Consider the following 57,671-nt stretch of genomic DNA (forward strand, 5'->3'; position numbering starts at 1 on the left):
AGTTTCGTGAAGACGGGCACCGCGACCTGGACGCTGACCGGCACGACGACCGAGGTTACGCCGTGGAGCATCAACCAGGGCGCGCTCGCGGTGTCATCAGATGCCAATCTCGGCGATGCTTCCGGCAGCGTGTCGTTCGGTGGCGGCACGCTGCAATATCTCGCCGGCTTCAGCTCCAGCCGGACCGTGACCCTCAATGCCGGCGGCGGCACGTTCGATACCAACGGCAACAACGCGACACTCGGCGGGACGATTTCGGGCACGGGCGGGCTCACCAAGGTCGGCGTGGGCATCCTGACTTTGTCAGGCACCAGCAGCTACACCGGGGCGACGACCATCAACGGCGGCGTGCTCGACGTCGAAGGTGCGATCATGAACACCTCTGGGGTGACCGTGAATGCCGGCGGCACCCTGACGGGTGCGGGTCTCGTCGATCCGCCGATGACGGTCGGCATCAATGCCGGCGGCACGCTGGCGCCCGGCAATGGCACCGCCGGCTCGTCGATGACCATCGTCGGCAATCTCGCCTTCCAGTCCGGTGCGTACTATCTGGTGCAGCTCGATCCGACCACGGCCTCATTCGCGAGCGTCACCGGATCGGCCACCCTCGACGGAGCCACCGTCAACGCCGTGTTCGGCACCGGCGGCGGTTATATCGACAAGCGCTATACCATCCTGACGACGAGCGGCGGCATCTCGGGCGGCTTCGGATCGGTGGTGAAGACCAACCTGCCCTCCGGCTTCAAGACCAGCCTGAGCTACGACGCCAACAACGTCTATCTCGATCTGATCCTCGCCTTCGCCGTGCCCGGCGGACTCAACGGCAATCAGAAGACGGTCGGCGATACGCTGTCGGCGTTCTTCGATCGCACCGGCGATATTCCCGTCGTGTTCGGCAAGTTGAACCAGGCGGGCCTTACGCAGGCGTCCGGCGAGAGCGCCACCGGCGTGCAACAGACCACGTTCAACGCCATGAGCCAGTTCGCCAGCCTGCTGACCGATCCCTTCGCACAACGTCAAGCCAGCGGCGGGGGCGCGATCAGCTATGCTGACACATCCCGCAAGCGCACCGATGCTTTCGCGATGCTGACTGACGACAGGCCGGCCGACTTTGCGCAGCGCTGGAATGTCTGGGCGGCGGGCTTCGGCGGCTCGCAAACGACCAGCGGCAATGCAGTCGTCGGTTCCAACGATACCACCAGCCGCATCGCCGGCACCGCCGTCGGCGCCGACTACCGGATCGCACCGCGCACGATTGCGGGCTTCGCGCTCGGCGGCGGCGGCACCAGCTTCAGCGTCAACGGCCTCGGCTCCGGCCGCTCCGATCTGTTCCAGGCCGGCGCCTATCTGCATCATCATATCGGCCCGAGCTATCTGAGAGCGGCCCTGGCCTATGGCTGGCAGGACGTCACCGCGGATCGCACCGTCACCATCTCCGGTGCCGACCGGCTGCGCGCGACCTATCAAGCCAATGCCTGGATCGGCCGCATCGAGGGCGGCACGCGCTTCGTCGCTCCCATAGGCGGCATCGGCCTCACGCCTTACGCGGCTGCGCAGGTGACGAGCCTGCGCCTACCGGCCTATGTGGAGCAGGCCATCTCCGGCACGTCGACCTTCGCGCTGAGCTACACCGGCAAGACCGTCACCGACACACGTACCGAGTTCGGCCTGCGCACCGACAAGTCCTATGCGCTGGCAGACGGCGCCCTCACCTTGCGCGGCCGCCTCGCCTGGGCGCACGACTTCAATCCCGATCGTTCGGTCGCGGCGACGTTCCAGACGCTGCCGGGCGCAAGCTTCGTCGTCAACGGCGCCGCGCAGGCGCGCGACTCCGCGCTGACGACGACCTCGGTCGAGATGAGCTGGCAGAACGGCTGGAGCGCCTTGGCGACGTTCGAAGGCGAGTTCTCGAGCGTCACCCGTTCCTATGCCGGCAAGGGCAGCGTGCGCTACACGTGGTAGGAGCGGCGTAGCCGATCGAGCGCAGGCGTCCAGCTGGCAGGGCACGGGTGATCAGCGACAAACCGTACTAAGCCTCGGCCTTCGCGGCCGGCGCTCCCGACTTGCTGAAGCTCGCGATCACACGATCGATCAGCGGCCAGAACAGCAGCACGATCGCCAGCGTCGTTATGGTGCCCACCAGCCCGTTCGCCCAGAACACCTTCATGTTGCCGCCGGAGATGATCATCGACTGCCGGAACGCGTCCTCGGCACGGCTGCCGAGCACCAGCGCCAAGGTGAACGGCGCCAGCGGGATCTTGATCTTCTTGAAGACATAGCCGACGACGCCGAAGCCGAGCATCAGCCAGACGTCGAACATCGCATTCTGGATCGCGTAGGCGCCGATGGCGCAGGACACCACGATCATCGGCGCGACGGCTGCGAACGGCACGCGCAGGATCGAGGCGAAGATCGGCACAGTGGAGAGCACCAGCACGAGACCGACGACATTGCCGAGATACATCGAGGCGATCAGGCCCCAGACGAAATCCTTGTGCTCCACGAACAACAGCGGTCCGGGATTGAGACCCCAGACCATCAGGCCGCCGAGCAGGATCGCCGCGGTGCCGGAGCCGGGGATGCCGAGCGCCAGCATCGGCAGCAGCGCCGCGGTGCCCGAGGCATGCGCCGCCGTCTCAGGCGCGAACACGCCCTCGATGCGGCCCTTGCCAAAACTGTCCGGATCCTTCGAGAAGCGCTTGGCGAGGTTGTAGCCCATGAAGGAGGCGGCAATCGCGCCGCCCGGCGTGATGCCGAGCCAGCAGCCGATCACCGAGGAGCGCAGCAGCGTCATCCAATATTTCGGCAGGTCCTTCCACACCGCGAGTACGGTGCGCAGCGAGATCGACGCGGCGTGGCCGCGCAGCGCCAGGCGTTCCTCCATCGTCAGCAGGATCTCGCTGATGCCGAACAGGCCGATGACCGCGACCAGGAAGTTGATGCCGCGCAGCAGATCGGTCGAGCCGAAGGTCATCCGCAACTGACCGGACACGGTGTCCATGCCGACGCCGGCGAGCAGCAGGCCGAGCGCCATCGCGATGACAGTCTTGTGCTTGTCCTCACGCCCCAGCCCGACGAACGAGCAGAAAGTAAGCAGATAGACCGCGAAGAACTCGGGCGGACCGAACCTCAGCGCGAAGGACGAGATCCAGGGCGCCAGGAAGGTGATCAGCATCACCGCGACCAGCGAGCCGATGAACGACGAGGTGAAGGCGGCTGTCAGCGCCTCCGCGGCCTTGCCCTGCTGCGCCATGGGATAGCCGTCGAAAGTGGTCGCCACCGACCACGCCTCGCCGGGAATGTTGAACAAGATCGAGGTGATGGCGCCGCCGAACAGCGCGCCCCAGTAGATGCAGGACAGCATCACGATGGCCGAGGTCGGGTCCATCGAGAAGGTCAGCGGCAACAGGATGGCGACACCGTTGGGCCCGCCCAGCCCGGGCAGCACGCCGACGAAGACGCCGAGCACGAGCCCGACCATCATCAGCAGCAGCGTCTTCCAGGTCAGGAGGACCGCGAACCCGTGCAGCAGCAGACCCAAGGCTTCCATGATTTCATTCCAACTGTTTCCTCGTCATTGCGAGCGCAGCGAAATAATCCAGAGTCGAGTGCGCAGCCCTGGATTGCGTCGTCGCGTTGCTCCTCGCAATGACGGGGGAGAGACCGGTGTCAGTACCCGAACGCCGCTTCGAGCGGGCCCTTCGGCATGATCACGTCGAACACGACGTCGAAAGTCACGAACATCACGGCGCTGAACAGGAACGCCGTGAGCAGCGATTTCCAGATCGCGATCTTGCCTACGAGGCGCATGAACCCGGCGATCAGCAGGAAGCTCGCGACGTAGATGCCGAGAAACTGCATCGCGATGCAGAACAGCAGCGTCGGCACGAATACCGCCATCACGCGCCGCAGTTGCGCGCGCGTCACGAAGGTCTCGACCGCTTCCTTTCTCGACACGAAGGCGGCGCCGATCCCGTAAAGGCTGGCGCCGCCGAGGATCACCGACAGATAGAACGGGAAGTAGCCGGGCTCCGGACCGGTCGAGTCCCAAGACGCGCCGGTCCGCCAATTGTCCCAGGCGAGCACGACCGCGAGCGCGAGCAGCAGCAGCGACACCGCGACGTCGACGGTCCGGGTGGAGGTGACGGCCGGAGAATCCTCCTCCGGCGCGGTCGGATCGTCGACGGCAATCTCGAGCTCAGCGTTGGACATCGATCCTCCTCACCCCCTCGCCCCGCCCAGCCTCACTTGGCGACGAAGCCGGCTTCCGTCATCAGCTGCTTGTTGAGCGAGCCGTCCTCTTCGAGAAACTGCAGCATGTCCTTGCCGGTGAGGAAGATCGGCTTCAGCGCCTGCTTCTCCATGTAGTCCTTGTACTCCGGCGTCTGCACCAGCTTGCTGAACAGGTCGATGTAGAACTCCTGCTGTTCCTGCGTCACCTTGCCCGGCAGGAACATGCCGCGCAGCATCAGGTATTGCACGTCCAGCCCCTGCTCCTTGCAGGTCGGAATGTCGTTCCAGGACTGCGTCTCCGTGACCTTGGTCGTGTAGGAGATGCGCTCCTTGTCGAACACGCAGAGCGGACGCACCTGGCCGGCGCGCCAGACTTCGAGATTCTCGGAAGGATTGTTGACGTTCGCTTCGGTGTGCCCGCCAACCAGTTGGGTCGCGGCCTCGCCCCCCGACTTGTAGGGCAGATAGGAGAACTTGGCGCCGGTCTTCTTCTCCATGAAGACCGTGAGCACGTGATCTTCGCGCTTGGAACCGGTACCGCCCAACTTGAACGGAGAACTCGACGCCTTGGCGGCTTCGATGAACTCCTTCACCGTCTTCGGGCCGTTGACGTTGTCCCACAGCACGAACTGATCGAGTGCGATCACCGCGACCGGCGACAGTTCGCGCCAGTCGAACGGCAGCTTGGCCGACAGCGGCAGCATGTAGATCAGCGAATAGGCGATCAGGACCTTGTTCGGATCGCCGTCGCTGGACTTCATGTACATCAGCGCCTCGGCCCCGGACGCGCCGCCCTTCAGCGACACGACCACCGGCTGCTTCAGCAGATTGTTCTTCTGAATGGCAGCCTGCATCATCCGCGCCATCTGGTCGGATGCACCGCCGGCGCCCGCAGCGACGACGATCTCGACCGGCTTGGTCGGCTCCCAGCCGGCAAAGGCCGGCGCAGTTGCGAAAAAGGCCGCCGTCGCGGCCGCGATCTTGATGAGTTTGCGCACGTGCTTTCTTCCCCGTTCGAAGCCCCAGCTTGCATCCTACCAGGATACTGCTGGCTTATTGTGGTCAGTTCAAGAACACAAGCATGATGCGGCCTCATGTTCCTCGGCATAAGGTCGCAAGCACGGCATCGGACTACTTGCCTTTCCAGTTCGGCGTCCGCTTGTCGAGGAACGCCTCCATGCCTTCGCGGAAATCCTCGCTCATATAGGCGCGCAGGATCAAATCCTCGCCCTCGTCCCGCGACAGAGTCCGGCGGATGCGGCGCACGGCCTCCTTGGTGACCTCGAGGGTGATCGGCGCGTGCGAGGCGACGAGCCTCGCGGTCTCCAGCGCGCGTGTCTGCAGCGTCTCGACGTCGGGCACGATCTCGTTGAGCAGACCGAGCGCGAGCGCCTCCGGCGCCTCGACCAGCCGGGCCTTGAAGATCAGGTCCTTGGTGCGCGCCGGTCCGATCAGGGAGACCACGCGCGAGATGTTCGACATCGACAGGCAGTTGCCGAGTGTGCGCGCGATCGGAAAACCGATACGTGTCGTCTCGGTGCCGATGCGAATGTCGCAGCAGGCGGCAATGCCGGCACCGCCGCCGGTGCAGGCGCCCGCGATCGCCGCAATCACCGGCACACGGCACAGTTCGAGCGTGCCGAGCACGCGGTCGATCCGCGCCTCGTAGTCGAGCGCATCCTGCGCGGTCTTGAAGGCACGAAACTGGGAGATGTCGGTGCCGGAGGCGAAGGCCTTGTCGCCCGCGCCAGTCAGGATCAGCGCCTTGATCGACCGATCGGCGTTGATGGCCTCGCAGATCGAGGCCATCCGGTCGTACATTGCGAACGTCATCGCGTTGCGCGCCTGCGGCCGGTTGAAGGTGATCTTGGCGATGCCGTCGTCGACGGCATAGATCAGATCGTCGGAGCCGGTCACAGGTGCGTTCATCAGGCCACCTTCGGAATCGGCGCCGCCTCGCGCGCCTTCAGGACATCCATCGCCGCGAGCACGCCACCGGCACGATGCGGCACGCCAGCGAGCGCAAGGCCCATCTCGACGCCTGCAAGCGTGCCCATCAGCATCAAGTCGTTGAAGTGACCGATATGACCGATGCGGAAGACCTTGCCCTTGATCTTGTTGAGGCCGGTGCCAAGCGACATGTCGAAGTTTTCCAGCACCGTCTTGCGGAACTGATCGGCGTCATGGCCCTCGGGCATGACCACGCCGGTCAGCGCCGGCGAATGCGCCTGCGGATCCTGACACTGCGTATCCAGGCCCCAGGCCTTGACGGCAGCTCGCGTCGCAAGGCTGTGGCGGCGATGACGCGCAAACACGTTGTCGTGGCCCTCCTCCTCCAGCATCTTCAGCGCCTCGTTGAGGCCCATCAGCAGATTGCACGCCGGCGTATAGGGGAAGGTACCAAGCTTGTTGAAGGTGATGATCTCCTGCCAGTCCCAATAGGAGCGCATGCCGGGATTGGCCTTGGCGGCGGCGAGCGCCTTCTCCGAGACGGCGTTGAAGCCGAGGCCCGGCGGCAGCATCAGGCCCTTCTGCGAGCCAGCGACGGAGACGTCGACGCCCCACGCGTCGTGCTCATACTCCATCGAGCCGAGGCCAGAGATGGTGTCGACCATCAGGAGCGCCGGGTGGCCGACCCGGTCGAGCGCCTTGCGCACCTCGAGCGGCGGCGTCAGGCAGCCGGTCGAGGTCTCGTTGTGCACGACGCAGACGGCCTTGATCTTGTGCGCCTTGTCATCGACCAGACGCTGCTCGATCGCCGCAATGTCGGCGCCATGGCGCCAGTCGCCGGGGATGAAGTCGACGTCGAGCTTGAACTTGTCGGCGATGCCACGCCACAGCACCGCGAACTGGCCGGTCTCGGCCATCAGCACCTTGTCGCCAGGCGCGAGCGTGTTGACGATCGCGGCTTCCCACGCGCCGGTGCCCGACGACGGATAGATGATCACCGGCTGCTTGGTGCGGAAGATTCGCTGCGATGCAGTCAGCACGGCGAAGCCGAGCTCGGCGAACTCGGGACCGCGATGGTCCAGCGTCGGCATATCCATCGCGCGCAGCACGCGGTCGGGCACGTTGGTCGGCCCCGGAATCTGAAGAAAATGCCGTCCTGTGTGCACAGTCATTGGCGTCCGTCCCCGGTCATTTGGTTGGTGCGCGGGCGTGGCATCCCACGCGCTGGCCGCGCTTTTCTCCCGCCAGACCGCTGGCGTCAACAAAGAAGACGCAAGCACCGATCGCTTCGGGCTGACATCCCTCAGATGCACACGAATCCCCTTCTCCTGTGCAGTGCGGCATAGCGGGACGTCCCAGCTTGCTGCACGCGATTTGGCCTCATTTCACCGCAGCCAGATGGCGCGGCGCATTGCCCTCCAATGGCTCTTCAAGCAGCGCCATCGCGGCATCGACGCCGCCGGCTCGATGCGGCACGCCGGCCGCACGCAGCCCCATCTCGACACCGCTCAGCCCAGCCATCAGGGTCAGCGCGTTGCACTCGCCGAGATGGCCGATGCGGAACACCTTGCCCGCGACCTTGGACAGACCCGAACCGAGCGACATGTTGTAGTTGTCGAGCACGACCTGACGGAACTGATCCGCGTCATGGCCCGGCGGCACCAGCACGGCGGTCAGCACCGGAGAGAAATCCTTCGGCTCCTGGCACAGCACCTCCAGGCCCCAATGCTCGACGGCGGCGCGGGTCGCGGCCGCAAGCCTGAGGTGGCGCGCGAACACCTGATCGAGACCCTCCTCGAGCAGCATCGCAATCGCTTCACGCAGACCGTAGAGCAGGTTCGTCGCCGGCGTGTAGGGGAAGAAGCCGTTCGCGTTCAGCTTCAGCATGTCCTCCCAATCCCAGAACGAGCGCGGCATCTTGTTGGCCTTGGCAACAAGGCGCGCCTTGTCCGAGATGGCGTTGAAGCCGAGCCCCGGCGGCAGCATGAAGCCCTTCTGCGAGCACGACACGGCGACGTCGACCTTCCACTCGTCGAATCGAAAGTCGGCCGAGGCGAGACCAGAAATCGTGTCGACCATCAGCAGCGCCGGATGCTTGGCGCGGTCGATCGCGGCGCGCACCTCGCCGATCCGGCTGGTCGCGCCGGTCGAGGTTTCATTGTGCACGACCATCACCGCCTTGAGCCGATGACCGGCGTCGGCAACCAGCTTCTCCTCGATGACGGCAGGATCGACGCCACGGCGCCAGTCGCCGGGAATGAAATCGACCTCGATTCCCCACCGCGCCGCCATCTGCCGCCACAGCGTGGCGAAGTGGCCGGTCTCGACCATCAGCACCTTGTCGCCCGGCGACAACGTGTTGACGATGGCAGCCTCCCAGGCGCCGGTGCCCGAGGACGGATAGATGACTACCGGGCTCGTGGCCTTGAAGATCGCCTGCGAGCCACCGAGCACCGCCTTGCCGAGTTCGGCGAACTCGGCGCTGCGGTGATCGATCACCGGCATGTCCATCGCCCGCAGCACCCGCTCGGGCACCGGACTTGGGCCCGGAATATGCAAGAAATGACGGCCTTGGGGACGGGTCACGACAGAGCTCCGGGCGACGACGGCATTCTGGCACCAATGATTGCATTCAATTATTCAGCATGCAAGAGATTAAACGTATTCACACACAAGGTCGACCACATCTGTAACTATCGCTACAATGGGGTGAAATGAATTCCACGATTCCCGATATCGAGACGCCACCATTGGCAGATCCAAGTGGTCGACCTGCGCCTGCGCGGGACGAGACCTCGCTGCATGACGAGATCCTGGCACGGCTGCGCGACTACATCGTCGAGGGCCACGTCGCCGACGGCGGCCGCCTGTCCGAGCGCCAGCTTTGCGAAATGCTGGGGGTGTCCCGCACTCCCTTGCGCGAAGCGCTCAAGGTGCTCGCGGCCGAAGGCCTGGTCGAGCTGCTGCCCAATCGCGGCGCTCGGGTGCGCCCGCTCAGCGCCGCCGACATCCACGAATTATTCGACCTGATGGGAGGCCTGGAAGGGCTCGCCGGCCGCCTCGCCTGCGAGAAGATTTCGGATGAAGCGATCGAAAAAATCGAGCAGTTTCATCATGATATGTACGGGTTTTACATGCGGCAGGACATGCAGGGCTATTTCCGCATGAACCAGCTCATCCACCGCGCGATCGTGGATGCCGCCGCCAACGCCACCCTTCATGCGACCTATGAGAGCCTGGCGGGCCGCATCCGGCGGGTGCGCTTCTCGGCCAATTTCGCCCGCAAGCGCGAACGCTGGAGCGAGGCCATGCGCGAGCATGAGATGATCCTCGACGCCCTGCGCCGGCGCGCCGGAAGCGAGCTGTCCGACACTCTGTTTCAACATCTGCGCAACAAGGGCGCGGCCGCGATCGCCTACTTCGGCGAGAGTCAACCGCCAACGGCGGGAAGTAAGCCGGACAAGGTCGAATGACGCCCAGGATTGCGCAAATTTGCATGCAATCAGATTGACGCATTTGCAGAAATGAATGACACGGGGCTCAAGAGGGCCCGCCAGACGACAGCCGGGCCCGACCAGGGATCACCATGCCGAACGCCAAAGCCGGTCCGTCCAGGCTCGAACAGAAGCTCCGCGCCGAGATTGCAGGCGGCGTCTTCTTCGACCGCTTCAGCCGTGGCCGCTACGCCACCGACGCCTCGTTCTACCAGGTCATCCCGGCCGGCGTGGTCGTGCCGCGCACGATGGACGAGGCACTGCGTACGCTCGCCCTCGCCCGCGACGACGGCCGCATCGTCACCCCGCGCGGCGGCGGCACCTCGCAATGCGGCCAGACCGTCAACGAGGGGATCGTCGTCGACTTCTCCAAGCACCTGAACCGCATCGTCTCTCTCGACGTCGAGGCTCGGACCTGCGTGGTCGAGCCGGGCATCGTGCTCGACGACCTCAATCGCCAGCTCAAGCAGCACGGCCTGTGGTTTCCCGTCGACGTCTCGACGGCGTCGCGTGCCACGATCGGCGGCATGGCCGGCAACAATTCCTGCGGCGGCCGCTCGCTGCGCTACGGCACGATGCGCGACAACACCATCGCGATCGACGCGGCGCTCGCCGACGGCACGCTGGCGCATTTTGGCGAGGTGCCGCGAGACCTTCGTGACGTCAGCGCGCCGGACAGCGCTCACGTGCTGTTTCGCGACATGCTTGCGCTGGGCGAGCGCGAGGCCGCGGAGATCGCCGACAAGTTTCCCAAGGTGCAGCGCCGCGTCGGCGGCTACAATCTGGATGCGCTGACGCCGCGCAACGCCGCCAACAACCTGGCCCATCTGCTCGTCGGCTCCGAAGGCACCCTCGCCTTCTCCACCCGCATCGAGCTCAAGCTGTGGCCCCTGATCCGGACCAAGGTGCTCGGCGTCTGCCATTTCGGCAGCTTCTATGAGGCGATGGACGCGGCTCAGCACCTTGTGAAGCTGAAGCCGATCGCGGTCGAACTGGTGGACCGCACCATGATCGGGCTTGGACGCGACATCGCGATGTTCCAGCCAGTGATCGCCGCCGCCGTGCGCGGCGACCCCGACGCCATCCTGGTGGTGGAGTTCGCCGAGGAGACAACGGACGAGAACCTCGCCAAGCTGAAGCAGCTCTCCGAGTTGATGGGCGACCTCGGCTTCGCCTGGAGCAACGAGCCGCGCAAATGGGGCGGCGTGGTCGAGATCACCGACCCTGCCCTGCAGACCGCGGTCGCCGACTTCCGCGCCGCCGGCCTCAACGTGATGATGTCGATGAAGGAGGCCGGCAAGCCGGTGTCGTTCGTCGAGGACTGCGCGGTGCCGCTGCCGCATCTCGCCGACTACACCGCACGGCTCAACGATGTGTTCGCGAAGCACGGCACGCGCGGCACCATGTATGCGCACGCCTCCGAAGGCTGTCTGCACGTTCGCCCGGTGCTGAACCTGAAGCTGGAGAAGGACGTCAAGGCGATGCGGGCCATCGCCGAGGAAGCCTTCGCCATGGTGCGCGAGTACAAGGGATCGCATTCCGGCGAGCACGGCGACGGCATCGTGCGCTCGGAATTCCACGAACAGATGTTCGGCAGCCGCATCGTCGCCGACTTCAAGGAGGTCAAGCAGCGCTTCGACCCCGGCAATGTGCTCAATCCCGGCCGCATCGTCGATCCGCCCAAGATGGACGACCGCTCGCTGTTCCGCTATCCGCCGGACTATCGCATCGATGATCTCAAGACCGTGCTCGACTGGTCGGCCTATCCCGGCGCCGCCGGCGGTTTCCAGGGCGCGGTCGAGATGTGCAACAACAACGGCGCCTGCCGCAAGCTCGACGGCGGCGTGATGTGCCCGTCCTATCGCGCCACCCGCGACGAGAAGGATGTCACGCGCGGCCGCGCCAATACGCTGCGGCTCGCGATCTCCGGCCAGCTCGGTCCCGGCGCGCTGTCGTCTGACGAGATGATGGAAACGCTGAAGCTGTGCGTGTCCTGCAAGGCCTGTCGCCGCGAGTGTCCGACCGGCGTCGACATGGCCAAGATGAAGATCGAGGTGCTGGCAGCGCGGGCAACGACGCATGGTCTTACGCTGCGTGACCGGCTCGTCGCCTACCTGCCGCGCTACGCCGATCTCGTCGCCCGCGTCGCGCCGCTCGTGAACCTGCGCAATCATGTTGCGCCCCTGCGCGTGCTGATGGAGCGCGTTGCGGGCATCAGCGCCAAGCGCAAGCTGCCGGCCTTCCGCACCGACACCTTCCGCGTCGAGGCCGACGCGTTCGGTCCGGCTGATGGCCGTGAGGTCGTGCTGTTCGGCGACACCTTCAACCGCGTCTATGAGCGCGAAAATCTCGACGCCGCGCTGCGCGTGCTGATCGCGGGCGGCTACCGCGTCTACGTTCCCAAGCCCGCCGATGGCGGCCGGGCGCTGTGCTGCGGCCGGACGTTCCTGTCCGCCGGTCTGGTCGACGAAGCCAAGTCCGAGCTGCAGCGCCTGGTCGAGACCTACGCGCCGTTCGCCTTGCGCGGCGTGCCGATCATTGGCCTCGAGCCGAGCTGCCTGCTGACGCTGCGCGACGAACTGCTGTCGCTACGCGACGATACCGCCGCGAAGACGATCAGCGCGCACGCGCTGCTGCTGGAAGAGTTTCTGGCGCGCGAGGCAGAGGCCGGACGGCTCGCGCTGCCGCTCGCCCCCCTGCCCGGCAAGGCGCTGCTGCACGGCCATTGCCATCAGAAATCCTTCGCCGCCTTCAAGCCTGTCGAGCAGGTGCTGCGACTCATTCCGGAGCTCACGGTCGAGACCATCGAATCCTCCTGCTGCGGTATGGCCGGCGCGTTCGGCTATGGCGCGGAGACCTACGAGGTCTCGCTGCAGATGGCGGAGGCGTCGCTGCTGCCTGCGGTACGCAAGGCAGAAGCTTCGACCTTCATCGTCGCCAACGGCACCTCCTGCCGCCACCAGATCCAAGACGGCGCCGGTCGCGGCGCCGTGCACGCTGCGCAGCTCCTGGCGATGAGCCTGGAGCGGACGCAGATGCGTTCTTGATTCACGAGGTCGGAACGCCGCGGAGCATGATCTCAATGTTCGTCATTGCGAGGAGCGAAGCGACGAAGCAATACAGACCTTTTCTTTCACCCTGGATTGCTTCGCTTCGCTCGCAATGACGGATGACCTAGCCAACTTGGCATCACAAAGCACAAGGACACCGACATGGCCGATCTCTCGCTCGACACCGCCCGCAAGATCCTCGACGCCACGCTCGCGAAGGGCATCGAGAAGAAGTTCAAGCCGCTCGCTGTGATGGTGCTCGACGCGCGCGGCTGCCTGAAGGCCGCCGCCGCGCAGGACGGCACCAGCCTGATGCGGGCCGAGGTCGCGCACGGCAAGGCCTACGGCGCACTCGCCCTCGGCCTCGGCTCCCGCGCCCTGTTCCAGCGCGCCCAGGAGCAGGCCTATTTCATCGACGCCGTGAACACGCTGGCCCAGGGCCGCATGGTCCCGGTGCCCGGCGGCGTGCTGATCATGGACGGCACGACGCTCGTCGGCGCCGTCGGCGTCTCCGGCGACACTTCGGACAATGACGAGATCTGCGCCGTCGCCGGCATCGAAGCCGCCGGCCTCAAGGCCAATCCGGGCTGAGCTCCGGTCGCACCGGCAAGGCTCAGCGAGCTTTTCTGTCCCACAATCTCCGGGGGGGCTGGCCTGCCCTCTCGGAGCCTGATGGATCGCGCGTCGAAGTCCACGGCTCCGATAACGGCTGACGGAGAATTCATTCGGCCGGCTTGACCGGCCCGAAACATTGCCGGCCGCAGCACGTTTGTACGACGGGGCGCGTGGAGAACCGGACATGCCTCGCAGACCAGCTCGCACCATCATCATCACGGGCGCCTCCGCCGGCGTCGGCCGCGCCATCGCAAAACGCTTCGGCGAGGCCGGCGACCGCGTCGGCCTGATCGCGCGTGACGAGGATGCGCTGCGCGACGTCCAGCGCGAGCTGCAGGCGCGGTTTGCCCATGCCGAATACGAGGCGGTCGATGTCGCCGACGCGCAGGCGCTGTTCGAGGCCGCCGAACGGCTCGAGCAGCGCCTGGGTCCGGTCGACATCTGGATCAATGACGCCATGGAGACGGTGTTCTCGACCGTGGCCGACATCACGCCGGAGGAGTTCCGCCGCGTCACCGAGGTCACCTATCTCGGCTTCGTGCACGGCACGATGGCGGCGCTGCGCTCGATGCGCCGGCACGGCGAAGGCCGCATCATTCAGATCGGCTCGGCGCTCGCCTATCGTGGCATTCCGCTGCAGGCGGCCTATTGCGGCGCCAAACATGCGATCCGGGGCTTCACCGACTCGCTGCGGGCCGAGCTGATGCACGAGCGCTCAGGCATCACGCTCAGCATCGTCGACCTGCCCGCGGTGAACACACCGCAATTCGACTGGGCTCGCGCGCACCTTGCGCATACGCCACGACCAATGGGCCGGCCGGTGGAGCCCGAGGTGATCGCGGACGCCGTCTATCGCGTCGCCGACGGCGGCTTCCGCGAATATTGGATCGGCTGGCCGACACTGCTCACGATCCTCGGTAACGCCGTCGCGCCCGCTTTGCTCGACCGCTACCTCGCTGCCAAGGCGATCGCCGGGCAACAGACCGACGTACCACTGGTGCCCGATCGCACCGACAATCTCGACCGTCCCGTGACGCGCCTACACCGCACCCGCGGCTCCTTCAGCCAGGGCGCGGCGCAGCGGGCGATGCTCGTGCCGGGGGATGTCGCGCGCGCGGCGACCATTGCGCTCGGCGCGGCGGTGTTCTTCGCGCTGGGCGCTGTGATGAGCCGGCGGCGCTGGCGCTGAATTCGTCACGACCCGGCCGCCCTTGCGTGCCAACTGTGATCTGAGCTTCTCTATGGTGCGGCTTCCACACGGCGAGGAGCGCCTCCATGACCATCGAGAGCATCAGCGCGATTACGATTGCCACCCACGACATGACGCGCGCGGTCGCGTTCTATCGCGCGCTCGGCTTCGACGACATCGCCCATGGCGGCGCCCACACGTCGTTCACGAGCTTCCGTGTGGGCTCCGGCTTCCTCAACCTGATCGCCATGTCCAGGGAGAAGCAGTGGAGCTGGTGGGGCCGCATCATCTTCCACGTCGCCGATGTCGACGCCGTCTACGCCAAGGCGCTGGCCGCTGGCTTTGCCCCCTCGACCACGCCCTGCAATGCCGAATGGGGCGAGCGCTATTTCCACCTCACCGATCCCGACGGCCACGAACTGAGCTTCGCGCGGCCGCTCGGACGGTGAGTTAGCCGAGTTCGAAGGTGGTGACACCGAACACCCGGTCGATCCGGAGCGGCGGGATCGGCCCGGTGTACATGCGCGCGGTCTCGAACACCGGCTTCAGGCCGAGGCTCTCGGCGAGCGCCACCGCCTCCGGATTGATCGCGGGCACGTCGAGGAACACCTCGGAGTCGCCGGCTGCGCTCAGCAGCGCCGACACCACGGCCTCGGCATCGGCACGCTTTTCCGCAATCAGCGGACCGATTTTGTAGCCCGCACGGCACGGACGGATCACACCCCAGGCGGCTAGCGTACCGTCGCGGATCAGCGCCCGGCCGAAATGACCGGGCGTGTCGATCCAGGCCCGCAGGAATGCCCGGCGCGGGGCGGGAAATACGGTCGCATCTGACGCTTCGATGTCGGAAAGCGGCACATCGGCAAGAGCGACGATACCTGATCGATCCGCCGATTGCAGCAAGGCGGCGGATCGTCCCCCGTAGCGGATATTGGCATACGCGTAGCTGAAGCCGGATTTCCGATAGTTGTCCTGCTGCGCGACCACGCCATCGAGTCCGACAATGCGCGATCCCGCATGCGCCATCGCCGCCTGCCAGAGCCGCAAGCCGTAGCCGCGCCCGCGCAGCTCGGGACGCACCATGTAGAATCCGAGAAAGGCGAACCGGTCGTCATAGTTCACGCAGGACACGGTCGCGACCGGCACGCCGTCGCGCTCGGCGACGAGGAAGCCGTCGGGGTCGACCTCTGCGAAGCACGTCGCATCGGACAACCCGGGATTCCACCCCTCGGCTGCCGCCCAGTCGATCGCGAGCCCGATCTCGTCCGGCCGCATCGGCCGGATGTGCAGGCCATCAGCGTCGGGATGTCCGGCGGGTCGTGTCATGTTCCCCTCGATCCGAATGCCGCACCATCCGTCAATCATGACGCCGCGCGAACCTCAGGGCAACCTACGCGGCCAATACTGCTGTGAGGTTTCAGTCTCGAATGATGATCGTCCAAGCACGCTGTTCATCTGCTGCAAGGACAAGCCAGGCGGCACTCAAATGTGCGCTGCGCATTCGCAGCCAAATGATAGGCAGGTCTCGATGAGACGCTGATCGCCTCGCGCATCCGCTGTCCGGATATCTTTCCCCAGATAGAGCTAGAATTGAACTTTGATGTGCCCCTCGATCGAGTGATCCTGGCTGCTCCTCGAAAGATTGCCGCGATAGGACACTCCCATGACAGTATTGGCGCTTGTGCGCAGATCCAGGGCGGTCTGCACCAGGGCGGCATCCCGAGCGAGCGGCAGCCCTGCAATGTCAAATGCAGCGCCGGTGCTTCTGAAAAGCAGGTGGTCTTCCGGCTTGAGCTGGCCGAAACCGTGTTGCCAAGCGAGCGATGCTGACGGCTTGAGCGCCATTCCGTCCGATAATGCAATCAGCGCCGATGCGCGCGCCCCGATCGCCGTATAACCTACGTCCTCCTCGCGCGATGAGCCGGAAAGTGCGGCGACGTCACCGGCCTCATCGAAGCCATTGGTATGGAGATGGATCCAGGACCAACCTGCAAATGGCTCCACAAGAGCATCCGCGAGGTTCAGATCATAACCAATCTCACCAAATAGTTGTGAGCTGAACGCGCCATAACGCCCGGTCGCCCGTTCGAAAAAACCCGGATAGCTGATCGAGCGAGCGCTCCCAATCGTGCTGAAGCTCAGAAGTGCCCCCGAGCGGATGTTCCAGGCACCCACGTCAAAGCCAGTATAGACGGCTAGATATGCGCTATCGATATCGGCCGAGCTCGCACGGGCATCGATGCTCGTCCTCGAATTGGTGTAGCCGACCGCGACGCCTGCCCGCCAGTTGTCGCCCAGCCGCCCATCTACTCCGCTGAAGAAACCGCTCAGGCGTCGGCTCATACCAGCAGCATTGCCGTCACCATGAGCCATGCCCCAAGCCCCCACTCCCTGAGCCCACCAGCCAATATCCCGCGATGTGGACGCGTTGGCCGACGACGGAATGCTGCCGGTGTGGAGAATGCGCCTGTCCGTATCGGCGGCGTAGGCCAGATGCTTCGGCGAGGATAGATCGACATCGCCGTAGATCACGGCTGGACCACCGGAGCCGAAACTCGCAAACGGCCCAAAACGGTCCTCAAAGGAAGTTTGACGCAAGCGTCCGAGGACGGCGTCCCGGGCGAAATAACCGTCTTCGACGAGGGACGTCCGTGCGCTGGCATGAAGTTCGCCCGACAGCGCGTCGAACGCCTGTTGCGCGCCGGGCGCTGTCTGGAAGATCACGCTGCCGAAGAGCCGGCTATCCGGCGAGCTCTCCTGGAGAGCGGTGGCTACGGCCAGCTGGTTTGCCGTCCGCGCGACGCTCGGAAAGAACGTCGACTGAGTCAACGAGAGGAACACGTTGTTGGCATCATAACTCAGGCTGGGAAACAGGAACGCAGAGTTGCTGCTCACCCCAGAGAAGGCACCACTGATGCCATCGGCGGCATTGAGGATACTGTAGGTGGTACGGAAGGCATAGGCACCGTTCTGCGGCAGGACGACGACATTGCCATTGAGTCTTGCCGTGCCGGTCGCCACGATCCGGTCTGCCGCCCCGGACGCGTTGGTCTCGACTTCGTAGGTGGAGCCAGAGGCAAAGGATACGTCGTCAGAGACATTAAGCGTCCCGATCGCATTGCCTGGAGAAACGACTCCCCTGCTCGCGACAGCGAGGCCGCCGATCGTGCCATTGCCCATGAGCCGGGCCCCGGAGTTGACGAACACGGTCGATGCGAGCTCCCCTGTGACGTCCAGTATCCCGCTGTTGATGAACGTCGGGCCTGTGTAGCTACTATGCCCGCTCAGGACGAGCGTGCCACTGCCGTTTTGCTCGAGGGCACCAGAGCCTGAGATCGTTCCACCGAAGGTGTAACCGTCGGAATGATTGAAGGCCAAGATTCCGTTGTCGATCACGTCGCCGACGATCGAGCCGCTGGTACCGCCATTGCCGAGTTGCAGTGTGCCCGCGCTGACGATGGTGCCGCCGGTATAAGTGTTCGCACCGGAGAAGATGGTGGTGCCGGAGCCAAGCTGTTGGAATGTTCCGGTGCCCGAAATGATGCCACCGAACGTGTAGCTGTCGGAACGATTGATCGCGAAGATGCCGTTGTCAGTGACGTTGCCGCCGATCGAGCCGGCGCTGCCGCCATTCCCGAGTTGCAGTGCGCCGCTATTCACTGTGACTGAGGTGTTTGGCATGTTTCCGTCGACCTCGAGCAGGCCGCCATTCACGGTAAAGCTGGAGATGAGCGGAGTGGTGCCGGTAAGCGTCCAGTGGCTGCTGCCCTCCTTGAGAAACGTCCCGAAGCCCTGGTATTGCAGGCCGGCACCGATCGTTGCGACGTTGAAGCTCGCTGTACCAGTGCCGCCCAGTGCAAGGGTGTCGCTGCCGCCGCCGAAAACGTTGCCGTTGATCGCAGCGGTTGGATAGAGCTCAAGCCGGTTCGCCGAACCATGAAACCGAACGGCGCCGCCCGCACCGCCATCTAGCGTACCGGCCACAGTGAGAGTGGTAGGGCTGACGACGAAGCTCGATGTATCAATGGCGAAACCATCCGCTCCCGTACCATTCGAGGTCACGTGGCTTCCGGCGCCGATCGTAATCGCAATTGATCCGCTCGTTCCGCTTCTCGCATATATGCCCGTCGTATTGGTTCCTGTGACGTCGCCAGCGACGGCGATCTTTACCGCGCCATTGCCATCGCTCCGCGCGAAGATGCCGCTCTCCTGGCCGCTCACGGTAGTTCCGGCGGCTGTGGTCACCGTGACATCTGCGTTCCCTCTCGCGAGAAGAGCGAAATCGCTGCCGGTCGTGCCGGCGGCCGTGACGTCACCGTTGACCGTCACGGTCGTCGATCCAGTGCCGTAGTTGCGGCTCAGAATTCCGTAGCGCGCGCCGCGGACGTTGGAGCCTGCGCCGGTTGTCACGGTCAGATCAGTGCCGAAATTGATCGCCACGATTCCCCGCGATACCGAGGTTGTGCCCGTGCTTACGACATCGCCGTTGGTCGTGATGCTGAGCGCGCCGGTGCCCTGGTTGCGGCCCCGAATGCCGTAGTTGAGGGCGGTGATATCACCGTTGGTATTCACTGTGATGCTGCCCGGAACGCCGGCTGTCGTCGTCATATTGAGTCCGTTGCCGGCGGTCGCAGTAAACGGAGAGAAGTTCGTATCGGTGTATGAAAGGTTGCCGGCGCCGGTGATCGTCAGAGCATTCGAGGAGACGGTCGTAATGCGGAATCCCGATAGCGCAGTCACGTGAGCGTTGGCGCCCGAAATCGTCTGGGCGGTGCTGGCCGCCGAGCATTCCCAATTGGAACCGCCCACATTGGCGCAAGCAGCGTAGACCCGGCGGCTATAGCCGAAAACTGCGCCCACCAGCATCGAAGACGACAGCACCAACTGCCGGCATGGAAACCTGTCGGACAAGCGCCGCCCTCCTCCTTTGGGCTGGGAAACTCAACCTTTATATGTCAAGAATTACTGGACAACCAGAAGATGATGGCACATCGACCAAAAAGTCTTAAGCCGTTCCCGTCTTTCGAGGCACTCTCCTAGGCCGCGCTGAAGAGGCCTGCCTCTTGTCGGGTTCACCGCCGTTTGGAGAAGCATCCATGGGCCGTCGTGACGACGTACCGACATTCGAATCAAACGAGATTCTGCCAGCCGATCGAACTTGCGTACGCCTTCCCGCGGAACAGGTTGGCCAGGCCGGCAGTGAAGCGGTTCGGTATTCCATGTCACCCGGACTGCCCGGCTTTCTTGGTTCTCAGCGCATCGCCATCGCGGGTTCGTCCTATCAATCCGGCAAATTCTATTTCCTGGGTCAGAATGCCGACGGCGGGCTCTTGGTCCACGAGCGCCTCTTTCACAAGGCCATGGGAATCTGCGTCGTGGACCGCGATACGATCCTGCTCGCCACGATGTTCCAGATCTTGAGATTCAGGAACGTACTTGCGCCCGGGCAGCAGATCAACGATCTGCACGATGCCTGTTATGTCCCGCGCCAGATCTTCACCACTGGCGAGCTCGATGTTCATGACGTGGGGATGCTGAGCGACGGCCGCATCGTCTTCGTCAACACGCTTTACAATTGTCTTGCCTCTACATCGGAACGGCACAGCTTCACGCCGCTGTGGAAGCCTTCCTTCATTTCGAAGATCGTCAAGGAGGACCGATGTCATCTGAACGGACTTGCCATCGAAGACGGCGCCCCGCGCTACGTTACGGCGATCAGCAGATCGGACACCGTCGACGGCTGGCGCGACCGTCGTTCCGATGGCGGCATCGTCATCGACGTGCACTCCAATGAGATAGTGATCGATGGTCTCTCGATGCCTCATTCCCCTCGGCTCTATCGCGGGAGATTGTGGGTGCTCAACTCGGGCACGGGGGAGATCGGATGGATCGAGCGTTCAGCAGCCGGCGCGACGTTCCACGTTCTGGCATTCTGTCCCGGCTTCGTGCGCGGGCTCGCGTTTTTCGGCAACTATGCCTTCGTTGGCTTGTCGAAACCTCGCTATGAGCGTTTCGAGGGTCTCGCACTGGATCGCAGGTTGGCCGAAACCGATTCTGAACCGTGGTGCGGAATCCAATTGATCAATCTCGACACCGGTGCCTGCGAAAACTGGTTTCGGATTGATGGGGCGGTAGCCGAATTCTACGATCTGGGCGTTGTGCCAGACGTGATACGACCAATGGCGATCGGCTTCGCCAACAACGAGATCCTTGATCTCGTCACCCACGATCCGATGGATCCCGCTCAGAGCGCTTGGCCTGTGCATGAACGAGCGCCGGGAATTGGGTCCCCGAGGCGCGCGTAAAGCTGCGCGCTAGCCGAGGAACGAGCGATGCTCCGCCTTCGCGGAGCATGACAGCTGGAACAACAGAGCCGCCGTCAAGCGATCCACCTGCCGCGCGCTACTTCCCCGGCCACACCGGCTTGCGCTTCTCGGCGAACGCCTTCAGGCCTTCCTTGGCGTCCTCGGTCATCGCCAAGAGCGCGATCTGGCTTTCGAGATAGGCGATCGCCTCGTCGAACGACATCGACGCGATGGCGCGCATGGCGTATTTGCCGCGGCGGATGGCGGTCGGCGACTTGTCGACGATGCGGCCGATCAGCCACTCGATCTTGGCATCGAGCTCGGCGGCGGGAACAACATGGTTGAGCACCCCCGCAGCCTGTGCAGCCTTGGCATCGAACGGCTCGCCCGTCAGCGCCCATTCGTTGACGAGACGCGGCGGCGCGATGCTCTGCAAGAGGCTCAGCACCTGCATCGGGAACACGCCGACCTTGACCTCCGGCAGGCCGAAGATGACGTGATCGGCCGCGACCGCCATGTCGGTCATGCACAACAGCCCCATGCCACCGGCCATGCAGACGCCGCCGACGCGCGCGATCGCGGGCTTGGTGGCATTCTGCGACAGCCTGAGCAGATCGGCGTAGTCGGCATTGGGGCGGGAGAAATCCATCGCAAAGGCCGCGCCCGAGTTCTGCAGGTCAGCGCCGGCGCAGAACGCCTTGTCCCCCGCGCCGGTCAGCACGATCACGCGCACCTGCGGATCGTCATGCGCCTGGCGATAGCCGCGCGAGATCCCGGCGATGACGTCACCATTCAGCGCGTTGCGCTTCTCTGGACGATTGATGGTGATCCAGAGGGCCTGCCCGCGCTTGTCGAGAATCACGCTGTCGTCGGTCATCGCCTTGCCCGTTGCTTGATGTTGGATGCGAGATTGGCGCGGGATAGCCGCCGCGGGCAAGGAAAACTTGCGTCAGCTGGCCGCGCGGCGGCCGATCTCGGCGATGACACCGTGCAGCCGCGGACGCGCTGGATCGAACTGTCCGGTGTGCAGGAAAGCGATGGTCTGCCGGAACGACGTCGGATGCACCAGCAGGCCCATATGCGAGGCCTTGATCACGGTGTAGTCCGTCATCTCGGCGAGCTTGCAGCTCTCGACCGAGACACGGCCGTCGTTCGGCCATGGCAGCAGGAACAGGCCGGCGATCGGATCGAGGAAACGGTTTCCGGCGATCACACCAATCTCGTAATCGGCGGGCGGCAGAGAGGCGAGCGTGACGTCTTTCGCCGTCACCAGCTGCAGGCCGGCCGGACCGAAATAGGTGCGATAGAGCCCGACATTCTGCAGCCGGTCGGCGAGCTCGCTGCCGCCATTGGGCGTTCCCAGCATGACGACACGGCCGAGCCGCGCCGGCCGATGCTTCGCGATCGCGACCCGTGCCAGCAGGCCGCCCATCGAATGGGTGACGAAGTGGATCGGGCCGTCGATCCCGGCGGCAAAATCGGCGATCGCCGGACGGATGTCCTCGGCAAGAAACTCGAGCGGCTTCTTGCGGCTTTCATAGTCGAGGTTCAACGTCGCAAAACCAGCTCGCTGCAGCCGCTTTTCCAGCGGACGCAGCATCAATGATCGGCCGGCGATTCCATGCAGCAGGACGACCCCCGCGTCGCGGGGGCCAATGTGCTGAGAACGCCGGCGCAGCGATGCAATCACGCGACTTCCCGCTCTTCCGGCTCACGCTCGACCGTGGCTGTTGCCGCACTCGCCTCGGCGAGCGCCTTGGCGCCGACATAGTCGGTCTTGCCAGAACCGAGCAGCGGGATCTTGTCGACCACCATCACGACGGCCGGCACCGCCAGCTCCGGCGCGCCTTGCGCCTTGGCCTGGCGCTGCATCGCGGAGCGCTCGGCATCCTTCTGCGTCGTGATCAGCACGATGCGCTCGCCCTTGCGCTGGTCGGGAATCGAGACCGCGACCGATGCCGCTTGCGGCCATAGCGTCGCGGCAATCTGCTCAACCACCGTCAGCGACACCATCTCGCCGGCGATCTTGGCAAAGCGCTTGGCGCGGCCCTTGATCGTGATGAAGCCTTGCGCGTCGATGGTGACGATGTCGCCGGTGTCGTGCCAGCCCTCCGGCAGTGCCTCCAGCACACCCGGATTTTCGGCTCTGACATAGCCGAGCATGACGTTGGGGCCACGGACCGAGAGGCGTCCGCCCTCCTCGATGCCCGGCACCTTGTCGAGCCGGTACTCCATCAGCGGCGACAGGCGGCCGACGGTGCCGACACGGTTGGCCATCGGCGTGTTCATCGCCAGCACCGGCGCGGTCTCCGTGACGCCATAGCCTTCGAGAACGCGGATGCCATAACGCTCCATGTAGATCTGCCGTGTCCGGTCCTTGACCGGCTCGGCGCCGGCGATGACCAGCCGCAGGGTACGGAAATCATAGGCGTGGGCGGAGCGCGCGTAACCAGTCAGGAAGGTGTCGGTGCCGAACAAGATGGTGGCGCCGGTCTGGTAGATCAGTTCGGGCACGATCCGGTAGTGCAGCGGCGACGGGTACATATAGATGGGGATGCCCGCCAACATGGGCATCATCATGCCGCCGGTGAGGCCGAAGGAGTGGAACACCGGCAAAACATTGAACACAAGATCGTTAGCGTTGGCGTCAACCCTCGCCAATGCCTGCGCAGCATTCGCCAGAATGTTGCGATGGGACAGGACAACGCCCTTCGGCGTGCCTTCCGAGCCGGACGTGAACAGAATCACGGCCGGGTGGTCGGCATTGCGCGCGACGCGCGGCTTGGTGCCGTCGATCATCCCCTTGATCTTGTCGGCCAGGCTGACCGAGGCCTTGACGTCATCGAGATAGACCAGACGGGCCTGCCCCTCGATCGCTGCGATCAGCTTGTCGAGCTTGCCCTTCTCGATGAAGGCCCGCGACGTCAGAACGGTCGTGACCTGCGCCGCCTTCATCGCCGCCAGCACGTTCACCGGGCCGGCGGAGAAGTTCAGCATTGCCGGCACGCGGCCGATCGACTGCAGCGCCATGAAGACGACGGCGACGCCGGCGGAGTTCGGCAGCAACAGGCCGATGTTCTCGCCCACCATCGTGCCCTGCTCGAGCTTGCGGCTGAGCACCTGCGAGCCAAGCAGCAGCTTGCGATAGGTCAGCTTGGTGCCGAGCGGATCCTCGATCATCACCTTGCCGGTATCGTGGTCGCGATGGGCATGGGCGAGCGCCTCGAACAGCGTCCGATCCAGCATGGCGTTCTTGACCATGGCTTCGATCATCACGTCCTGCAGCGCAGCGCCAGCTGCATTGCGGCGGGTCTTGCCCTTGAGAGCCGCATCGATGGTGAGCTTCACCGGCGGCAGGATCGTCACCGTCACCTTGGGAAACCACGAGCGCTTGATCTGGCCATCCTTGAGATAGCTGAGATGCGAGCGCTGCGCGCCCTCGATGCGGACCGGCACCACGACGGCGTCGGCCTTGTCGGCGATCATCGCGGTGCCGTCATAGACCTTCATCAGCGAGCCCGACACCGTGATGCGGCCCTCCGGGAAGATCACCACCGGCTCCTGGCTGGCGACCAGCTTGATCAGATCGCGAGCACCGAGCGGCTTGGTCGGGTCGATCGTGATGTGGCTCACAAGTTTCAGGAAGACCTTCGCCCACCAGGCCTTGGAGATCCCGGTGTCGACGGCGAAGGTCGCATCGATCGGCAGCACCGCGTGGAGCAGCGGGCCGTCGATCAGGCTGACATGGTTCGGCGCGATCAGCATGCGGGTGCCGGCCGGCGGCAGGTTCTCCAGCCCGCGCACCTCGGTGCGGAACAAGGCCCGAAACAGCATCGCGCCGAAGTCGCGCACGCCCTCTCTGCCCCATTTGGTGAGCACGAACCAGACGGCGCCGAAGCTCGCCAAGGCCAGACCGAAGAAGATCCAGGCGATCGAGACGCCTGCAGCCTGCAGGCCAGCCACGCCCAGCGAGCCGACCACCATGAAAGCGGCCTGCAGCACGTTGCCGGCGGCGATGACCCGGGCGCGCTCGGTGGGCTCCGACCACGCCTGCACAGCGGCGAACGCAGGAACCACGAAGAGGCCGCCGCCGAAGGCGAACAAGGCGAAATCGAACAGCATGCGCGAGCCTGACCAGGAGCCGATGAATCCCAGCGGCGTGATTCCCGTTGCGATCTCCGTCGTGCCGATCGCCCAGGACAAGTCGAGGCCGAGCACGCCCATGATGATGGCGCCAATCGGCACCAGCGCAAGATTCGGCCTGACGTGGCTAAGATGCGCGGCGAACAGCGAGCCGATCGCGATGCCGACCGCAAAGATGGCGAGACACAGGGTGACGACGCCCTCGGTACCGCCGACGACGTCCTTGACCAGGGCCGGCAGCAGCGACAGCACGACGGCACCCACCAGCCAGAACCAGGACACGATCACCATGCCGTCCCACAGCCGGGGCGCGGCATGTAACGACTTCAGAAGGTGCAAGGTCGAGGTCCAGGGGTTGGCTGTGATCCGCAGATCCGGCGCGGACGGCACCGTGTGCGGGATGCGCGAGGCGGAGGCCCAGGAGATGACGGCAAGGCCGATCACCGCGAGAGCGACCCAGCCCATGTGCGAGGAGCCGGAGACAAGCTGGCCGCCGGCGATGGTGCCAATCAGGATGGCCATGAAGGTCGCACCTTCCACTAGCGCATTGCCGGTGGCGAGCTCGCCGACCGTCAGCTGGTCCGGCAGCATGGCGTATTTCACCGGGCCGAACAGCGCGGCGATGACACCGAACATGCCGAGGGCGACGAACAGCAGCGGGATCGAATGCATGAAGAAACCCAGCGCCGCGAAGCCGGCAGCGAATATCTCGGCGAACTTCAGCCTGCGCGCGACGATGCCCTTGACGTACCTGTCGGCCAACTCGCCGCCGAGTCCCGAAAGAATGAAGAATGGGAAGATGAACACCGCACCGGCCACGGTCACCAGCGCATCGCCATGCACGGCCATGGCGCCATAGAGCAGCATGATGACGAGCGCATTCTTCAGGACGTTGTCGTTCAGCGCCGAGGAGAATTGCGCCCAGAACAGCGGGGCAAAACGGCGCGACGACATCAACTGCTTGATCATGGTCGTTTCCTGGTGTGCTGCGGCGGCTCGGCCGCAAGGATGGCAAGAGTCTTGAAGGTTGGTGATGAAATGAGGTGGTGCCGGTGATGCACCCTGTTAGACGCGGTCATGCGGTCTGCCGTTCTGTTGTTGGCCGCCGACCAGCACGAAGAGTAGCCCGAAGGTCGTGTGCAAAAGGCTTATCCAGACCGAGGGCAGCTGGACGGAGGTTATGGGACGCGAGAACATGGTGACCGCTTCCTTGCGTATGAGCCGGGGATTTGAGCCGTGATCAACTCAGCTCACTCAGGTAGTGGAAGCAGCCGCACAGGCCACCGCGGCGAGGCCGGCGTCCCTCGCGAGCAGCTGCGCGAAAAAGCCGGTCTCCGGGCACCCGCCTTGCGCGCCGCGCGGCCAGCAGGCCGGCAACGTCACAGGCGTTGGCGATGCGCTCAACGCGTGCCGCCACAAGGTGAGACGCAGCCCGAGCCAAACCGTTCAGCAACGGCTGGAGATCGACGACGGGAAAAAGCTGCGGACCGCGAAAGCTGAGAACCTGCATGGGATCACTCCTTCCACTTTGAGCAACGCTCAAAATAGATATCGTAAAAATGAGCGGCGCTCAAGAAGATTCGATAAGGCGGAGCGATTGGGTAAACGAAGTCTTCCCGGCCGCGGCCAGCACACCAAGGCGGGACATCAAGCCATTGATTCTAAAAAATATTTTCGATGACCCGCCTAGGTTGGCGTCACCCGGCCGATTTGCGCAGCCAGACCTTGTTATCGTGAAAGGCCGCGCCCCCGATCGGCGCGACGGTGTCGGCAGCGGTGAGCACGTTGATGCCCCGCCCCCCGACATGGGCGCGATTGGGATGGATGGATTCGGCGATCAGCACCCCGCGCCGGACTCCGTCGAACAGCCGGGCCGCAAGCGAGGTCTGGCCACGCTCATTGCCGAGCGTGACGATATCGCCGTCGACAATGCCAAGCGGGGCTGCATCGAGCGGATGGATCATGACGGAGGGTCCCCCTTCCCGCGCCTGCGACGATGGCGTCTCGTTGAAGGAGGTGTTGAGGAACGAGCGCGCGGGGCTGGTCGCAAGCCGAAACGGATGCTGTTGATCGACCTCTTCGGTCACCGCCCAATGGTCGGGCAACGACGGCATGCGTTCAGGATTGCCCATGACGCGGCCGAATGGTGGATGCGCCCAGTCGGCCTTGAAGTGAAATTTCCCGTCACTGTGCGCGAAGCCGTCGAGATAGTGCGAGGTGCGGAAGTCCGGCTGAAGGTCGCGCCAGACATCGGCCTCGAGCCCGGCGATATCGCCATGGCCGCTCTTCTTCAACGTCGCATCGATCAGCTCGCGCGGCGACATCTCGAAGCCCGGATGCACCGCCCGCAGCCGGCGCGCCAGGCCCTGCAGCACCTCATGATTGGACCGGCACTCGCCGGGCGGGTCGATCAGCTTCGGTCCGATCGAAATGTGCTGATGGCCGCCGCCGTAATAGAGATCGTCATGCTCCATGAACATCGTGGCGGGCAGCACGATATCCGCCATCTGCGCCGTCTCGGTCATGAACTGCTCGTGGACCGCGACGAAAAGATCCTCGCGCGCAAATCCGTTGCGAACCAGCTCCTGCTCGGGCGCCACCGTCATCGGATTGGTGTTCTGGATCAGCATCGCCTTGACCGGCGGACCGCCGCACAACGCTGCTCGATCCCCGGTGAGGATACGCCCAATCTGCGACTGATCGAGAAAGCGGGTGGAATGATCGACGGCATCATGGCCCTCGATGATCGATTCATCGAAATGCCACAGCGCCGCGTTGTTGAAGAAGGCTCCGCCTCCCTCATACTGCCAGGCGCCGGTCACCGCGGGAATGCACGATGCCGCATGCATCTGCGTCGCGCCGTTCCTGCTGCGAGTGAAACCATAACCCAGTCGGAAGAAGGTCCGCTTCGTCTCTCCGACCAGACGGGCGAACGCCTCGATTTCGGCCACGGGAACGCCAGAGATTTGCGATGCCCATTGCGGCGTCCGGGTCTCCAGATGCGCTTCGAGTTCGGCAGGACAATCCGTGTACTTCTCCATATAGGCGCGGTCGGCATAGCCATCGCGAAACAGCACGTGCATCACGCCGCAGGCAAATGCGCCGTCGGTCCCAGGTCGCAGGATGACCTTGATGTCGGCCTGCTTCATGGTCTCATTGTCGTAGACATCGATCGCCGCGATCTTGGCGCCTCGTTCCTTCCGGGCGCGCGCCGCATGAGTCATGACATTGACCTGCGTGTTCACCGGGTTCGTGCCCCAGATCACGACCAGATCCGAGAGCGCCATCTCCCGCGGATCGACGCCCGCAATCTTCCCGGTGCCGATGGCAAAGCCGATGCGCGCGACATTGGCGCAGATCGTCGAGTAGAACCGCGAGTACTTCTTCACATGGGTGAGACGGTTGAGGCCATCGCGCATCACGAGACCCATCGTGCCCGCGTAATAATACGGCCAGACCGACTGAGCGCCAAAGTCGCGCTCCACCTGGAGAAACCGCTCGGCGATCACGTCCAACGCCTCGTCCCAGGAGATGCGTGCAAATTGCCCTGAGCCTTTCGGGCCGACGCGACGCATCGGATGCATCAGCCTCTCAGGATGATGAATCCGCTCGGCATATCTCGCGACCTTGGCGCAAACCACGCCAGCCGTATAGGTCTGCCGTTTCGAGCCGCGAACGCGGCCGATCGTCTTTCGATCGAGCACCTCGACGTCGAGCGCGCAGGCCGACGGACAATCGTGCGGGCAGGTGGAATGGCGGATGTCGACCCGAGTTTGCTGGTTCATGCCCGATTCGTAGCACCAAAGAATGCGTCCGCCGAGAGCATTCGCGAGGCATTCGCATGAACAAGATTCGTGCGTGTCTGCTCCACCGCAAACGTTGGGCCTGCTTCTGGACGCGGCAAGTCACCATCGACAACAACCGATCCGCCGCCAGGGGCAAGGTGAAGACTGCATCAAAAGACGATAGGCTTCTGTTGCGCGCTCGGGGTCGCTCTCCTGCGAACGATCTACGTCGCAGCGCACCATGCCCAGCCCTCAGCTGACCGGCAATTTCGATTGCAAAGCCAGCTTCATATATTAATATATCAGTTGAGGAAACGCACATGTCCAGTCGAGCCCCGAGGAAAATGGCCCCAGCGCCACGGCCTGTGGTTGCCCGCATGCGCCGCAATGGTCGGCCCCGCGGCGCGACAGCAGCGTCACGCATCTACACCGATCTCAGGTCCGAACTCGTGTCGCTCGTGCGCCTGCCGGGGGAGCCGATCTCGGAAGCGCAGATTGCGACGACCTATGGTGTCAGCAGGACACCGGTCCGCGAGGCCATTCTGAAACTCTCGGATGAAGGGTTGGTCGAGATCTTTCCGCAGTCCGGCATCTTCGTCTCGCGCATTCCGGTCGCAGCACTCCCCGAGACCATCATCATCCGAAAGTCTCTCGAAGAGACCACCGCTCGGATGGCCGCCGAGCATGCGACATCGAGCCAGTTGCTCAACCTTCATGCGACCCTCGAACGTCAGCGCGAGGCCTGCGCCGCAAAGGATCGCGAAGCCTTCCACCAGGCGGACGAGATGTTTCACGCTGGCATCGCCGAGGTCGCGGGCTATCCCGGGATCTGGAAACTGATCGTTCAGGTCAAGGTTCACGTCGACCGCTATCGTCGACTGACCCTGCCGCAGATCGGACGGATGGCCGAAGTGATCGCAGAGCACGAACCAATCCTTCAGGCCATCGAGCGGCGCGATCCGGATCGCGCCCGGGCTGCCATGGCGAGTCATCTGGAACGCCTGCTCGACGACATCTCTGAAATTCAGACCAAGAATCCAGAGTATTTCGATCAACCAAGCTAACGAGATGATCGCATCGAACCTTGCGGCGACACGATCATTCCGTCGGAGAGACGCCATGAAAAGACGCGATTTCGTCAGATTGAGCGTGGGCTTTGCGGGCGTTGCAACGCTGCCGCCGATCTCGGCCGCCCTTGGGCAATCGAAGGCGGTGTTCAAGGCATCCGACGTTCAGCCGCCGGGTTATCCGACGGTTGCAGCAACAGAAAACCTCGGCAAAAAGCTTACAGCGGCAACCAACGGCAGGCTGTCGATCCAGATGTATCCCTCCGCTCAGCTCGGCGGCGAGAAAGAGACCATCGAGCAGACCCAGATCGGGGCGATCCAGATGCTGCGGGTCAGCGCCGGCGCGCTCGGCCCGATCGTCGACGACGTCAACGTCGTCAACATGCCCTTCCTGTTCAAGAGCATCGAACATTCTGAAAAGATGATGGACGGTCCGATCGGTCAGGACCTTCTGGACCGCGTCAGCGCCAATGCCAGCGCAAATCTCGTCGCACTCTGCTGGATGAATTCGGGCGCGCGCAGCATCTACAACACCAGGAAGCCCATCAGGACGGTCGAGGACGTCAAGGGGCTGAAGATCCGTGTGATCGGCAATCCCATCTTCATCGACATGATGAACGCGCTTGGCGGCAACGGCGTCGCGATGGGCTACGATCAGGTCTTCAGCGCGCTGCAGACCGGCGTGATCGACGGGGCCGAAAACAATCCGCCGAGCTACGTCTTCAGCAATCATTACACGGCAGCGAAGTACTATTCGCTCACCCAGCATCTCGTCATTCCGGAAATCCTCGTGTTCTCGAAGCGGTCCTGGGCAAACCTGTCGACCGACGACCAGACCTTGATCAAGAAGTTCGCGCGCGAAGCGCAGATGGAGGAGCGCGAACTCTGGAAGGCCTACGAGCGGGAAGCGATTGAGAAGGCCAAGGCCGGTGGCTCCGAGATCGTCGAAATCGCCAACAAGGCGCCGTTCCAGAAGGCCGTGAAGCCGGTCTGGGACAAATACGGTCCGAAGTACCAAGAAATGATCAAGCGCATTCAGGACATCGCATAGACCGCACGCTCGGTTCGGACGATCAAGAGGCTTACGATGGCCGGACTCTATCGCCGGGCGATGGATGCGCTGTATCCCGCTTGCGTCATCGTGGGCGTAACGGCGCTCGTGCTGATCTCAGCCGTCATCACTTGGGCGGTCTTCACCCGCTACGTCCTGAACAGCGCGGCTTCCTGACCCGAAGCGATGGCCGTCCTGTTGTGCTGGTGCCACCAAACCATAAACGCCGTCCTTCACGCGCTCGCGGCCGGCGAGACGATCTCGATCAGCGCGCTGTTCATGTCCGCCCCCAGGGGAAATCCAGCTCGCCGTCGGCGGGATACGGCCATCACCGGCTAGGTAGGACGTCGGAAAATGCCTCGCCGCCTCTACTCGTCTTCGTCTTGACCGGCCTCCGCCAATCCGCGTAACGGCTCGGGATTCAGAAGCACGATCGCCCCGTGCTCGAGGCGGACCCAGTCCCGCGCGGCCCATGCACGCAACTGCTTGTTGATGCTCTCCCGCGTCATGCCGACCATTTCGCTGATCTCCTGCTGAGTGATGGCGATGGTGCGGCTTGCGGTATCCAGCTTGCGCTTGTCGGTCAGGCCGAGCAGCGCACTGGCAAGGCGGCGGGGGAGATCCTGAAGGATGACCTGCTCGACCTGGTCGCTGGTCCAGCGCAGCCGATCGCAAAGCAGCTCGATGAATTTCATTGCCAGCACCGGCTGGCTCTTCACGAACGGCAGGAATTCGCGCCGATCGATGACCAGAATCTCGCAGTTCGTATTGGCCGTTGCGTCGGCTGTGCGTTCTCGGCCGTCGAGCACGGCGACTTCGCCGAATATCTCACCCGCGCTGATCAGGTTCAGGATGGCATTGCGGCCGTCGGGCGACGAGACACTGATTTTGACGGTGCCACTGATCACGGCATACAAGCTTGAGCCAGGATCGCCTTTTGAGAAGATGGTTGAACCGCGCTTGAGCGATGTCGGCTTGGCGTAGCGGCAGAGCTGATCGACCGCATCGGCCTCGAGTTCACGAAAAATCGGATGCTGACGCAGCACCGACAGTTTGCCGTTGTTGGTAGGTCGGACGCTCGCCCGCTTTTCCTCAGTCACACCGCATCTCCCAGGCGTCCGAATACCGCCGCCCAAGGGAGCTGTCCAAAGCCGGTGGCCAAGGCCCCCGCGGATGTCAGGGGACTATGGACACGCCTACAGCCACCAGCAAAGACGATCCCTCGGACTTGCGACCACCGATCCTCGATTTCATTGCACTTCGGAATACGGCAGATCGGCGGATTGTCCAGGAAAATGCGGCGAACGCTCAAGGCGAAGCCATCTGCCAATCGACGCCGGAGGCGTTTCCGCCCCCGAGAGGCGGCCCGGCATACATTGTGCAGCGCGTGAGAGTCGTCCAGCCGCCCGTCGGACCAGCAGCGCTACTCTTCTGAGCGCAAGATGCCGCAGCCCAAGGGCAGCCTGTACCTCACACCCGATGTCTTGTCTGTGAATCAGCCCAAAGCAGGACCGCAGCGAACCCGACAAAAACCCCCACAACTGCAAAGCTGACCATCATAGCGTCGAGCGGCATGTCTCTCTCCCCTGTTCGAGTTTGAGACACAGTTCCCTATCGGCTGCGCGGCAGTCCTTGATCCAGATCAATGCAATGCGGGTTTCGCCAGCGACGTCAGGCAGCAGCCATAGCTTCAGCTCGCGCCGAATCTCGAAGCGAGACGCCCCCGGGCAGGATCGCGATGATGCCCTCCCGTTCGAGCTTCGTGAACGTTCGACTGACGGTCTCGATGGTGAGCCCGAGATAGTCGGCGATATCCTGCCGACTCATCGGCAACGGTACCATGTTAGAGGGTCCCCGAAGCTCCACCAGCCGGTCCCTCCAGCCAACGAGGAATGTCGCGACCTTCTCCTCGGCTGATCGGCGTCCGAGAAGTACCATGTGATCACGCGCCTGATTCAGCTCCTGCACGGCCAGTTCGTTCATCCGCCGCAGCAGGTTCGGCTTGTCCTCGGCAAAGCGTCCGAACGGTCCCTTTGCGAACTGGCAGACGGTGACGGGACCGATTGCGTCGGCCGAAAATCCATGCCGTTCCTCCGTCGTCATGCCGACGAAGTCGCCAGGCAGCGCAAATCCGACGATCTGCCTGCGTCCGTCGGGGAGAAGCTTGTAGAGCCTCATGACCCCATCCAATAAATTGTAGAAGCAGGACGACGTATCTTCTTGCGCGAAAACCGTCTCGCAGGTCGTAAAATGGGCCCGGCGGCTGAGCTGCTCGAATTCACGCATTTCGAACTGGTCGAGCGACGCACAGACACTGAATCCCCGCACGGCACAATCGGCACAGGCCTGCCCATGGAAATCGACTGCAACAAGAGACGTCTTCATACGGGGCTCCGCTGGGCCAAGCGCAAGGATATAATGATTGCATTCTAACGGACGCTCGAAGTTCCGATTGATTCAAATCAAACGAACCAACAATCCGGGCCCTATCGTGGCCGCCATTGCCAGCGCCAACGGACATTGTGAATGCAGCGGCTTGTTCTGTGCCACCTTCTCGCCGCGATAGCGTTGGTGACACCCTCCTACGCGGCGTCGACGTCGCAGCAACGTGGGCAGGCCTTCGCGAAGGCCCACTGCGCACGATGTCATGCCATCGGTCGAACGGGAGAGAGTCCCTTCGAACCGGCACCCCCGTTCCGAAACCTGCATCTCCGCTACCCGATCGAATCATTGGGCGAAGCGCTCGCGGAGGGGATCGTGACTGGTCACCCGGCCATGCCCCAATTCCAGCTTGCGCCGCCGCAGATCCACGATCTGCTCTCGTATTTGAAGAGCTTGGAATAGCCCCGTCGATTCAAAGCGCCTGTATCGTCCAGGTCAGAATCGACTTGGCAACCCGGCCGAAGGCCTCGTTGAAGGCGGACACGGCACCAGCAGGATCAAGCCGCGCAACGGGCTGGTTTTCGTCAAACAGCCGTGACGCGATGACCTTGCCGTTCTTGTCGACGAGGCGAGCCGACAGACCAATCTCCGCCGCGGCGGTGTCGCCATTGATACGGAAACGGCGGACATCGATCAGCAGCTGAAAATCCGGCTGGCCGAGATCGGATGTCCGCAGCGGAGCGTGGGCCACATCGTAATTCTCGAAGGCATCGATCAGACGTGACTGCAATAACTTGGGGATGCTGTCAGCCCAGAGGAAATCACCGAACCCCGGGTAGTCCTTTGTCGGCGTGAACAACATGCGCTGAGTCTGCAGCATCGCCACGGCCGTGGGCTCAGGAATCGCGAGCTGACCCTTGATGGTCTTGTTGACCGGCCCCAGTTCTCGCGGCGCGCTCAGATCATAGGTGACCTTCTGTGCTGGAGCGCCGCCTCCCGTCATTTTTTCCAGACCCGAGACGATTCCATCGAGCTTGCCGGTATTCCGCGCAAGGCCGTCCGAGAATGTCTTGAGGTTGGCGATCGTGTCTTTGAGCGGCCCGGCATTCTCCGCAAGCACTGCGTCGACGCGCCGCAGGGCGTCCCGGGCGGCCTGCGTCATGCTTTGTCCGGCGCCCGGTTCTGCAATCAGTGTCGATATGGCACTCGCCGCTCCTGCCGACGAGCCGCCCTCCAGCGCGATCACCGGCACTCCTGTCAGCCCCTGGAATTCCAGACCCACCTTGGTGTCGGCGCGCACGGGAGTCGTCGACGCCACGGAAATCGTTGCGTTGACCCGACGCGGATCGTTCGGCGCCAGGCCCAGCTCAGTCACCTCGCCGACCCGAATTCCGTTGAACAGAACGGCAGCCCCGACCAGCAGGCCGGGCACTGAGCCCTCGAACTGCACGTGATAGGTCGTGCGAGGCCCGAGTCCTCCAGTGTTGTTGAGCCAGTAAACGAAGCCAAAGATCGCGACGATGGCCGCCAGCACGAAGCCGCCGATGACAGCGAAAGGCGCACGGGTTTCCATCTTTCAACTCGCTTTTGGTTGCAGCATCTGGGATCGCTTGCCGTGAAAATAGGCTCTGACCCAAGGGTGTTCTGATCGAAGGAGATCGCTCATAGGGCCAATTGCCACGATCTTGCCGTCGGCCAAAGCAGCGACCCGGTCGCAGACCGTGTTCAGACTGGCGAGATCGTGCGTCACCATGAACACCGTCAATCCCAACGTCAGTTGGAGCGTCTTGATCAGGGCGTCGAAATCGCCGGCGGAAATCGGATCGAGGCCGGAGGTCGGCTCGTCAAGAAATACGATCGCCGGATCGAGAGCGAGGGCGCGCGCCAGCGCGGCGCGCTTCGTCATGCCGCCGGATAGTTCGGCTGGGAATTTATCACCGTCCTCTGCGCGAAGGCCGACCATTTCGAGCTTGGCTATCGCGATCTCATCCATCAAGCCCTGCGACATCTGCAGGCTCTCGCGCAGCGGAAATTGAACGTTCTGTTTGACCGTCAGAGACGAGAACAGAGCTCCCTGCTGGAACAGAATTCCCCAACGCCTCGCCGCAGCCTGTGTCGTCCGCTCTTCGGCGCCACCAAGGGGTGTCCCCATGACCTCGATGGTCCCGCTGCGCCGAGGAATGAGGCCGATGATCGTCCGCATCAGGACGGATTTCCCGCCGCCTGACGCGCCAACCAAACCGAGAATCTCACCGCGACGAACGTCGAGCGAAAGATCGTTCAGAACGAGCTGCCGGCCGAACCCGACGACGAGATCGGTCACGCGGATCGCGCTGGACACTCCAAGATCATCCATTGCTACATTCCAATGGACGCAAAAAACACGGCGAATAGACCATCGAGCACGATAACCAGGAAAATGGATTTCACCACGGATGTCGTGGTTTGTTGCCCCAGCGATTCGGCACTACCTTTCACACGAAGTCCTTCACTGCAGGCGACAATGCCGATCACCAAGGCCATGAACGGGGCCTTCAATATTCCCACTTCGAAATGGGTGACCGAGATGGCATCGTGTAGCCGGGCGATGAAGATTGCCGGTCCCATGCCACCATAGAGCTGGGCCACCAGCCCTCCCCCATACAGGCCAGCCATCGAGCCGATGAAGGCGAGAATTGGCAAGGTCAAGATCAACGCAACGATGCGGGGCAGGATCAGCACCTCGACGGGATCCAGCCCCATCGTCACCAGCGCATCGATCTCCTCGCGCATCTTCATCGATCCAAGTTCCGCCGTGTAGGCGCTTCCCGATCGCCCTGCCACCATGATCGCGACGATCAGAACGCCAAGCTCGCGCAGGACCAGAATTCCCACCATATCGACCACGTAGGATTCGGCACCAAAACGTCGAAAATGGAAGATCCCCTGCTGGGCGATGATGGCGCCGATCAGGAAAGTGATCAACGCCACGATTGGAATAGCCTGCCATCCGATGCGGTACATCTGATAGACGAGAGAGGTCACGCGCAAAGATCGCGGCCGACGTAGCGTCCGCAGCAGAGCAAAGGACAGCGCGGCCAACATGTCCAGGAACACTTTGACGTCCTGGGCTGCCCCCAGACTCGAACGACCGAGGTCCGTGAGTTTGGCGAGGACCGGATTCAGTCTCGGTGCCGGCTCGACCGCTCGTCGATTGACCTGCCGGACCTCCTCGACCAGGCCGATGTAGTTTTCTGCCACCCCGGTCATCTCGACCCGACGACCGCCAGCGGCGGCACGGCGGCTGAGCTTCTCGAGCAACCAGGCACCGACGGTATCGATCTCGCTCACGGCACCGAGATCAAGCTTCACGGCTTTCGCGCTGTTGACCCTGGTGCCGGCAGAGCTGGTCAAACTCTCGAGCTCCGCCACGTTGAGGGACACCCATGATCCGCTCGGACGAAGCTCAAGCACATCCTCCGTCGCAGCGGCCGTCAGTCCCGGATGAGCACGCAATTGGATGTCTCCCTCAGTCGGCGTGCCGAGGCACACCCGTTCCTAGATCCGGCCGATCTGCCTCGCTTGATCTGCGTCAATGCCGTCAGCGCAACGGGTTGAGCGAAATCAAGCATCGCGCCGGACTGCGTTCTACAGTGATTTTGGCGCGAGGACAAAACATGGCTATCGACCCGACGACGCTCAGGACCGAGTTGGACAGCCTGACGCGTGAGCTAAGCCAGCTGCTGCGGGGCGCGGGGGCGACGCGTGACAACCCGGACGCGCAACCAGCCGCCGGAATGCTCGCTGCAGCGATCGAGGCGCTGGACATGCGTCTAAGTGAGACAGACGTTCAGGTGGAGCGGATGATCAGGGACCGTCCGATCGTGGCGACAGCTTCGGCCTTCGCCCTCGGTCTTGCCGTTGGCCTCCTACTGCGGAGAACTTAAGTGGATACCGAGAATGTCGTTAAACATTTGCGCCTTCTCTGGCGGACGGACCGGGTCATTGCCGACATCAGGCTCCGGCACCTGCTCGTCGGGCTCGGCCTCCGGGCCTTTGCGGCGCTGATTGCCGTCTTTGGCCTCCTGATGTTCGAGCTGGCGGCCTATCTTGCATTGGTCCAGATCACCTCCGCGGTGGTGGCAGCCGCAGCACTCGGAGCCTGCAATGTCGCGATTGCGGCGATCCTGCTGATCATCGCATCCCGTGCACCGTCCGGCAGGGAACTCGAACTAGCCAACGAGATTCACTCCTCGTCCATGGACTCGCTGCAATTGGAAGCACGAGCTCTGCAGGCCCAGATCTCGAGCGTGGTCAACCATCCGCTCAACAGCCTCATTCCGCTGCTCATCGTTCCCATTGCGACGATGATCATCAGAACTCTCCGCTCGCATGGCGGCTCCGAAGGCGAGGCGGCGAGCCCGCCGCCCAACGACCGCCGTGCGACTTGAACCCATCCTGCTGAATCAGGTGAGAGGCAATCGAAGCCTGAGCTCAAAGCCTGAGCTTTACGTTGCAGAGGTCGCGTTCGGTCGGATCGGTTTTGACCTCGAAACCGAGGTTCCTGCACATCTCCAGCATGACGACATTCTCCTGCAGCACGTCGCCGGAAATCATCTTCAGGCCTTCGGCCTTGGCGTATTCGATGATCAGCTGCATCAACGCCCAGCCGAGTCCGCGTCCCTTGAGATCCGACCGCAACAGGATCGCGTACTCCCCGCTCTCGTAAACCGAGTCGGAGTGAATCCTCACGACGCCGACCAGCTCGTTGGTCGCTTCATCGAGAGCCACAAAAGCCATCGCGCGCGCATAGTCGAGCTGCGTCAGGCGCGCGATGAACTCGTGCGTGAACTCCTTCATGGGGGCAAAGAATCGAAGACGCAGGTCTTCCGCGGTGACATGCTTGAGGAACTCATGAATGGTTGGCTCATCCTCGGGTCGGATCGGTCGCGCAAGGATTCGCCAGCCGTCCTTGACCTGGAGATGCCGTTCCCATTGGCTCGGATACGGCCGAACGGCGAAATTCGACGGACCAGAGCCTTTGAATTTCGGCGGAACCCTGCCGACGGCGACGCGCGCATCGACGGCCATGACGCCGCTCTCGTCCGCGAGCAGCGGATTGATATCGAGCTCGCGAATCTCGGGAACGTCTGCTGCAAGCTGCGCAAGCTTGACCAGCACCAGTGCGACTGCATCGGGCTTGACCGCCGGGACATCACGATAGGCGTGCAGCAATCGTGAGACGCGCGTCCGCTCGATGAGGTTGCGCGCCAGATGGAGATCGAGCGGAGGCAGACCGAGCGCTTTGTCGTTGATGATCTCGACGGCGGTACCGCCCCTGCCGAACACGATCACGGTTCCGAAGGTTGGATCGTCGGCAATGCCCATGATCAGCTCCCGCGCCTTGGCGCGGACGATCATGGCTTGCACGATCACGCCGGAAATCCGTGCGTCGGGCCGAACGGCCCTCGCGCGGGCCATGATCTCGTTCGCCGCGTTACGCACGGCCTCGGCCGTGGTCAGATTGAGCACGACACCGCCGACGTCGGACTTGTGAATGATGTCTCTCGACAAAATCTTGAGCACGACAGTTGTGCCCTGAGCGAACAACTGCTCCGCATACCCGACCGCCTCGTCGACCGAAGCCGCCGCGAACGTCGGCACCATCGCAATATCGTAGGCCTCCAGCAGGCGACTGATCTCGACCGGATCGAGCCAAGTCCTCCCGTCGGCGAGGGCCGTCGCTACAATTTTGCGGGCTGCCTCGACGTCGGGCGCAAAAGAGCTCGGCATGGCCGGCGGGACAGCGGCAAGCGATTCGACCACCTCCCGATGACGAACGAGATGCATGAAGCCACGAACGGCATCATCCCCGGTTGGGTAGTTCGGAATTCCTGCCCCGCTCAAGGTTTCGATGACCGGCTGCTCCGCACCGACCCATGCCGCCAGAACCGGCTTTGCCCAGCGCTGGTGCTGCTTTCGATAGGTACTGACGAACTCGGTGACAGCCGTGGCAATGGCGCTCGCGGATGCAATCGCGGTCTGAACGTTCATGACGAGAACTGCATCGTTGGCTTGATCGGCGAGCAGCGCCTCGAGCGCGAGCGTGTAGCGTGCGGCATCGGCATCGCCGACGATGTCGACCGGGTTGGATCCGGACCAGGTCGGCGGCAGGATGGCATCGAGTTTGTCGTGGACGACCGGCGAAAGTGCGGCAGGCACGCCTCCGAGCTCGACCAGTCGATCCACGGCGAGCACGCCGATCCCGCCGCCATTCGTAAGAATGGCGAGCCTCTTGCCCATGGGCGACTCCACCCGCCCCAGCGTTTCGGCGCAGTCGAACAGCTCGCGCAGATCGGAGACCCGCAGAACGCCGGCCCGGCGAAAAGCCGCGTCGTAGACGGCATCCGCTCCCGCCAGCGCGCCCGTATGTGTCGCCGCAGCTCGCGCACCGACGGCACCGCGGCCCGATTTCACCACTACAACCGGCTTGACCCTTGCCGCCGCTCGCGCCGCGGACATAAACTTTCGAGCGTCCTTGACGGCTTCGATGTAGAGCAGGATCGCGCGGGTCCCACCGTCCAACGCGAAATGGTCCAGAAGATCTGCGAGATCGACGTCCAACTGGTCGCCGATCGAGACGATTCCGGAAAACCCAACACCGCGCTGAGCAGCCCAATCTACCATCCCCGCCGCGATAGCGCCGGACTGTGAAATGAGCGCCAGGCTGCCTACAACCGGCATGTGCGCCGAAAAGCTCGCATTGAGCTTGATGGTCGGCATCATGATGCCGAGACAGTTCGGTCCAATGAGACGCATGCCGTATTTCTGCGCTGCCTTCTCGGTCTGGTCGGCAAGCGACCCCTCTCCGTGTCCCAGACCCGAGGTAATGATCAGAGCTCCTGCCGTCCCCAACGCGCCTGCGCGATCGATGAGATCCGGGATCGAAGGGGGTGGCGTCGTGATCACCACCAGTTCCGGCACGAACGCCAGTTCGGCGAGACTGCCAACGGCAGCGATATCGGATATCTCCCGATAGCGAGAATTGACCAGGCCAAGCTTGCCCTCGAACCGCGCCTTGACGATATTGTCGAGAATGGCCTTCCCTACCGAGTTCGGTCGCGGACTCCCTCCGATCAGAGCGATTGAGCGTGGCAAAAGCAGGTTCCGCAATCGGTAGGTCGACATTTGCACGTCCAACATCAGTTGGTGAAAGGCGGGTGAATCCCGAGGATTGATCTTAGTTTCAATCGGCAGCGGGTCTAGCGCGACTTATCATCCCAGCATAGTCACGGAGGCGATACCGCTCCGTTCCCTGACTGCACCTGCCGGCTCTGCTCGGTAGGCCGCAGTATTCGTACCAAGTCCTTGATGAGCATCAAACGATTGCCGGGCTGATTATCTTATTACCCTGCAACTTCGTCCGGGAGGCTCTCCGATGCGAGCGATGGTTCTGCGAAAGCCTGGAGCGCCTCTGCAGCCCGAGACGCTCGCGGACCCCGATCCTGGTCCCGGTGAGATCCGCGTCAAGGTCAGGGCATGCGGCGTGTGTCGCACTGACCTGCATGTGTACGACGGTGAGCTTCCCGACATTCGGTATCCGATCGTCCCCGGACACGAGATCGTCGGTCATGTCGACCAGATTGGTCCTGGTGTGACGACGCACAAGCTCGGCGCGCGCGTCGGAATTCCATGGCTGGGGCATACGTGCGGCCATTGCATGTTCTGCGCACGAGGTATGGAAAATCTCTGCGACCAGCCCACGTTTACCGGCTACACACGCAACGGCGGCTATGCAACCCACGCCGTCGTGGACGCAAATTTCGCATTCCCGCTCGACGGTTTGGAGGATGACATTGCCATCGCTCCGTTGCTGTGCGCCGGCCTGATCGGCTGGCGGTCTCTGGTCATGGCAGGGAAAGCCGAGAGGCTTGGCATCTACGGATTCGGCGCGGCCGGCCACATCGTTGCCCAGGTGGCCCGCTGGCAGGGGCGCCAGATCTATGCGTTCACCCGCGAGCACGACCAAGCTGCGCAGGATTTCGCGCGCCAACTTGGCGCCACATGGGCCGGAGCGGCGGGCCAGCGTCCCGATCTTGCTCTGGACGCGGCCATCATCTACGCGCCGGCTGGCGAGCTTGTTCCGGCCGCTCTGCGGGCTGTTCGGAAGGGTGGCCGGGTGGTCTGCGCAGGTATTCATATGAGCGACATTCCGACGTTCCCGTATTCCCTCCTCTGGGGAGAACGCCAGGTCGTGTCTGTCGCCAACCTGACGCGACAAGACGGTCTCGATTTCCTGCGGGTCGCGCAGCAGGCTCAAATACGGACCCATACGACGCCCTATCCGCTGTCCGACGCAAATGACGTTCTGGCCCGCCTGAGGCGGGGTGACGTCGTCGGCGCGGCGGTGCTTATCCCGGACTTTTGAAGTGAACGTGGCAACACCGCCCATGGCATCACCATCCGATCAGGAACTGGTCTTCTCCTTCTTGGGCAATACCACCCGACATCCAGGTGTCCGCCGGATCGACACGCACGCGGCTTCCGTGTTTCTGATCGGTGACCGCGCCCTGAAGATTAAGCGCGCCGTTCGGCTGCCATTTTTGGACTATTCGACGCTCGATCAGCGCAAGGCCGCGTGCGCAAAGGAAATCGAGATCAATCACCCGTTTGCTCCGGACATCTATCTGCGTGTCGTCGCCATCACCAAGGCGCCTGACGGATCATTCGATGTCGATGGATCGGGCACTCCGGTCGAATATGCCGTCGAGATGCGTCGCTTCGATGACAGCCAGACGCTTGATCATCTTTCTCGCCGCCAGCAGCTGGACGCCGGATTGGGCGAGCGTCTGGCAGAGACGATCGCAGCGTCGCATGCAGTCGCCGTTCTGAGCTCCTCCAATGGGTGGACGGAGTCCATTCCGATTTGGATCGACGCATTCGTCGCCAGCTTTCGGACAGTCTCGCGATTTGGCGAAACGGAGGTCGAAGAACTCCGCGTCCTTTGCCACTCGGCCTTCGCACGTCTCCGGCCCCTGCTCGAGCAACGTGCAAATGAGGGGCACGTGAAACGCTGCCATGGCGACCTCCATCTGGCCAACATCGTCCTCATTGACGACAAGCCGGTGCTGTTCGACGCCATCGAGTTCGACGACCGGATAGCCACGATCGACGTCCTCTACGATCTCGCCTTTCCACTGATGGACCTCTTGCACTTCGAGCAGCCGGTCGCCGCCAACCGTCTCTTGAACCGCTACCTCTCGACCGCAGCGCCTGACCAGACCGGAGGATTGGCTGCTCTGCCTCTGTTCACGACGATCCGGGCCGCCATCCGTGCGCAAGTCTTTGTCGCAAGGCGCGACCGCGGTGATGCCGAACACTCGGACGCTGATCGCTCCGCAACGATCGAGACCGCAGAGAGCTACTTTCAACTTGCACGCAGCCTGATCCGGCCGGCAGAGCCGAGGATGATCGCGGTCGGAGGCCTGTCGGGAACGGGAAAATCTGCGCTCGCCCGGGCTCTCGCTCCTCTCTTGGTGCCTCCACCGGGAGCAATCGTGTTGCGCAGCGACGTGCTACGCAAGCAACTGTCTGGCGTGAAGGAAACCGAACGCCTCCCGGCTGCAGCCTATACGCCGGAATCGAGTGCTCGGGTCTATCGAGAGTTGACGACGCTGGCCGGCCGCGTGCTCTCACAAGGCTTCACGGTGATCGTCGACGCCGTGTTTGCACGTCCGGATGAACGACAGGAGATCCATGATCTCGCGAAGCGGCTGAAGGCGCCCTTTGCCGGCCTCTTCCTCGTCGCAGATTTGCGCAGCCGGCAGGAGCGAATTCACCATCGAGTCGCCGATGCGTCCGATGCAACGATCGGAGTTACCGAGGATCAGGAACGCTACGACATCGGCGCTCTGGATTGGCTCCAGGTCGATGCGTCAGGCACGGCTGAGACGACATTGGAGCGAAGCCTTTCATTGCTCCGGATCAGCGCCTGAGTCCGGTGGGATGGCCCCCTGGCCGCAACGCGCGGCGATCACGTGTGCACGTAGTCGCCCGGCGCGTCTCCGAGATCATTCGAACGATCTGTCCCGAGTTGCGGCGGTGCGCCCGGCGCTCCCGATTGCTGTCCGAGCCACTCTGTCCAGGCCGGCCACCACGATCCCTCCAGCTTTGGCGATGTGCCCTGCCACTCGTCGGGTCCGAGATATGGAGCGTCGGCAGCCTTGGTTCGCAACTGATGGGAGTGCCCCTGCTCGCCCGGCGGCGCCACGATGCCGGCATTATGGCCGCCGCTGGCGAGCACGAAAGTGACGTCAGCATCAACCTCGTAATGGATCTTGTACGTCGACTTCCAAGGCGCAACGTGATCACGCAGCGTCCCGACGACGAACATCGGCGTGTGGATATCCGAGAGCGAAACAGGCTTCCCTTCGACCCGATACCGCCCCTCGGCGAGATCGTTGTTCAGGAACAGCTTGCGCAGATATTCGGAGTGCATCCGATACGGTAGCCGCGTCGCATCTGCGTTCCATGCCATCAAGTCGCTCGGGTTTGCGCGCTCGCCGAGAAGATAGTCGCGCGAGACACGAGACCAGATCAGATCGTTGGAGCGCAGCAATTGAAATGCGCCCGCCATCTGGGTGGTGTCGAGATATCCACGCTCCCACATCATGTCTTCGAGAAAGGCGACCTGGCTTTCATTGATGAAGAGCGTCAGCTCTCCCGCTTCCGTGAAATCGGTCTGGGCCGCAAACAGCGTGATTGTCTTCAGGCGCTGGTCGCCATCGCGTGCCATGGCCGCCGCCGTGATCGAAAGAAGCGTTCCCCCGAGACAATAGCCTGCGGCATGGAGCAGCGTATTCGGAATGATCCTTCCGATCATGTCCAGGGCAGCCATGACGCCCAGCGAGCGGTAGTCGTCGAACGCAAGATCCCGGTCTTCCGCTCCGGGGTTTCGCCAGGAGATCATGAAAACCGTAAAGCCCTGGTCGGTCAGGTATCGGACCAGCGAATTGTACGGCGACAGATCCAGGATGTAATATTTCATGATCCAAGCTGGCACGATCAGGACCGGCTCTGGTCGCACCCTCTCGGTCGTCGGCGCGTATTGAATCAGCTCAATCAACTGATTGCGAAGCACAACCTTGCCCGGCGCGGCCGCGACGGTCTTGCCGACGACGAATTCGCCATTGATCGGCATCTTCCCCGGCTGCATCACCTGCATGAGATCGGCGAGCCAGTTCTGCCAGCCGAAGATCAGGTTCTCGCCACCGCTTTGAAACGTCTTCTCCAACACTTCCGGGTTGGTCGCTGCAAAGTTCGATGGCGCGAAGATGTCGAGCAGTTGACGAATTGAAAAGTCGACGACGGCTTCGTTAGCGGGGTCGACACCACGAATGCCGGTCGTCGCCTTGTGCCACCAATCTTCCCCGAGCAAAAACGCCTGGGCGAACAAGTTGAACGGGTGCGTCGCCCATTGCGGCTTGGAAAAGCGATGATCGTTGGCCTGCGGTTTGATCAGGTCCCAAGGACTGCGATTCGGGTCTGCAAACTGCAATGACCGTTCAGCGACCTGCTTAGCGCCGTGCCAAGCATCTCGGACGATTTCGATCTGACGCTGAGGTGCAGCGGCCAGATGACAAGCCCAATCCAGATACGCCATTGATAGAGCGGCCGGGGAAATTCCACCGGTGAGCCGAGCCAGCATCGCGCTGAAGGCCCTGTCCAGCTCGTGATCCTCGCGTCGAAGCTCCCCGGAGGTCGCGTCGGCTTCTCGGGAGAGCAACTTTGCGTCGGGTGCGGCGAGCGCACCCTCCGGCTTCAAAGAGGTCTCTGCAGAGACAACGGCACTGCTCCGGTCGTTAACGATCGTTCCCTCGCGTTCCCGTCGATCGGGACGCGACGCCCCCGCACTCTTCAGTTTCGCCACCGTTGCCCCATGAGATTCACGCTAGCATCAATCAGGCGCTGCCCGTGCTTGAAGAGTCGATCGCAATCCCGCCTGACGAAATCAATCTGATGCCGTCCACATTCCTGGACCATCGCCTGGATTCCCTTCACGGAATGCACGCCAGCCAGCTTCGACACAAACTCAGCCAGCAGATGCGTCTCCGTACGCGCGCGATCCAGCACTTCGTTGCTGGCAAACAGAACCTCCTCCATGACGATCTGCTGGGAACCAACGAGCAGCTCGAGTGCGTGCTTGTTGGAGAGAGCGACACGTTCGGACAGTTCGGCCGTTTCGTCGGCCAGGACCTTGGTCCCGGAGAACTCGGACATGGGCACCTCTCCTCTCGCTAGATCAAAATGCCTTATAGCTGCAATTCAATGCCAGGACCTTGAGCTGCGTCAATGACGCGGCGGCACCTCCTTTGACCTGCGTCAATTCAAGACCGTGGCGACGGATTACGTTTTCTCAGCCTTTGACATTGGAGTTCGCCATGCGCGCCCACCAGATCATGACCCGTCCCGTCATCACCGTCACCCCTGACACTTCCATCGTGGATGCGGCAAATATCATGCTTCAACGGCACGTCAGCGGCCTTCCCGTGGTCGATTCCGGCGGAAAACTCGTGGGCGTCGTCTCGGAAGGCGATTTCATCCGCCGATCCGAGATCGGCACAGGGCGTAAGCGCGGCCGTTGGCTGCGCTTCATTCTCGGGCCCGGGAAGTCGGCCGCCGACTTCGTCCACGAGCACGGTCGCAAAGTGTCAGAGGTAATGACCAAGTCTCCCCTAACGATCACCGAAGACGCCGCGCTGGCGGAGATCGTGGAACTGATGGAAAAGAACCACGTGAAGCGGTTGCCCGTGGTCAAGGGAGACCGGGTCATCGGCATCGTGTCACGGGCGAACCTGCTGCAAGCGGTCGCCGCGCTCGGGCGGCAGGTCCCGGATCCGACGGCGGATGACGATCACATCCGCAACCGTGTGATCGACGCTCTCGAGAAGAACGACTGGTGCCCGTTCGGATTGTCCGTCATCGTCAAGGACGGCATCGTTCATCTGAGCGGCGTCATTACCGAAGAGCGCTCGCGGCAGGCGGCAATCGTTGCCACCGAGAACATCTCTGGTGTCAAGAAGGTGCATGATCATCTGTGCTGGGTTGACACCATGTCGGGCATGTACCTGAACTCACCGGAAGACGACGAGATGGCCAAAGCCGGCTGATGGCTGCTGAGGACGCTGCCGCTCTTCCTGCCTCGTGTCCGGCACCAGTGACGATGCCTTAGGTTCCCGGATTGTTGCGTCCGAACGCCCCCGCCCAACGCAGGGCTTCGATCTCCTGCTCAGTGTACCCAAGCCTGTGGCGCAGGATCGCGGTCGTGTGCTCACCGAGCCGCGGCGCCGCCGTCGGCTCGACGGTCGGCGTGAGCTCCATGGCGATTGCCGGCTCGATGTTGGGTATCGAGCCTGCCGTCGGGTGCGGAATACGACAGGTGCGGTCGCGCATCCGGACCTCGGCCGCGTTGAACGCCTGCTCGACCGTACGAACGTGTCCAACCGGAACTCCAGCCTGGTTCATCCGAGAGGTCCAGACATCCATCCGTTCCGTGGCGAGGATGTCGGCGATGAGGCCGCGCAGCTGCGCACGGTTGACCCATCTCGCCCTTCGCGTGGCGAAGCGGGGATCGCTCAGGAGATCCGGACGACCAAGCACCTCCGTCGCCAGCCGGCGGTAGATCCGATCGTTGGCACATGCGATGTAGAGCGGACCATCTGACGCTTCAAAGACGCCGACCGTCGGAGAGTCGTTCGGCGAATTGCCCGTCCGCGTGGGGTTCACGCCGTTCATCAAATACGCCATTCCGGAGAAGCCGGTCATCGCCAAGGCGATGTCAAACAGCGCCACCTCGACGTGCTGCCCGCGACCGAGCCGCTGCCGGGCGGCGAGTGCCAATAGGATGGCATTGCAGGCGGACATGCCGGTGGCCAGATCAACGATCGGAGGACCGGTCCGCACCGGCGGACCATCGGCGAAACCGTTGAGGGACATGAACCCGCTTTCCGCCTGGGTGATTGGATCGAACCCTGATCGCCACGCGAATGGACCGGAGCGTCCGTAGGCCGAGATCGAGCAATAGATCAGCCCGGGATTGGTGCCGGACAGTGTCTGATAGTCCAGCCCGAACCTCTCCATGACGGACGACGAGAAATTCTCCACGACGATGTCGGCCTTGGCGATCAGCGCACGCGCGACGTCTCTGGCCTGCGGTATCGTGAGATCCAACACCATGCCGCGCTTGTTCCGATTGAGACTGAGGAACGCTGCGCTCTCTCCGCCGAGCTCAGCGTGCTCGTATGCGCGGGTATCGTCTCCCGTGAGCGGCTGCTCGATCTTGATCACCTCGGCGCCGAAATCGGCCAGCGTCTGTGTGCACGCCGGCCCTGCGACGACACGCGTGAAATCGATCACCAGCAGACCAGCCAGCGCGGTTGGCGCGTCAGGCGGCCGTGGCGCACGCTCTGGCAGGGTGACCTCGGCCGGCATCCCAGAGTCCTTCCCGCTGCTTTGATCGTCTGAAGCGATCTTCCATTCACTGCCCGGCGTGGCATTGTCTCCAACGTCCGACAATGCATGGTTAGCTCAACGGCAGCCGCAAAAAAAGCCCGGGTCGGAGCTGTCGAGCCGGCCCAATTCTGCTGCAGCGCAATGCAAATCTGCATGAGGCATCGATCGACAGCTCACCGCCCGATCATCTTGCGCCAATAGAGCGAGTTCACCCAGGCCCAGGGCCGGACCGGTTGGAACAGCACATATCCACACCGAATGAAATTGTTCGCGGATACGATGTTGCAAGTCGTATCCGAAACGATGCAATCCAGGCCCGAGCGACGCGCGCGCTGCTCGATCACACGCATCAGCCGTCGCTGCAGGCCGTAACCACACCGCTCTTGGAGAACGCCAACCCTCGAAAGATAGGCTATGCCCTTGCCGAGGGATGACGGCATCATTCCGGCAAAGGCGACGGGCCGTCCGAGCTCGGTCGATATCCACCATTGTCCGCTCTCGAAATCGGGCAGAGGTGCGCAATCGAGGAATGTGCGCGCATGGAGCTCCTTCAAGGTGTCGAGGACGTCAGGCTCGCAAGCGTCGACCTCTCTGATGCGGAAGCGGCGGCCTCGCCGCGAGATCCAGGCTGGCACGGCATCACCTTCCGAGCACGACTTTGATGCCGAGCCAGATCGCACCGATCAGACCGGTCGCGATGACCGTGATGACGGCCTTGAACGTATAGCTCTGGGCCTGCTCCACGCTCTTGCGCCAGCGCCGCAGGTGCTGGAAATCGGCTCTCAGCTCGGTGATCGTCTTCGACATGGTCACGTCCCTGATATCATGGGTGATGAATGCGAGGGTGGTGATCGTCACGAGATCGCATCGGCGGCTGCGACCATCACCAGGCCGATCAGGGCGAGCGCAATGAGGTAGGCGGTCATCTTCCTCTCTCCTGGGCGAAGGAAAAGCGCGGCAGATCGCAGCCGAAAGCGCGATCGTTTCAGGCGCGAACCCTATCCCTCGGCTCAAGCAAGGGACCGCTGCGGGCGAAGCGACGGTCGCCACGCCCACGCACCGGCCCGTTCGCGCGGGCCGGCGAGTATCCGGATGTTCGAAGTTGTCTGCGCGCTGCACGACGCGCGATGAATAGCCGACGATCGTGGTCGACAGCCGATGCCGGGCTGCGCTGCTCAAGTCAAAATGCCCGCGGACAACGCGGCATCATCTTGTTCGGAAAATTCGATAATGACACTATGCCGGTGATTTGCCCGACATGTCAAATTTGATCGAAATGCGGCGGTCAGGCTTTGCGATTTCGATAACCGCCGCTCCAAATCCGGGCCGAGCCAATAAAAAGCCCGCTGCCGAGTTCGCGGCGCGGGCTTTATGGTTTCTTCGACGATGTCAAAATGCGCCTGATTTGCCCGACGTGTCAAGCGCAGATAGTTGCGCCGATCGGCAATGCTACTTCAGCCCGTCGGGCGCGGCCGGTGGAGGAGGTCTTCCGATGTATGTCGTTGCGGTCGTACTGGCCGGCTTGTCCGCCCTGTTCTACGCGGCGGGTCAGCACCAGCTGGGATCGGTCGGCGCCGATGTCTGTCAATATGGCAGCCTGTTCTGCGACAAGCCGCACTACATGATGACCGGCGCGTTGCTCGCCGGCCTCTGGGCCAAGTTCGTGAGCATGCGCTGAGACGGGCCGGCGCGCAGCTTCGATCACCCCGTCAGTTCTTGATCGCGTAGAGTGGCGTTCTCACCGTCAGCTGATAGACCGGCTTCGGCGCCCAGGCGATTTGCGCGGTGATGCCGAACAGCCGGTTGTCATCGTCATCCATGCGATCGAGATCGAGCCTGACCAGCGGCTGCGTGTAGGACGCGATCGGCGTGATGGCGAGCAGCTGCGCGCCACCGAACGACTGGATGCCGACGCGCGCGGAGACCTTCCAGTTGTTCTCCCACTGGTAGAAGCCGCCGATATAGCCGGCGGTCGTGCTCCCGACATGCGCGAGCGCGGAATCGACCTCGACATGGGTGTATTGAACGCCCGCGAGCCAGCCGCGCGTCTCATCCGGATCGAGCGCGTATTTGGCTTCGATGACGGTGTTGAACGAGGTGGTCGCCAATGGCGAGTCCGGCACCGACCGTGTCAGCGTCGACTGCAAGGTCAGCGTCGGAAGCGTGCCGCCGTTCTGCTGATAGACGTCGGCCTGGAAGCCGAGGAACCAGCTGGTGATGGCCACGTCGGCCCAGCCGGACAGGCCGTTGTAGGAGGTGCTTCCGGTGAACCCGGCCCAAAGCGACAAGGCGTCGCCGAGATCGACGGTGAGCGGAACGTCGACGCCAAGGCCCTGGTTGGTCGGGGCCGAAAGTTGCGGCCGTCCGGGCAAAGCCGGCCGGTCAAGCAGCTTGCGCAAGGTCGCGAGCTGCGAGAGGGTTCCGAACAGGGACGTGTCGCCCAGGCCGGTCGACAACGTGCCCCCTGGCACGTAGGCATAGTTCGTCCGGAAGTCGATGTAGACATTGGCGAGACCCGATGCGGGCTCGTCCGCATCATCGTCCTTGGCAAACGCGCTGCTGCAGACGACCAGCGCCGCACACGCGGCCAGAGCAAATGAGCGCCGCGGCACGCAACGCCCGCGCGGCAACGATTCCACGTCTGCCATGAGACCTCCCCCAGCGCCCGAAAATACGCCGCCCGGGCACCATCCTTCAAGTGCGGATCACGAGCGCGATGCCGACGTCAGGGGAAAGCCGCGGCGCGCGTCGTCAGGACGACGCCGACTTGGCGCCTTCCTCGCGTGCGGCCATGACCTGACGCAGCACGCGCGAGAGCTCATCGACCGAGTAGGGCTTCTGGATGAGACTGAAACCGTGGCGGTCGCCGTCGGCGAGGGCGTGGCTGTAGCCGCTGTTGAGCACGATCGGAATCATCGGGAGCCGGCGACGGATTTCCCGGCCGAGCGTGACTCCGTCCATTCCGGGCATCACGACGTCGCTGAGCACGAGATCGAAGCCACCGGGATTCGCGTCGATCAAGCGCAGCGCATCGTTTGCGCTGCGCGCCAGCACGGTTCGATAGCCGAGATCCTCGAGCAGCTGGGTCGAGAATTCGCCGATCTCCGGGTTGTCCTCGACGACCAGCACGTTCCAGCGCGCGACGACCATGTCCGGAGTGTGCTCGGTCCGCTCGCGCAGCTCCAACGGCTTGTGCGTGCGCGGCAGCAGCAGGGTCAGCGTCGTCCCCTTGCCGACCTCGCTCTCCGCCAACACCCGTCCGCCGGACTGGTGCACGAAGCCGTAGACCTGGGACAGGCCGAGACCCGTGCCGCGCCCGACTCCCTTGGTCGTGAAGAACGGCTCGAAGATGCGGTCGATCTGATCGGGCGCAATGCCGCATCCAGTGTCGCTGACGGCGATCGAGACGAATTGCGGCCGCCCGGGCTGGCCGTCCTGCGGCAGCAGCTGACCGCGAATGGTCAGGACGCCCCGGCCTTCCATCGCGTCCCGCGCATTGGCAACGAGATTGACGAGGGCCGTGTCGAACTGGTTGATGTCGACATCGACCGGAAGCGGCCGCGCTTGCAGGTCGAGCTCGATCGCGGCCGGCGCACCGAGCACGGTCTGCAGCATCTCTTCGATCTGCTCGATATGCCCCGCGGCATCGAAGACGCGGCGCTCCATCGGCGTCCGCCGCGCGAAGGCGAGCAACTGTCCGGTGAGCTTGGCGGCGCGATCCGCCGTGTCCGAGATCGCATCCACGTAGCGCCGCATGCGCTCCGGGGACAGCTGGCGCCGGCGCAACAGGTCGGCCGAGGACCGGATCACGGTCAGGAGATTGTTGAAGTCGTGCGCGACGCCGCCGGTGAGCTGGCCGATCGCCTCCATCTTCTGGGCCTGGCGGAACGCCTCCTCCGCCTTGCGCCGTTCGGTCAACTCGACCGCCTCGGGCACGATGGCGACCACCTGTCCGGTCTCGTCCCGCACCGGCCGCATCTGGAAGTCGAACCACCGTGAGCCGCCGACCGGCAGCTCGAGCTGCAACTCCTGGCGGGCCCCGTCGCCGCGAGCGACGGCGTCGACCAGGGATCTGATCAGCTCGGGCGTGCCGGGCGTCCCCGCAAACCACGGCGTCTCCCAGAATGGCAGCCCTGCGACCTCGTGCAGGGGCGCAGCGATCGCTTCGAGCGAGGTCGCATTGGCATCCAGAAGCGTCCCATCGGACGAGAGCAGAGCTTGGAACGTGTAGCTCGCCTCGAAGATCGTCCGCAACCGCGCCTCCTTGGCCTGCAGCTCCGCGGTACGCTCGGAGACCTGCGTCTCCAGGCGCTCGTTCAGCTCACGCAGCGTGGTCTCGGCCTCGTGCCGCACCCGCGACAGATCGATATTGGCACGCACCCGCGCCAGCAGCTCGCGCGCGCTGAACGGCTTGGTGAGATAGTCGCTCGCCCCGGCATCAAGCCCCTCGACCTTGGCCTCCTCGCCGGCGCGCGCCGACAGCATGACCACAGGAATGTCGCGAAGCTGCGCATCGCTACGTAGCGCTTTCAGCAGGCCGAAGCCGTCGAGCCCCGGCATCATGACGTCGGTCAGCACGAGATCGGGGCGGCGCCGTCGGACCGCCTCGAGGGCCGCCATGCCGTCGCTGACCGCCTCCACGTCATAATCCTCGCCGAGCAGACGGCGGACGTAGTCGCGCATGTCGGGATTGTCGTCCGCGAGCACCACGCGATCACGGGCCGATGCCGTCGCGGAGCGGACTCCGAGGTCGTCGGATGATGACGGGTGAGGAAGCTCGAACGACACACCGCCGTTCAGCCACCCGAGCGCCTCCTCGATGTAGGCCTCGGCCCGCACGTTGGTAACGGTCAGGACATGGGAAGGTCCGATCTGGCCCGCTGGCAGATGCGCCGAGCCAAGCGGAATTCGCACGGTGAAGACCGAGCCGCGGCCGAGCGCGCTGTCTACAGCGATCTCCCCGCCGTGAAGCCTCACCAGTTCCTGAACGAGAGCGAGACCGATGCCGCTGCCCTCGAAGGATCGGCCGCGCGCGCCTTCGATGCGACGAAACCGTTCGAACAGGTGCGGCAGCTCACTGGGCGGGATGCCGGTGCCGGTGTCGCGAACCTTGAGCTCGGCATGATTGCGGTCGGTGGACAAGCCGATCGACACCGCGATTTCACCTTCGAAGGTGAACTTGAACGCGTTCGACACCAGATTGAGAACGATCTTCTCCCACATGTCGCGGTCGACATACACCGGCTCGGACAGGGGCTTGGGGTCGATGATGAGACGCAGGCCGGCAGGATCCGTCGCCGAGCGGAAGTTGGACACGAGCTCGGCAGTGAAGACCGCAAGATCGATCGGCTCGAAGTGCGCGGTCATGCGGCCGGCCTCGATGCGCGAAAAGTCGAGCAGCGTGTTCACGAGCTTCAGCAGGCGAATGCCGTTGCGGTGGATCAGGCTGAGGACGGATCGCGCTTCGGAGGTGAGTTGGGCCTCGTCGCGGCCGAGCAGGTCTTCCAGCGGGCTCAACATCAGCGTCAGCGGCGTACGAAACTCGTGGCTGATGTTGGAAAAGAACGTCGTCTTGGCGCGGTCGATTTCGGCCAGCGCTTCCGCGCGGCGCCGCTCTGCCTGATAGGCCCCGCCATTGCTGACGGCCGCTGCAATCTGCCCCGCGACGAGGTTCAGGAAGCGCGCATAGCTCTCGTCGTAGAGGCGGAACGGATTGAGACCTGCGATGACGAAGCCGCCCCATCCGGCCTCCCCCGACGCGGGCAGCGGAAGCACAACGGCGTGCTGTGGCGGCTGACGCCATCCGCCGGTCGGAAAGCTGAGGCCGAACCGCCGCGGAAGATCGCGAACCAGCACCGCATCCTGCAGCCTCAGCGCTTCAGCCAGAGGCCACGTTCCTTCCGGCTGAATTCTCAGCCTCGGCTGAACGGCGGGATGATCGCGGTCGATGCCGGTCAAGGCCTCCAGCCGCGCCGCCTCGCCGTCCGGGTCGGTCATGTAGATCATCGCGAAAGGAAGGTCGCGCGACTCCCGCGCCAAGGCGTCCGCGCAGCTTGCGCAGGCCTGGTCGATGCTGCGGGCCCCGGCCCCGGCATTTGCGAGCTCGCGCAGCAGCGAGAGCTGGCGCTCGCTGATCACGCGCTGGGTGTCATCGGTGTTGGCGCAGAAGATTCCTCCGGGCGATCCATCGTCGTCCGGTATGGGACTGTAGGAGAACGTGTAGTAGGTCTCCTCGGGAAAGCCGTTGCGCTCCATGATCAGGAGCTGCGCCTCGACATAGGTGCCCTGGTCACCGCCGCCGGCCTTTGCCAGCAGCGGACCGATGTCCTCCCAGATCTCGTGCCAGACCGCGGACGTCGGGCGACCGAGAGCCCAGGGATGCTTACCGCCGATGATGGTCTTGTAAGCATCATTGTAGAGATAGATCAGCTCCCTTCCCCAACCGATCCAGATCGGCTGTTGGGATGTCAGCATGAGCCTGACGGCCGTCTTCAGGCTCTGCGGCCAATGCTCCGGCGTTCCGATCGAGGTGCTCTCCCAATCGAACCGCAACATCAGTCCGGCCAGCTCACTGCCTCCGGCGAAAAGCCTCTCGCGCTCGGCCATGCCGAGCTCCTGATCATGCCCTGTTTGCCGCTGGTCCGGCACGCGTCCCCCTTGGTCGAAATCCGACGTGATCTGGAACGCTGGTACTCCCCTCCGGTTCCGGAGCCGGGAACGAAAAGAGGGCGTGCGACTTCGAGAGACATACACCGCCGGGGGAGCACTGCCATGGCCATGACCGTTGCATCCGAACCGAACAAACCGAAACGGTCGCCCTGGAGCGTATTCCGGGTTTTGGGTCCAGGTCTCGTGACCGGTGCCGCCGACGACGATCCGTCGGGAATAGCGACGTACTCCCAGGCTGGCGCGCAGTTCGGTTACGGGCTGTTGTGGACGGTCTTTCTGACCGCGCCTTTCATGATCGCGATCCAGCTGGTGAGCGCGCGCATCGGCCGTGTCACCGGCAAAGGGCTGGCGGCCAACATCACTGCGCTTGCGCCACGCGGGATCGTCTTCGGCCTCGTCGCCCTCCTGGTCGGCGCCAACACCTTCAACATCGCAGCCGACATCGCGGCGATGGCGGAGGCGCTGTCGCTGGTGATCGGCGGTCTCAACCATGAGCACGCGCTGATCTTCGCCGCCGGGTCGACGCTGCTCCAGGTATTCCTGCCCTATCGCCGCTACGCACCTTTCATCAAGGTGCTGACCCTCAGCCTGTTCGCCTACGTCGCGACCGCCTTGATGGTCGAAGTGCCCTGGAGCACGGCGCTGCTCGCGGCGGTATGGCCCAGCCCCTCGACGGAGGCCGACTATCTGCTGACGGTGGTGGCCGTCCTCGGCACCACCATCAGCCCTTACCTGTTCTTCTGGCAGGCCTCGCAGGAGGTCGAGGAGATGAACCAGGGCAAGGTCGACCGTCCCTTGCGCGAGCTGTCGAAGAAGGACCACCCCGACCTCCGACGGATCAGGATCGACACCACGATCGGCATGATCTTCTCGAACGCAATCGCGTTCTTCATCATCGTGACGACCGCCACGGTGCTGCACGCGCACGGCATCACCAGGATCGACTCGGCGACGCAGGCGGCCGAAGCCCTGCGCCCGCTCGCGGGCGACCTCACCTTCCTGTTGTTCGCGCTCGGCATCATCGGGACCGGCATGCTGGCGATCCCGGTGCTGGCGGGCTCGGCGGCATACGCCGTCGCCGAGACCTTCGGCTGGCACGCGACCCTGGAGGCCAAGCCGGACGAGGCGGTCGGCTTCTACAGCATCATTGCTGCCGCCACGATCATCGGCTTCGGGCTCGGCTTCACCGGCATCGACCCGATCCACATGCTGGTGTGGAGCGCCGTGCTCAACGGCATCGCCGCCGTGCCGATCATGGCGATGATGATGATGATCGTGTCCAATGCCGGGCTGATGGGCCGCTTCCGCGGACGGTCCTGGCTGATCGCCCTGGGATGGATCGGGACAGGTATCATGGCCATCGCCGTGCTGGCCCTGCTGTGGTCATTCGTCACGGGCCGCGCCTAGCGACCATCGCGTTTCCCTCTGCGTCGGCTGCAACGCAGTTGCACAATGTCATTGGTGCAACGCGGGACGTAAACTGTGTTAACAGTCCGTTCCCGCCATCCCGCCGCGATTGATGCCGATCAACGTTGGGCGCGCTCCGGTATGGCGGTGCTCGAACAAAGGACCTCGGAGACTGCCTTGACCCAACCGCAACGCATGAGCGCACCGACGCTATCCCCCTATTCCCCGCGCGGACTCGCGCTGCTGCGCGATCCGCTGCTCAACAAGGGCACCGGCTTCACCGAGCAGGAGCGCGATGCGCTCGGCCTGCGCGGCTTCCTGCCCGCCGGCGTGATGCCGATGCAGGCCCAGGCCGAGCGGATCCTGGTCAATCTTCGCAGCCTGTCCAGCGACCTCGAGAAGTACGTGGCACTGAATGCACTGCACGACCGCAACGAAGCGCTGTTCTTCCGGGTGGTCTGCGACAACATCGACGAGATCCAGCCGCTGATCTACACGCCGACCGTCGGCCTCGCCTGCCAGAAATTCGGCCTGATCTTCCAGCGTCCGCGCGGCCTGTTCATCTCGGCCAATGACCGCGGCCGGATCGCGGAGATCCTCGCCAACTGGCCGTATCGCGCCAAGCTGATCGTCGTCACCGACGGTGAGCGCATTCTCGGGCTCGGCGATCTCGGCGCCAACGGCATGGGCATTCCGGTCGGCAAGCTGTCGCTGTACTCGGCCTGCGCCGGCATTCATCCGGAGGAGTGCCTGCCGGTCATGCTCGATGTCGGCACCAACAACGAAGAGCTTCTGGCCGACCCCTACTACATTGGGCTGCGCCAGAAGCGCCTTACGGGCGAAGCTTATGACACGTTCGTCGACGAGTTCATGACGGCCGCGCGCGCCGCCTTCCCGGGCGTGCTGATCCAGTTCGAGGATTTCGCCAACCACGCCGCGTTCAAGCTGCTGCACAAATATCGCGACGACACCTGCGTCTTCAACGACGACATCCAGGGCACCGCAGCCGTGGCGCTCGCCGGCCTGTTCTCGGCGCAGCGTATCACTGGCGGCAAGCTGCGCGACCAGACCGTGCTGTTCCTCGGCGCCGGCGAGGCGGCCACCGGCATCGCGGATCTCGTCGTCTCCGCCATGATGGCCGAAGGCCTGTCCGAAGCCGAGGCGCTGCGGCGCAACTGGCTGATGGACTCGCGCGGCCTCGTCATCAAGGGACGAGAGAACCTGCACGGCCACAAGCTGCGCTATGCGCACGACCAGGCCCCGATCGCAGACTTCCTGACCGCGATCAGGACGCTGAAGCCGACCGCGATCATCGGCGTTGCGGCCGTCGGCGGCGCCTTCACGCCGGAAGTGCTGCAGGCAATGGCCGAGCTGAACGAGCGCCCCATCATCTTTGCGCTCTCAAATCCGACCTCGAAGGCGGAATGCTCGGCGGAGTCGGCCTATCGCTACACCCAGGGCCGCGCGCTGTTCGCCTGCGGCAGCCCCTACGATCCGGTCAAGCTCGACGGCAAGACCTTCGTGCCGCGCCAGGGCAACAACTCCTACATCTTCCCCGGTGTCGGCCTTGGCGTCATCGCCAGCGGCGCGCGGCTGGTGACGAACGAGATGTTCATGGCTGCCGCGCACACCCTGGCGAACTGCGTCACCGGCGCCGATCTCGAGCAGGGCAGCCTGTACCCGGCGCTGCCGCGCATCCGCGAGGTGTCTGCCCAGATCGGCGCCGCGGTGGCCGGCGTTGCCTATCAGAACGGGCTCGCCACGGGGCCGGCGCCGAACGATCTGCTCGGCTTGGTCGAGTCGAAGATGTACGACGCCCGCTACTGAGCTCGACGCCCTCG

Annotated in this window: 45 protein-coding genes (1 of these 45 running past the window's edge); 19 read left to right on the forward strand and 26 right to left on the reverse strand. The window is 63.6% G+C overall.

The window, feature by feature from the left end; genetic code table 11:
* A protein-coding gene (locus QX126_RS18630) for an autotransporter domain-containing protein (RefSeq protein WP_315782815.1) crosses the window boundary here: on the forward strand, nucleotides 1–1,962 show its 3' portion. 1,098 nt of this gene lie to the left of the window's left edge; 1,962 of the gene's 3,060 nt are visible here — the last part of the coding sequence; its start codon lies off the left edge, out of view; the stop codon is at nucleotides 1,960–1,962.
* 67 nt (nucleotides 1,963–2,029) lie between these two features.
* On the opposite strand, the gene QX126_RS18635 is transcribed toward QX126_RS18630, so the two are convergent.
* The 6 genes from QX126_RS18635 to QX126_RS18660 form a co-directional block, all read right to left on the reverse strand.
* Complete coding sequence (locus tag QX126_RS18635; RefSeq protein ID WP_315739008.1) at nucleotides 2,030–3,550, reverse strand: tripartite tricarboxylate transporter permease; 1,521 nt, start codon at nucleotides 3,548–3,550, stop codon at nucleotides 2,030–2,032.
* 119 nt (nucleotides 3,551–3,669) lie between these two features.
* Nucleotides 3,670–4,212, reverse strand: coding sequence for a tripartite tricarboxylate transporter TctB family protein (locus QX126_RS18640; RefSeq protein ID WP_315782817.1), 543 nt, complete (start codon nucleotides 4,210–4,212; stop codon nucleotides 3,670–3,672).
* A gap of 32 nt (nucleotides 4,213–4,244) precedes the next feature.
* A complete protein-coding gene (locus QX126_RS18645) occupies nucleotides 4,245–5,231 on the reverse strand; it encodes a tripartite tricarboxylate transporter substrate binding protein (protein ID WP_315739011.1) in 987 nt (328 codons plus the stop codon).
* A 133-nt stretch (nucleotides 5,232–5,364) separates the two neighbouring features.
* Nucleotides 5,365–6,162, reverse strand: coding sequence for an enoyl-CoA hydratase/isomerase family protein (locus QX126_RS18650; protein WP_315782818.1), 798 nt, complete (start codon nucleotides 6,160–6,162; stop codon nucleotides 5,365–5,367).
* Complete coding sequence (locus QX126_RS18655; protein ID WP_315782820.1) at nucleotides 6,162–7,355, reverse strand: pyridoxal-phosphate-dependent aminotransferase family protein; 1,194 nt, start codon at nucleotides 7,353–7,355, stop codon at nucleotides 6,162–6,164. The genes QX126_RS18650 and QX126_RS18655 overlap by 1 nt, the downstream gene beginning before the upstream one ends.
* A gap of 208 nt (nucleotides 7,356–7,563) precedes the next feature.
* Nucleotides 7,564–8,769, reverse strand: a complete 1,206-nt coding sequence (locus QX126_RS18660; protein WP_315782822.1) for an alanine--glyoxylate aminotransferase family protein — start codon at nucleotides 8,767–8,769, stop codon at nucleotides 7,564–7,566.
* 128 nt (nucleotides 8,770–8,897) lie between these two features.
* Here QX126_RS18660 and QX126_RS18665 point away from each other — a divergent pair, with 128 nt between their 5' ends.
* From QX126_RS18665 to QX126_RS18685, 5 genes are all read left to right on the forward strand, one after another.
* Nucleotides 8,898–9,656 carry a GntR family transcriptional regulator gene (locus QX126_RS18665; RefSeq protein WP_315782824.1) on the forward strand — a complete coding sequence of 253 codons (759 nt, stop codon included), beginning with the start codon at nucleotides 8,898–8,900 and terminating at the stop codon, nucleotides 9,654–9,656.
* Between the two features lie 113 nt (nucleotides 9,657–9,769).
* Nucleotides 9,770–12,724, forward strand: coding sequence for an FAD-binding and (Fe-S)-binding domain-containing protein (locus QX126_RS18670; RefSeq protein WP_315782826.1), 2,955 nt, complete (start codon nucleotides 9,770–9,772; stop codon nucleotides 12,722–12,724).
* A gap of 165 nt (nucleotides 12,725–12,889) precedes the next feature.
* Nucleotides 12,890–13,318 carry a GlcG/HbpS family heme-binding protein gene (locus QX126_RS18675; protein WP_315777060.1) on the forward strand — a complete coding sequence of 143 codons (429 nt, stop codon included), beginning with the start codon at nucleotides 12,890–12,892 and terminating at the stop codon, nucleotides 13,316–13,318.
* Between the two features lie 208 nt (nucleotides 13,319–13,526).
* Nucleotides 13,527–14,531 (forward strand): SDR family oxidoreductase, encoded by a 1,005-nt coding sequence (locus QX126_RS18680; protein WP_315739019.1) that lies wholly within the window; start codon nucleotides 13,527–13,529, stop codon nucleotides 14,529–14,531.
* An 86-nt stretch (nucleotides 14,532–14,617) separates the two neighbouring features.
* A complete protein-coding gene (locus tag QX126_RS18685; protein ID WP_315756116.1) occupies nucleotides 14,618–14,980 on the forward strand; it encodes a VOC family protein in 363 nt (120 codons plus the stop codon).
* A gap of 1 nt (nucleotide 14,981) precedes the next feature.
* Here QX126_RS18685 and QX126_RS18690 read toward each other — a convergent pair whose 3' ends face one another.
* Entirely contained in the window at nucleotides 14,982–15,857 is an 876-nt protein-coding gene (locus QX126_RS18690) for a GNAT family N-acetyltransferase (RefSeq protein WP_315782828.1), read from the reverse strand.
* 258 nt (nucleotides 15,858–16,115) lie between these two features.
* Nucleotides 16,116–19,442, reverse strand: coding sequence for an autotransporter domain-containing protein (locus tag QX126_RS18695; protein WP_315782830.1), 3,327 nt, complete (start codon nucleotides 19,440–19,442; stop codon nucleotides 16,116–16,118).
* Nucleotides 19,443–19,627: 185 nt separating this feature from the next.
* On the opposite strand from QX126_RS18695, the gene QX126_RS18700 reads away from it, so the two are divergent.
* Nucleotides 19,628–20,836, forward strand: coding sequence for a TIGR03032 family protein (locus QX126_RS18700; RefSeq protein ID WP_315782832.1), 1,209 nt, complete (start codon nucleotides 19,628–19,630; stop codon nucleotides 20,834–20,836).
* Between the two features lie 97 nt (nucleotides 20,837–20,933).
* On the opposite strand, the gene QX126_RS18705 is transcribed toward QX126_RS18700, so the two are convergent.
* The 5 genes from QX126_RS18705 to QX126_RS18725 all read right to left on the reverse strand — a co-directional run bounded on the left by QX126_RS18705 (nucleotide 20,934) and on the right by QX126_RS18725 (nucleotide 28,764).
* Nucleotides 20,934–21,713 (reverse strand): enoyl-CoA hydratase/isomerase family protein, encoded by a 780-nt coding sequence (locus QX126_RS18705; RefSeq protein ID WP_315782834.1) that lies wholly within the window; start codon nucleotides 21,711–21,713, stop codon nucleotides 20,934–20,936.
* Nucleotides 21,714–21,785: 72 nt separating this feature from the next.
* The gene (locus QX126_RS18710; protein ID WP_315782895.1) at nucleotides 21,786–22,523 is read right to left on the reverse strand and encodes an esterase/lipase family protein; all 738 of its coding nucleotides are present in this window, start codon (nucleotides 22,521–22,523) and stop codon (nucleotides 21,786–21,788) included.
* On the reverse strand, nucleotides 22,523–25,948 hold the full coding sequence (locus QX126_RS18715) for an acyl-[ACP]--phospholipid O-acyltransferase (protein ID WP_315782835.1): 3,426 nt from the start codon (nucleotides 25,946–25,948) through the stop codon (nucleotides 22,523–22,525). Before QX126_RS18715 ends, QX126_RS18710 begins: the two co-directional genes overlap by 1 nt.
* A 271-nt stretch (nucleotides 25,949–26,219) precedes the next feature.
* Nucleotides 26,220–26,489: a hypothetical protein gene (locus tag QX126_RS18720; RefSeq protein ID WP_315782836.1), complete on the reverse strand. Its 270-nt coding sequence runs from the start codon at nucleotides 26,487–26,489 to the stop codon at nucleotides 26,220–26,222.
* 187 nt (nucleotides 26,490–26,676) lie between these two features.
* Complete coding sequence (locus QX126_RS18725; protein ID WP_315782838.1) at nucleotides 26,677–28,764, reverse strand: molybdopterin oxidoreductase family protein; 2,088 nt, start codon at nucleotides 28,762–28,764, stop codon at nucleotides 26,677–26,679.
* A gap of 377 nt (nucleotides 28,765–29,141) precedes the next feature.
* On the opposite strand from QX126_RS18725, the gene QX126_RS18730 reads away from it, so the two are divergent.
* The 3 genes from QX126_RS18730 to QX126_RS18740 are packed head-to-tail and all read left to right on the forward strand — an operon-like array spanning nucleotide 29,142 to nucleotide 31,059.
* Nucleotides 29,142–29,828 (forward strand): GntR family transcriptional regulator, encoded by a 687-nt coding sequence (locus QX126_RS18730; RefSeq protein WP_315756124.1) that lies wholly within the window; start codon nucleotides 29,142–29,144, stop codon nucleotides 29,826–29,828.
* A gap of 55 nt (nucleotides 29,829–29,883) precedes the next feature.
* Nucleotides 29,884–30,882, forward strand: coding sequence for a TRAP transporter substrate-binding protein (locus tag QX126_RS18735; RefSeq protein WP_315782840.1), 999 nt, complete (start codon nucleotides 29,884–29,886; stop codon nucleotides 30,880–30,882).
* A gap of 36 nt (nucleotides 30,883–30,918) precedes the next feature.
* Nucleotides 30,919–31,059, forward strand: a complete 141-nt coding sequence (locus QX126_RS18740; RefSeq protein ID WP_315782842.1) for a hypothetical protein — start codon at nucleotides 30,919–30,921, stop codon at nucleotides 31,057–31,059.
* Nucleotides 31,060–31,250: 191 nt separating this feature from the next.
* Here the strand turns inward: QX126_RS18740 and QX126_RS18745 are convergent, their stop codons facing one another.
* Both QX126_RS18745 and QX126_RS18750 read right to left on the reverse strand, forming a co-directional pair.
* Nucleotides 31,251–31,982, reverse strand: a complete 732-nt coding sequence (locus QX126_RS18745; protein ID WP_315739031.1) for a Crp/Fnr family transcriptional regulator — start codon at nucleotides 31,980–31,982, stop codon at nucleotides 31,251–31,253.
* Between the two features lie 571 nt (nucleotides 31,983–32,553).
* Nucleotides 32,554–33,267, reverse strand: a complete 714-nt coding sequence (locus QX126_RS18750) for a helix-turn-helix domain-containing protein (protein WP_315782844.1) — start codon at nucleotides 33,265–33,267, stop codon at nucleotides 32,554–32,556.
* Between the two features lie 141 nt (nucleotides 33,268–33,408).
* Between QX126_RS18750 and QX126_RS18755 the strand changes: the two genes are divergently transcribed.
* On the forward strand, nucleotides 33,409–33,726 hold the full coding sequence (locus tag QX126_RS18755) for a cytochrome c (protein ID WP_315756127.1): 318 nt from the start codon (nucleotides 33,409–33,411) through the stop codon (nucleotides 33,724–33,726).
* Nucleotides 33,727–33,736: 10 nt separating this feature from the next.
* Here the strand turns inward: QX126_RS18755 and QX126_RS18760 are convergent, their stop codons facing one another.
* Genes QX126_RS18760 through QX126_RS18770 form a run of 3 tightly spaced genes read right to left on the reverse strand, consistent with a single transcriptional unit; the run spans nucleotide 33,737 to nucleotide 36,759 of the window.
* The gene (locus tag QX126_RS18760; RefSeq protein ID WP_315782846.1) at nucleotides 33,737–34,837 is read right to left on the reverse strand and encodes an ABC-type transport auxiliary lipoprotein family protein; all 1,101 of its coding nucleotides are present in this window, start codon (nucleotides 34,835–34,837) and stop codon (nucleotides 33,737–33,739) included.
* A gap of 3 nt (nucleotides 34,838–34,840) precedes the next feature.
* Nucleotides 34,841–35,620 (reverse strand): ABC transporter ATP-binding protein, encoded by a 780-nt coding sequence (locus QX126_RS18765; RefSeq protein WP_315739035.1) that lies wholly within the window; start codon nucleotides 35,618–35,620, stop codon nucleotides 34,841–34,843.
* 2 nt (nucleotides 35,621–35,622) lie between these two features.
* Nucleotides 35,623–36,759: an ABC transporter permease gene (locus tag QX126_RS18770; protein ID WP_315782848.1), complete on the reverse strand. Its 1,137-nt coding sequence runs from the start codon at nucleotides 36,757–36,759 to the stop codon at nucleotides 35,623–35,625.
* Nucleotides 36,760–36,857: 98 nt separating this feature from the next.
* On the opposite strand from QX126_RS18770, the gene QX126_RS18775 reads away from it, so the two are divergent.
* A complete protein-coding gene (locus QX126_RS18775) occupies nucleotides 36,858–37,190 on the forward strand; it encodes a hypothetical protein (RefSeq protein WP_315782850.1) in 333 nt (110 codons plus the stop codon).
* On the forward strand, nucleotides 37,191–37,694 hold the full coding sequence (locus QX126_RS18780; RefSeq protein ID WP_315739039.1) for a phage holin family protein: 504 nt from the start codon (nucleotides 37,191–37,193) through the stop codon (nucleotides 37,692–37,694). It begins immediately after the preceding gene.
* Nucleotides 37,695–37,737: 43 nt separating this feature from the next.
* Here QX126_RS18780 and QX126_RS18785 read toward each other — a convergent pair whose 3' ends face one another.
* Entirely contained in the window at nucleotides 37,738–40,431 is a 2,694-nt protein-coding gene (locus tag QX126_RS18785; protein WP_315782852.1) for a bifunctional acetate--CoA ligase family protein/GNAT family N-acetyltransferase, read from the reverse strand.
* Nucleotides 40,432–40,681: 250 nt separating this feature from the next.
* Between QX126_RS18785 and QX126_RS18790 the strand changes: the two genes are divergently transcribed.
* Together QX126_RS18790 and QX126_RS18795 are read left to right on the forward strand one after the other, a co-directional pair.
* Nucleotides 40,682–41,671 carry a zinc-dependent alcohol dehydrogenase family protein gene (locus QX126_RS18790; RefSeq protein WP_315739041.1) on the forward strand — a complete coding sequence of 330 codons (990 nt, stop codon included), beginning with the start codon at nucleotides 40,682–40,684 and terminating at the stop codon, nucleotides 41,669–41,671.
* A gap of 22 nt (nucleotides 41,672–41,693) precedes the next feature.
* Complete coding sequence (locus QX126_RS18795; RefSeq protein WP_315782854.1) at nucleotides 41,694–43,238, forward strand: AAA family ATPase; 1,545 nt, start codon at nucleotides 41,694–41,696, stop codon at nucleotides 43,236–43,238.
* A 38-nt stretch (nucleotides 43,239–43,276) separates the two neighbouring features.
* Here the strand turns inward: QX126_RS18795 and QX126_RS18800 are convergent, their stop codons facing one another.
* Together QX126_RS18800 and QX126_RS18805 are read right to left on the reverse strand one after the other, a co-directional pair.
* Nucleotides 43,277–44,950 (reverse strand): PHA/PHB synthase family protein, encoded by a 1,674-nt coding sequence (locus tag QX126_RS18800; RefSeq protein ID WP_409999110.1) that lies wholly within the window; start codon nucleotides 44,948–44,950, stop codon nucleotides 43,277–43,279.
* A 209-nt stretch (nucleotides 44,951–45,159) separates the two neighbouring features.
* On the reverse strand, nucleotides 45,160–45,522 hold the full coding sequence (locus tag QX126_RS18805) for a hypothetical protein (protein ID WP_315739043.1): 363 nt from the start codon (nucleotides 45,520–45,522) through the stop codon (nucleotides 45,160–45,162).
* A 161-nt stretch (nucleotides 45,523–45,683) separates the two neighbouring features.
* Here QX126_RS18805 and QX126_RS18810 point away from each other — a divergent pair, with 161 nt between their 5' ends.
* Nucleotides 45,684–46,412, forward strand: coding sequence for a CBS domain-containing protein (locus QX126_RS18810; RefSeq protein WP_315777046.1), 729 nt, complete (start codon nucleotides 45,684–45,686; stop codon nucleotides 46,410–46,412).
* Nucleotides 46,413–46,470: 58 nt separating this feature from the next.
* Here QX126_RS18810 and QX126_RS18815 read toward each other — a convergent pair whose 3' ends face one another.
* The 3 genes from QX126_RS18815 to QX126_RS18825 form a co-directional block, all read right to left on the reverse strand.
* Entirely contained in the window at nucleotides 46,471–47,733 is a 1,263-nt protein-coding gene (locus tag QX126_RS18815) for a CoA transferase (RefSeq protein WP_315782856.1), read from the reverse strand.
* Nucleotides 47,734–47,927: 194 nt separating this feature from the next.
* Nucleotides 47,928–48,389 carry a GNAT family N-acetyltransferase gene (locus QX126_RS18820; RefSeq protein WP_315756135.1) on the reverse strand — a complete coding sequence of 154 codons (462 nt, stop codon included), beginning with the start codon at nucleotides 48,387–48,389 and terminating at the stop codon, nucleotides 47,928–47,930.
* 4 nt (nucleotides 48,390–48,393) lie between these two features.
* Nucleotides 48,394–48,612 carry a hypothetical protein gene (locus tag QX126_RS18825; protein WP_315782903.1) on the reverse strand — a complete coding sequence of 73 codons (219 nt, stop codon included), beginning with the start codon at nucleotides 48,610–48,612 and terminating at the stop codon, nucleotides 48,394–48,396.
* A 634-nt stretch (nucleotides 48,613–49,246) separates the two neighbouring features.
* Between QX126_RS18825 and QX126_RS18830 the strand changes: the two genes are divergently transcribed.
* Entirely contained in the window at nucleotides 49,247–49,432 is a 186-nt protein-coding gene (locus tag QX126_RS18830) for a hypothetical protein (protein ID WP_315739092.1), read from the forward strand.
* A 31-nt stretch (nucleotides 49,433–49,463) separates the two neighbouring features.
* On the opposite strand, the gene QX126_RS18835 is transcribed toward QX126_RS18830, so the two are convergent.
* Entirely contained in the window at nucleotides 49,464–50,402 is a 939-nt protein-coding gene (locus QX126_RS18835; protein WP_315739093.1) for a hypothetical protein, read from the reverse strand.
* Nucleotides 50,403–50,505: 103 nt separating this feature from the next.
* Nucleotides 50,506–54,360, reverse strand: a complete 3,855-nt coding sequence (locus QX126_RS18840) for an ATP-binding protein (RefSeq protein WP_315782858.1) — start codon at nucleotides 54,358–54,360, stop codon at nucleotides 50,506–50,508.
* A 165-nt stretch (nucleotides 54,361–54,525) separates the two neighbouring features.
* On the opposite strand from QX126_RS18840, the gene QX126_RS18845 reads away from it, so the two are divergent.
* Nucleotides 54,526–55,830, forward strand: coding sequence for a divalent metal cation transporter (locus QX126_RS18845; RefSeq protein ID WP_315782860.1), 1,305 nt, complete (start codon nucleotides 54,526–54,528; stop codon nucleotides 55,828–55,830).
* Nucleotides 55,831–56,025: 195 nt separating this feature from the next.
* A complete protein-coding gene (locus tag QX126_RS18850) occupies nucleotides 56,026–57,657 on the forward strand; it encodes an NAD-dependent malic enzyme (protein ID WP_315782899.1) in 1,632 nt (543 codons plus the stop codon).
* The last annotated feature ends 14 nt before the right edge of the window (nucleotides 57,658–57,671 follow it).

This window comes from Bradyrhizobium sp. SZCCHNPS1003 (assembly GCF_032381555.1).
Lineage (GTDB): Bacteria > Pseudomonadota > Alphaproteobacteria > Rhizobiales > Xanthobacteraceae > Bradyrhizobium.

Coding starts and splice junctions, on each gene's coding strand:
- QX126_RS18840 (WP_315782858.1), bottom strand. CDS start 54,360: ATGGCCGAGCGCGAGAGGCTTTTCGCCGGAGGCAGTGAGCTGGCCGGA.
- QX126_RS18760 (WP_315782846.1), bottom strand. CDS start 34,837: ATGGAAACCCGTGCGCCTTTCGCTGTCATCGGCGGCTTCGTGCTGGCG.
- QX126_RS18705 (WP_315782834.1), bottom strand. CDS start 21,713: ATGACCGACGACAGCGTGATTCTCGACAAGCGCGGGCAGGCCCTCTGG.
- QX126_RS18845 (WP_315782860.1), top strand. CDS start 54,526: ATGGCCATGACCGTTGCATCCGAACCGAACAAACCGAAACGGTCGCCC.
- QX126_RS18690 (WP_315782828.1), bottom strand. CDS start 15,857: ATGACACGACCCGCCGGACATCCCGACGCTGATGGCCTGCACATCCGG.
- QX126_RS18765 (WP_315739035.1), bottom strand. CDS start 35,620: ATGGATGATCTTGGAGTGTCCAGCGCGATCCGCGTGACCGATCTCGTC.
- QX126_RS18750 (WP_315782844.1), bottom strand. CDS start 33,267: ATGAAGACGTCTCTTGTTGCAGTCGATTTCCATGGGCAGGCCTGTGCC.
- QX126_RS18700 (WP_315782832.1), top strand. CDS start 19,628: ATGGGCCGTCGTGACGACGTACCGACATTCGAATCAAACGAGATTCTG.
- QX126_RS18815 (WP_315782856.1), bottom strand. CDS start 47,733: ATGCCGGCCGAGGTCACCCTGCCAGAGCGTGCGCCACGGCCGCCTGAC.
- QX126_RS18790 (WP_315739041.1), top strand. CDS start 40,682: ATGCGAGCGATGGTTCTGCGAAAGCCTGGAGCGCCTCTGCAGCCCGAG.
- QX126_RS18755 (WP_315756127.1), top strand. CDS start 33,409: ATGCAGCGGCTTGTTCTGTGCCACCTTCTCGCCGCGATAGCGTTGGTG.
- QX126_RS18665 (WP_315782824.1), top strand. CDS start 8,898: ATGAATTCCACGATTCCCGATATCGAGACGCCACCATTGGCAGATCCA.
- QX126_RS18805 (WP_315739043.1), bottom strand. CDS start 45,522: ATGTCCGAGTTCTCCGGGACCAAGGTCCTGGCCGACGAAACGGCCGAA.
- QX126_RS18730 (WP_315756124.1), top strand. CDS start 29,142: ATGCGCCGCAATGGTCGGCCCCGCGGCGCGACAGCAGCGTCACGCATC.
- QX126_RS18800 (WP_409999110.1), bottom strand. CDS start 44,950: ATGCTGGCTCGGCTCACCGGTGGAATTTCCCCGGCCGCTCTATCAATG.
- QX126_RS18670 (WP_315782826.1), top strand. CDS start 9,770: ATGCCGAACGCCAAAGCCGGTCCGTCCAGGCTCGAACAGAAGCTCCGC.
- QX126_RS18680 (WP_315739019.1), top strand. CDS start 13,527: ATGCCTCGCAGACCAGCTCGCACCATCATCATCACGGGCGCCTCCGCC.
- QX126_RS18650 (WP_315782818.1), bottom strand. CDS start 6,162: ATGAACGCACCTGTGACCGGCTCCGACGATCTGATCTATGCCGTCGAC.
- QX126_RS18810 (WP_315777046.1), top strand. CDS start 45,684: ATGCGCGCCCACCAGATCATGACCCGTCCCGTCATCACCGTCACCCCT.
- QX126_RS18715 (WP_315782835.1), bottom strand. CDS start 25,948: ATGATCAAGCAGTTGATGTCGTCGCGCCGTTTTGCCCCGCTGTTCTGG.
- QX126_RS18635 (WP_315739008.1), bottom strand. CDS start 3,550: ATGGAAGCCTTGGGTCTGCTGCTGCACGGGTTCGCGGTCCTCCTGACC.
- QX126_RS18795 (WP_315782854.1), top strand. CDS start 41,694: ATGGCATCACCATCCGATCAGGAACTGGTCTTCTCCTTCTTGGGCAAT.
- QX126_RS18735 (WP_315782840.1), top strand. CDS start 29,884: ATGAAAAGACGCGATTTCGTCAGATTGAGCGTGGGCTTTGCGGGCGTT.
- QX126_RS18720 (WP_315782836.1), bottom strand. CDS start 26,489: ATGCAGGTTCTCAGCTTTCGCGGTCCGCAGCTTTTTCCCGTCGTCGAT.
- QX126_RS18725 (WP_315782838.1), bottom strand. CDS start 28,764: ATGAACCAGCAAACTCGGGTCGACATCCGCCATTCCACCTGCCCGCAC.
- QX126_RS18740 (WP_315782842.1), top strand. CDS start 30,919: ATGGCCGGACTCTATCGCCGGGCGATGGATGCGCTGTATCCCGCTTGC.
- QX126_RS18675 (WP_315777060.1), top strand. CDS start 12,890: ATGGCCGATCTCTCGCTCGACACCGCCCGCAAGATCCTCGACGCCACG.
- QX126_RS18685 (WP_315756116.1), top strand. CDS start 14,618: ATGACCATCGAGAGCATCAGCGCGATTACGATTGCCACCCACGACATG.
- QX126_RS18835 (WP_315739093.1), bottom strand. CDS start 50,402: ATGGCAGACGTGGAATCGTTGCCGCGCGGGCGTTGCGTGCCGCGGCGC.
- QX126_RS18655 (WP_315782820.1), bottom strand. CDS start 7,355: ATGACTGTGCACACAGGACGGCATTTTCTTCAGATTCCGGGGCCGACC.
- QX126_RS18640 (WP_315782817.1), bottom strand. CDS start 4,212: ATGTCCAACGCTGAGCTCGAGATTGCCGTCGACGATCCGACCGCGCCG.
- QX126_RS18830 (WP_315739092.1), top strand. CDS start 49,247: ATGTATGTCGTTGCGGTCGTACTGGCCGGCTTGTCCGCCCTGTTCTAC.
- QX126_RS18850 (WP_315782899.1), top strand. CDS start 56,026: ATGAGCGCACCGACGCTATCCCCCTATTCCCCGCGCGGACTCGCGCTG.
- QX126_RS18785 (WP_315782852.1), bottom strand. CDS start 40,431: ATGTCGACCTACCGATTGCGGAACCTGCTTTTGCCACGCTCAATCGCT.